General features: G+C 66.4%; 38 protein-coding genes and 1 pseudogene (1 of these 39 only partly in view). 21 read left to right on the top strand and 18 right to left on the bottom strand.

Annotation, left to right across the window (positions count from 1 at the left end):
- Both LGN10_RS14940 and LGN10_RS14935 read right to left on the bottom strand, forming a co-directional pair.
- The coding region (locus tag LGN10_RS14940; RefSeq protein ID WP_226224091.1) for a filamentous hemagglutinin N-terminal domain-containing protein at positions 1-1,078 on the bottom strand (1,078 nt) is incomplete at its 3' end.
- Between the two features lie 413 nt (positions 1,079-1,491).
- Positions 1,492-1,968, bottom strand: coding sequence for an OsmC family protein (locus LGN10_RS14935; RefSeq protein ID WP_226224090.1), 477 nt, complete (start codon positions 1,966-1,968; stop codon positions 1,492-1,494).
- Between the two features lie 130 nt (positions 1,969-2,098).
- On the opposite strand from LGN10_RS14935, the gene LGN10_RS14930 reads away from it, so the two are divergent.
- Positions 2,099-2,740, top strand: a complete 642-nt coding sequence (locus LGN10_RS14930) for a GntR family transcriptional regulator (protein ID WP_059581559.1) — start codon at positions 2,099-2,101, stop codon at positions 2,738-2,740.
- Between the two features lie 26 nt (positions 2,741-2,766).
- Here the strand turns inward: LGN10_RS14930 and LGN10_RS14925 are convergent, their stop codons facing one another.
- Positions 2,767-3,792, bottom strand: a complete 1,026-nt coding sequence (locus LGN10_RS14925) for a LacI family DNA-binding transcriptional regulator (RefSeq protein ID WP_226224089.1) — start codon at positions 3,790-3,792, stop codon at positions 2,767-2,769.
- 189 nt (positions 3,793-3,981) lie between these two features.
- On the opposite strand from LGN10_RS14925, the gene LGN10_RS14920 reads away from it, so the two are divergent.
- From LGN10_RS14920 to LGN10_RS14900, 5 genes are all read left to right on the top strand, one after another.
- Positions 3,982-5,139, top strand: coding sequence for an ABC transporter ATP-binding protein (locus tag LGN10_RS14920; RefSeq protein ID WP_226224088.1), 1,158 nt, complete (start codon positions 3,982-3,984; stop codon positions 5,137-5,139).
- A 9-nt stretch (positions 5,140-5,148) separates the two neighbouring features.
- Complete coding sequence (locus LGN10_RS14915; protein WP_226224087.1) at positions 5,149-7,140, top strand: beta-galactosidase; 1,992 nt, start codon at positions 5,149-5,151, stop codon at positions 7,138-7,140.
- A gap of 66 nt (positions 7,141-7,206) precedes the next feature.
- Positions 7,207-8,466 carry an ABC transporter substrate-binding protein gene (locus LGN10_RS14910; protein WP_060011175.1) on the top strand — a complete coding sequence of 420 codons (1,260 nt, stop codon included), beginning with the start codon at positions 7,207-7,209 and terminating at the stop codon, positions 8,464-8,466.
- A 54-nt stretch (positions 8,467-8,520) separates the two neighbouring features.
- Positions 8,521-9,465: a carbohydrate ABC transporter permease gene (locus LGN10_RS14905; RefSeq protein ID WP_059644526.1), complete on the top strand. Its 945-nt coding sequence runs from the start codon at positions 8,521-8,523 to the stop codon at positions 9,463-9,465.
- A 21-nt stretch (positions 9,466-9,486) separates the two neighbouring features.
- Positions 9,487-10,338, top strand: coding sequence for a carbohydrate ABC transporter permease (locus LGN10_RS14900; protein ID WP_006482683.1), 852 nt, complete (start codon positions 9,487-9,489; stop codon positions 10,336-10,338).
- Positions 10,339-10,584: 246 nt separating this feature from the next.
- Here the strand turns inward: LGN10_RS14900 and LGN10_RS14895 are convergent, their stop codons facing one another.
- Together LGN10_RS14895 and LGN10_RS14890 are read right to left on the bottom strand one after the other, a co-directional pair.
- Complete coding sequence (locus LGN10_RS14895) at positions 10,585-10,968, bottom strand: hypothetical protein (protein WP_060011169.1); 384 nt, start codon at positions 10,966-10,968, stop codon at positions 10,585-10,587.
- 172 nt (positions 10,969-11,140) lie between these two features.
- The gene (locus LGN10_RS14890) at positions 11,141-12,604 is read right to left on the bottom strand and encodes a DEAD/DEAH box helicase (RefSeq protein WP_226224086.1); all 1,464 of its coding nucleotides are present in this window, start codon (positions 12,602-12,604) and stop codon (positions 11,141-11,143) included.
- A 36-nt stretch (positions 12,605-12,640) separates the two neighbouring features.
- Here LGN10_RS14890 and LGN10_RS14885 point away from each other — a divergent pair.
- The 7 genes and pseudogenes from LGN10_RS14885 to LGN10_RS14855 form a co-directional block, all read left to right on the top strand.
- Positions 12,641-12,944 (top strand): annotated as a pseudogene (locus LGN10_RS14885) (hypothetical protein); the annotation flags it as partial.
- A gap of 28 nt (positions 12,945-12,972) precedes the next feature.
- Complete coding sequence (locus tag LGN10_RS14880) at positions 12,973-13,377, top strand: GlcG/HbpS family heme-binding protein (RefSeq protein ID WP_059581533.1); 405 nt, start codon at positions 12,973-12,975, stop codon at positions 13,375-13,377.
- 39 nt (positions 13,378-13,416) lie between these two features.
- A complete protein-coding gene (locus LGN10_RS14875) occupies positions 13,417-15,591 on the top strand; it encodes a malate synthase G (protein ID WP_226224084.1) in 2,175 nt (724 codons plus the stop codon).
- Positions 15,592-16,164: 573 nt separating this feature from the next.
- On the top strand, positions 16,165-17,733 hold the full coding sequence (locus LGN10_RS14870) for a sensor domain-containing diguanylate cyclase (protein WP_059581528.1): 1,569 nt from the start codon (positions 16,165-16,167) through the stop codon (positions 17,731-17,733).
- Positions 17,734-17,912: 179 nt separating this feature from the next.
- Complete coding sequence (locus LGN10_RS14865; RefSeq protein ID WP_226224083.1) at positions 17,913-19,298, top strand: cache domain-containing protein; 1,386 nt, start codon at positions 17,913-17,915, stop codon at positions 19,296-19,298.
- 31 nt (positions 19,299-19,329) lie between these two features.
- A complete protein-coding gene (locus tag LGN10_RS14860; protein WP_059581523.1) occupies positions 19,330-19,974 on the top strand; it encodes a response regulator in 645 nt (214 codons plus the stop codon).
- Between the two features lie 347 nt (positions 19,975-20,321).
- On the top strand, positions 20,322-20,540 hold the full coding sequence (locus tag LGN10_RS14855; RefSeq protein ID WP_081059309.1) for a hypothetical protein: 219 nt from the start codon (positions 20,322-20,324) through the stop codon (positions 20,538-20,540).
- A gap of 249 nt (positions 20,541-20,789) precedes the next feature.
- Here the strand turns inward: LGN10_RS14855 and LGN10_RS14850 are convergent, their stop codons facing one another.
- Positions 20,790-21,386, bottom strand: a complete 597-nt coding sequence (locus tag LGN10_RS14850; RefSeq protein WP_059581520.1) for a phospholipid-binding protein MlaC — start codon at positions 21,384-21,386, stop codon at positions 20,790-20,792.
- A gap of 327 nt (positions 21,387-21,713) precedes the next feature.
- Here LGN10_RS14850 and LGN10_RS14845 point away from each other — a divergent pair, with 327 nt between their 5' ends.
- A complete protein-coding gene (locus tag LGN10_RS14845; RefSeq protein WP_089465878.1) occupies positions 21,714-24,347 on the top strand; it encodes an MMPL family transporter in 2,634 nt (877 codons plus the stop codon).
- Positions 24,340-25,344 carry a VacJ family lipoprotein gene (locus tag LGN10_RS14840; RefSeq protein ID WP_099318092.1) on the top strand — a complete coding sequence of 335 codons (1,005 nt, stop codon included), beginning with the start codon at positions 24,340-24,342 and terminating at the stop codon, positions 25,342-25,344. Before LGN10_RS14845 ends, LGN10_RS14840 begins: the two co-directional genes overlap by 8 nt.
- A gap of 482 nt (positions 25,345-25,826) precedes the next feature.
- Here LGN10_RS14840 and LGN10_RS14835 read toward each other — a convergent pair whose 3' ends face one another.
- From LGN10_RS14835 to LGN10_RS14805, 7 genes are all read right to left on the bottom strand, one after another.
- Positions 25,827-26,420 (bottom strand): N-acetylmuramoyl-L-alanine amidase, encoded by a 594-nt coding sequence (locus LGN10_RS14835; protein WP_124659136.1) that lies wholly within the window; start codon positions 26,418-26,420, stop codon positions 25,827-25,829.
- 14 nt (positions 26,421-26,434) lie between these two features.
- On the bottom strand, positions 26,435-26,917 hold the full coding sequence (locus LGN10_RS14830; protein WP_060011158.1) for an Hcp family type VI secretion system effector: 483 nt from the start codon (positions 26,915-26,917) through the stop codon (positions 26,435-26,437).
- A 496-nt stretch (positions 26,918-27,413) separates the two neighbouring features.
- Entirely contained in the window at positions 27,414-28,070 is a 657-nt protein-coding gene (locus LGN10_RS14825) for a phosphorylase (protein ID WP_059581508.1), read from the bottom strand.
- 54 nt (positions 28,071-28,124) lie between these two features.
- A complete protein-coding gene (gene shc, locus LGN10_RS14820; RefSeq protein WP_226224082.1) occupies positions 28,125-30,098 on the bottom strand; it encodes a squalene--hopene cyclase in 1,974 nt (657 codons plus the stop codon).
- 12 nt (positions 30,099-30,110) lie between these two features.
- A complete protein-coding gene (gene hpnE, locus LGN10_RS14815) occupies positions 30,111-31,364 on the bottom strand; it encodes a hydroxysqualene dehydroxylase HpnE (protein WP_226224081.1) in 1,254 nt (417 codons plus the stop codon).
- 13 nt (positions 31,365-31,377) lie between these two features.
- On the bottom strand, positions 31,378-32,226 hold the full coding sequence (gene hpnD, locus LGN10_RS14810) for a presqualene diphosphate synthase HpnD (RefSeq protein WP_226224080.1): 849 nt from the start codon (positions 32,224-32,226) through the stop codon (positions 31,378-31,380).
- Between the two features lie 258 nt (positions 32,227-32,484).
- On the bottom strand, positions 32,485-32,817 hold the full coding sequence (locus tag LGN10_RS14805; RefSeq protein WP_059581495.1) for a hypothetical protein: 333 nt from the start codon (positions 32,815-32,817) through the stop codon (positions 32,485-32,487).
- Positions 32,818-33,022: 205 nt separating this feature from the next.
- On the opposite strand from LGN10_RS14805, the gene LGN10_RS14800 reads away from it, so the two are divergent.
- A complete protein-coding gene (locus tag LGN10_RS14800; protein WP_059581492.1) occupies positions 33,023-33,907 on the top strand; it encodes an alpha/beta fold hydrolase in 885 nt (294 codons plus the stop codon).
- A gap of 15 nt (positions 33,908-33,922) precedes the next feature.
- On the opposite strand, the gene LGN10_RS14795 is transcribed toward LGN10_RS14800, so the two are convergent.
- Genes LGN10_RS14795 through LGN10_RS14785 form a run of 3 tightly spaced genes read right to left on the bottom strand, consistent with a single transcriptional unit; the run spans position 33,923 to position 35,821 of the window.
- Positions 33,923-34,837 (bottom strand): GGDEF domain-containing protein, encoded by a 915-nt coding sequence (locus LGN10_RS14795; RefSeq protein WP_226224079.1) that lies wholly within the window; start codon positions 34,835-34,837, stop codon positions 33,923-33,925.
- Positions 34,834-35,460 (bottom strand): chemotaxis protein CheC, encoded by a 627-nt coding sequence (locus LGN10_RS14790; protein ID WP_059581485.1) that lies wholly within the window; start codon positions 35,458-35,460, stop codon positions 34,834-34,836. The genes LGN10_RS14795 and LGN10_RS14790 overlap by 4 nt, the downstream gene beginning before the upstream one ends.
- On the bottom strand, positions 35,453-35,821 hold the full coding sequence (locus tag LGN10_RS14785) for a response regulator (protein WP_011548759.1): 369 nt from the start codon (positions 35,819-35,821) through the stop codon (positions 35,453-35,455). The genes LGN10_RS14790 and LGN10_RS14785 overlap by 8 nt, the downstream gene beginning before the upstream one ends.
- A 473-nt stretch (positions 35,822-36,294) precedes the next feature.
- Here LGN10_RS14785 and LGN10_RS14780 point away from each other — a divergent pair, with 473 nt between their 5' ends.
- On the top strand, positions 36,295-38,544 hold the full coding sequence (locus LGN10_RS14780; protein ID WP_059644560.1) for a hybrid sensor histidine kinase/response regulator: 2,250 nt from the start codon (positions 36,295-36,297) through the stop codon (positions 38,542-38,544).
- A gap of 68 nt (positions 38,545-38,612) precedes the next feature.
- Here LGN10_RS14780 and LGN10_RS14775 read toward each other — a convergent pair whose 3' ends face one another.
- The gene (locus tag LGN10_RS14775) at positions 38,613-39,167 is read right to left on the bottom strand and encodes an NADPH-dependent FMN reductase (RefSeq protein WP_059581481.1); all 555 of its coding nucleotides are present in this window, start codon (positions 39,165-39,167) and stop codon (positions 38,613-38,615) included.
- 370 nt (positions 39,168-39,537) lie between these two features.
- Here LGN10_RS14775 and LGN10_RS14770 point away from each other — a divergent pair, with 370 nt between their 5' ends.
- Positions 39,538-40,137 carry an RNA polymerase factor sigma-70 gene (locus LGN10_RS14770; protein WP_059581479.1) on the top strand — a complete coding sequence of 200 codons (600 nt, stop codon included), beginning with the start codon at positions 39,538-39,540 and terminating at the stop codon, positions 40,135-40,137.
- Positions 40,115-40,330: a zf-HC2 domain-containing protein gene (locus tag LGN10_RS14765; protein ID WP_081059312.1), complete on the top strand. Its 216-nt coding sequence runs from the start codon at positions 40,115-40,117 to the stop codon at positions 40,328-40,330. The genes LGN10_RS14770 and LGN10_RS14765 overlap by 23 nt, the downstream gene beginning before the upstream one ends.
- Before the next feature lie 153 nt (positions 40,331-40,483).
- Here the strand turns inward: LGN10_RS14765 and arsC are convergent, their stop codons facing one another.
- Positions 40,484-40,840 (bottom strand): arsenate reductase (glutaredoxin), encoded by a 357-nt coding sequence (gene arsC / locus LGN10_RS14760; RefSeq protein ID WP_226224100.1) that lies wholly within the window; start codon positions 40,838-40,840, stop codon positions 40,484-40,486.
- 1,118 nt (positions 40,841-41,958) lie between these two features.
- On the opposite strand from arsC, the gene parA reads away from it, so the two are divergent.
- Entirely contained in the window at positions 41,959-42,621 is a 663-nt protein-coding gene (gene parA / locus LGN10_RS14755; RefSeq protein WP_059581476.1) for a ParA family partition ATPase, read from the top strand.
- A gap of 23 nt (positions 42,622-42,644) precedes the next feature.
- On the top strand, positions 42,645-43,490 hold the 5' portion of the coding sequence (locus tag LGN10_RS14750; RefSeq protein WP_226224078.1) for a ParB/RepB/Spo0J family partition protein. 216 nt of this gene lie beyond the right edge of the window; 846 of the gene's 1,062 nt are visible here — the first part of the coding sequence; its start codon is at positions 42,645-42,647; the stop codon falls past the right edge of the window.

Raw genomic sequence — 43,490 nt, 5'->3', positions numbered from 1 at the left:
GCGCGTACGTGGTGCCGCTATTCTGAATTCCGCCGGTAGCCGACAGTGCGAGATTGCCGCTCGCCGTGGTCTTGCCCGTGAGCACGAGCCGACCGTTCGATTGCAGCGTCAGGTCACCGGCCTGCGCCGCGATCGTGCCAGCGTTGGCCACCCCGACACCGAACTCGTTGGACGCCAGGAAGATCCGATTACTATACATACCGCCTAACTGGCTCACGTCGATCGCGACTGACGGAGCGGGGCCGTCGCCGGCGATCGGCGTCGCGGCAAGCGTGTCGTGGTTGACTTGGGCCGCGCCGGCGATCACGTTCAGGTTCTTCGCGTAGACCGCCGCGTTCACCTGTACCGCGCGAGCAATAAGATCCACCTGATCGGTACCGGTTGCATTCAAACCGGCACCCGAGACGGTCACGAGCCCGCGGTTGACGTTGTAACCGGCGAGCGAACCATCGGCGCCGTAGTACGGCGCGCCCGTTGTGAGGGTTGCGCGACTGGTGTTGATGAAGGACGCGCCATCAAGATAAATGCCCGACGGATTCGCGAGGACGAGCTCCGCCCGGGAGCCGGCGATCTCCAAAGCGCCACGAATTTGGGAAGGATTCGGACTGTTGACCTGGTTGACGATGATCCTCGCAGCCTGCCCGGCTCCGTAATTCGGGTTGCCGTTGATCCAGCCCGCCTGCTGCGTCTGAACCATCGTGGCCGAGTTGTTCAGGATCGCGCCAGCCTTTTGTACGTCGAACTGGTTGTAGGTGTTGACCGAGACGCCCGCATTCGACGGTCGCGCCACGTTGACTTGAGGCAAGCCGTTCGGCGTCTGGATCACGTGCGTGCTGGTGCCCGGCGTCGGAACGATCTGCGCATCGGACAAGGTGGGGAACATGCCAAGCGCAGCAACGCCCGCTGCTACGACGTGCACACCGGATATCGGCGAGCGTCGACGTGCGCGCACCTCGGCTGTTGCGTATTTGCCCTCGGCGGTCGCCGTCTCCGCGACGGCCACCACGATACCCCGAAGCCTGGAATACACCAGGCGATGCGAATTTTGTTCACTCTCGTTGACGCGGCCCGCGTCCATTCGTTGGATTATCGAGCGTGAGCGTACCAAAGCACTGGTAAATCACTGTCAACAATTGCTAAGCCGTTGAAGAAACACCACAAATTGTGAATTTCGGATGCGTCTGATTGACATGCGCCGTGGACATTTCCTGTCAGATACGTAAGGCATACTGACGGACAATCGGACTGACTTTTCGCATAAATTTTGTTTCCCGATTTCTCTCGCACGACTCCCGTCCGAAAATAATCGTTATCGTATGCAGTCAATTAAACAAGAGGCATTCGACATCGATGGCCCGCCCGTAGCCCACTCTGTCACAACAAACGGGCGTATATCGGAAGCACGACTCGCATCGCTATCCCGAGCGTCCATGCAGGCGCATTGATCTGCTCGAAAATGTCCGGCTACGAACGAGGACTGATTGCTCCGAGCTAGGCTGCCTCGACCTCGATCACCGGCTCGCAACGAATCGGAAAATTGACCGAATTCGCGATATAGCACTTCGCATGCGCATCGTGATGCAGCCGCTTGGCGAGCGCGCGATCGTCGCCCGCCCGGATCGTCACCCGCGGGCGCAGCACGATTTCAGTGAAGCGCCCCGCTTCGGCGCTGTCGACCATCGTGCCTTCCGCGTGGTCGACGTAGGCCAGCACGCGGATGCCGGCCTCGGCGCACAGATGCAGATACCAGAGCTCGTGGCATGCCGATGCCGACGCGAGCAGCAGATCTTCGGGGTTCCAGCGCGCGGCGTCGCCGCGGAACGCCGGGTCCGACGAACCGGGGATATCCGGCTTCGAACCGGCCCGGATCACATGATCGCGACCGTACTCGCGATAGCCGGACGTGCCGGTGCCGCGATTGCCCGTCCACTCCACCGCGACGCGATACCGGTGTTCGCCAGATGCCATTTCGCTCTCCATTGAGGTTGGTTGCCCCACCGGGCCGAACACCGTTGCGTGCAGCCCGTCGATGGTCGCCATTGTGGCACTGGATGGCCGTTTGGTATACCATTATTCCAAAATCAACGAACAGGCACGCATGGAAGCCAAACTCGACTCCACGGCGGACGCGATCGCCGCGTCGCTGCGCGACATGATCATCAACGGCGAACTGGCGGCCGGCGAGCGGCTCGTCGAGCGCGACCTGGCCGAGCGGTTCGGCATCAGCCGGATCCCGATGCGCGAGGCGATCCAGCGGCTGGAGCGCGAAGGTTTGCTCGATATCTTCCGGAATCGCGGCGCCGTCGTGCGGATGCTGAGCGCATCGGACGTGCAGGAAATCTATGATCTGCGCGTGCTGCTCGAAGGCGATGCAATCTACCGCAGCGTGAAGCGGCTCGACGACGAAACGCTCGCGCGCGCCGAACTCGTGCATCGGCTGCTCGGCGATGCAACCGCGCCGCGCCGGCAGGGCGAGCTGAACCGTGAATTCCACGCATTGCTGTATTCGTGCTGCGGCAACGCGCGGCAGTTGAAGTCGATCGCCGAACTGCGCGGCCAGGTCGAACGTTACGAGCGCCTGCAGGCCACGCTGCTCGCGGACACACCGTCGTTCCAGGTCGAGCACGAAGCGATTCTGCAGGCATGTCGCGAACGCAATGCACGCGCGGCACGCGCGATGACGGTCGCGCATCTCGAGTCGGCAAGAAACATCGTGCTGCGGCTCGTCGAAGGCGGCTGAGGCGGCGCACGACCGCCCGCGCCTCGCTATGCCGCGTGCGGTACCGGCCCCGTCGTCCCGCGCACCGCCAGCGTCGGCGGTGACGCGACCCGCACGCGCGATGCGTCTCCACCCTGCCCGCCCGCCTCGCGCAGCGTATTGAGCAATTCGACCGCGAGGCCGGCCGCCTCGGCGGTCGGGATCGCGACGGTCGTCAGCGTGGGCCGCGTGTCGCGGGCGAGATGGATGTCGGTGATGCCGACGATCGACAGATCGTCGGGCACGCGCCGGCCGCGATCGGCGGCCGCATGCATCGCGCCGATCGCCGGCAGGTCGTTGGTCGCGACGAGCGCGGTCAACCGCGGGTGCGCATCGAGCAGCCGGCCCGCCGCACGCAGCCCGCCTTCGATCGAATCATGCTCGGCCGCGACGATCGATGCGTCGAGCCCCGCGTCGCGCATCACGTCGACGAAGCCGTCGTAGCGCGCCGCCTGCACGCCGCTCGCCGCGCCGCCGACGATCACGCCGATCTTCTCGTGACCGAGCTCGAGCAGATGCCGCGTCGCGATCCGTCCGGCCTCGCGGAAATCGATCGCCACGCACGGCAGGCCGTCGGGCGGCGCGTCGGGCCGCTCCCACAGGCACAGCACGATCGGCACGCCGCGCCGCGCGACGTCGAGCAGATCCGGCAGGTGCAGGTTCGCATTGGTCACGAGAATCCCCTCGGAGATCGTGCCGGCGATCTGGTCGAGATACGCGCGCCCCTGCAACGGGTCTTCATTCGTATTGCAGACGATCAGGAACTGCCCGTTGCGGCGCACCGCGCGCTCGACCGCCAGCGCGAACTCCGGATAGAACGGGTTCGCGATACTCGATACCATCAACGCGACCGTCGGCGCACGCCCTTCGGCCAGCGCCCGCGCGGCGAGATGCGGCCGGTAGCCGAGCGCGTCGATCGCTTCGAGCACGCGCGCCCGCGTCGCGTCGCCGACCCGCCCGCGGCCGCGCAGCACATTCGACACCGTCGCGGCCGTCACGCCGGCGCGGCGCGCCACTTCTTCCAGTGTTGCCATCGTTTGCCCACTATATGAGACGTCGATCCAGTATTTGCTTCGCTCACCGAAGCGGCGCACTATCGCCGCACACCTTGCCGCCCGACCGACGGGCGCGACTCGGCCGCGATCGCATCGCCTCTTTTTTTGATCGCGATGATTAAGCGCTTAATCAAGCAGGATGGCGCATTAAAACATGGAGCGGAGACAATGGCGAGCATCTCGATGCGGCGCGTGCAGAAAGCCTACGGCGAGCACGCGCCGGTCATTCGCGACGTCGATCTGGAGATCGGCGCGCACGAGTTCTGCGTGTTTCTCGGGCCGTCCGGGTGCGGGAAATCGACGCTGCTGCGCATGATCGCGGGGCTCGAGGATCTGAGCGCGGGCGAGCTGTCGATCGACGGCCGCCGCGTCGACGACGTGCCGGCCGCCGAGCGCGGCGTCGCGATGGTGTTCCAGAGCTACGCGCTGTTTCCGCACATGACGGTGTACGAGAACATGGCGTTCGGGCTGAAGCTCGCGCGCGTGCCGAAGGCCGAGATCGACCGGAAGGTGCGCGACGCCGCGCGCATCCTGCAGCTCGACGCGCTGCTCGAGCGCAAGCCGAAGGCGCTGTCGGGCGGCCAGCGGCAACGCGTCGCGATCGGCCGCGCGATCGTGCGCGAGCCCGGCGTGTTCCTGTTCGACGAGCCGCTGTCGAACCTCGACGCGGCGCTGCGCGGCCAGACCCGCATCGAGATCGCGCGGCTGCACCGGCAGTTCGAGCGCGCGAGCGTCGTCTACGTGACGCACGACCAGACCGAGGCGATGACGCTCGCCGACAAGATCGTACTGCTGCATGCCGGCGCCGACACCGCGCAACACGGCAGCATCGCGCAAGTGGGCGCGCCGCTCGACCTCTATCACCACCCTGCCAGCCGCTTCGTCGCCGGCTTCATCGGCTCGCCGCGCATGAATTTCCTGCCGGCCGTCGTGACCGCGTGCGACGCGCGGCGCACGAGCGTCACGCTCGTGCCGTCCGGCGAAACCTTCGTGCTGCCGCGCGACGGCTCGGCGCTCGGCGCCGGCACGGCCGTGACGCTCGGCATCCGCCCCGAACACCTGACGCTCGGCGCCGCGCCCGACGCGACGACGCTCGCGCGCGACGTCGTGCTCGTCGAACGCCTGGGCGAACAGACCTACGTGCACCTCGACCAGCCCGGCCAGCCCGACGCCACGCCGCTGATCGCGAAGGTGCCCGGCGACGCGCAGGTCCGCACCGGCGAACGCGTGCACGTGCACGCGCCGGCCGCGGCCTGTCACCTGTTCACCGAAGACGGCCGCGCGGTGCCCGCGTGCGCCGACCTTCCCGTCCACCACTACGCATAAGGATCGGGCGTGCGCCTCGGAGTCTGTTACTACCCGGAACACTGGCCGGAATCGATGTGGGCCGACGATGCCCGCCGGATGAAAGCGCTCGGTATCGAGCAGGTGCGGATCGCCGAATTCGCGTGGAGCCGCATCGAGCCGTCTCCCGGCGAATACGACTGGGGCTGGCTCGACCGTGCGGTCGACGTGCTCGGCGCGGCCGGCCTCGAGATCGTGATGTGCACGCCGACCGCCACGCCGCCGAAATGGCTGGTCGACCGCCATCCCGACATTCTCGCGATCGGCGCCGACGGCCGGCCGCGCGCGTTCGGCTCACGCCGCCACTACGATTTCTCGTCGCCGACCTATCTCGAAGCGTCGCGCCAGATCTGCACGGCGGTTGCCGAACGCTACGGCCGCCACCCGGCCGTGCGCTACTGGCAGACCGACAACGAGCTGGGCTGCCACCAGACGGTCGTCAGCTATTCGCCGGCCGCGCTCGTGCGCTTCCGTGCATGGCTGAAGGCGCGCTACGGCACGATCGATGCGCTGAACCGCGCGTGGGGCACCGTGTTCTGGAGCATGGAGTATCGCCATTTCGACGAAGTGGACGCGCCCGTGGGCACCGTGACCGAAGCCCATCCGTCGCATCGCCTCGACTACCGGCGCTTCGCGTCCGACGAGCTCGCGCGCTATCACCGGATGCAGGTCGACGTGATCCGCGCGCACTCGCCGGGCCGGCCGGTCGCGCACAACTTCATGCAGCTGTTCACCGAGTTCGATCACTACGAGGTCGCGCGCGACCTCGACGTCGCGACGTGGGACAGCTACCCGCTCGGCGCGCTCGAGGAGCTGTGGTTCGCGCCCGACGTGAAGGCGCGCTGGCTGCGCACCGGCCATCCGGATTTCGCATCGTTCAATCACGACCTGTACCGCGGCATGTCGAAGCGGCCGTTCTGGGTGATGGAACAGCAACCGGGCCCCGTGAACTGGGCGCACTGGAACCCCGCGCCGCTGCCGGGCATGGTGCGGCTGTGGAGCTGGGAAGCGTTCGCGCACGGCGCCGGTTGCGTGTCGTACTTCCGCTGGCGGCAGGCGCCGTTCGCGCAGGAGCAGATGCATGCGGGCCTGCACACGCCCGACGACAGGCTCGACGAAGGCGGGCGCGAAGCGCAGCGCGTCGCGCGGGAAATCGCCGCCGTGCTCGACGCCGGCCCGGATGCCGACGCGAACGGTGCGGTGCGTGCGCCCGTCGCGCTCGTGTTCGACTATGAAGCGAAGTGGCTGTTCGAAGTGCAGCCGCAAGGCGCCGATTTCCACTACCCGCGCTTCGCGTTCGAGTACTACTCGGCGCTGCGCTCGCTCGGCCTCGACGTCGACATCGTGTCCGCGCATGCACCGCTCGACGGCTATCGGCTCGTCGTCGTGCCGCCGCTGCCGATCGTCCCGGACGATTTCGCGTCGCGGCTCGCCGCATCGGGTGCGCACGCGGTGTTCGGCCCGCGCACCGGCTCGAAAACCGCCGACCTGCAGATTCCGCCGGCGCTGCCGCCCGGCCCGCTCGCGTCGATCCTGCCGGTGCGTGTGTGGCGCGTCGAATCGCTGCGGCCGAACCTGACCGAACGGATCGACGGCACGCTACGCGACGGGTCGCCGCTCACGGGCGCGGCGCGCCACTGGCGCGACTTCGTCGAGCTGCACGACGACACGCGCAGCGTCGTGCACGCGCGCTTCGCCGACGGCCATCCGGCCTGCCTATCGCACGGTACGCTGCATTACTGGGCCGCGCTGTTCGACGATGCGACCACCGTGCGCCTGTTCGCCGATATCGCGGCCGAAGCCGGCCTGGCCCCGACGCCGCTCGGCGACGCCGTGCGCGTGAGCCGCCGCGGCGGCCTGACCTACGTCTTCAACTACGGCGACACACCGCACGCGATCGACGCGGTACCGCCGTCGGCGTTCGTGCTCGGCGCCGCGCAGGTCGAGCCGCAAGGCGTCGCCGTGTATCGAAGCCGTTCGTAGCAACCGCCCCGGTGCGAAGACGCGCCGGTCACGCACAAACAACGACACACAGGACTGGAGACACTCATGACCCATCGCCCCCTTCGCGTCGCTGCCCGCCTGGCGACCGTCGCCGCCATCGCATCCGCATCGTTCGGCGCCGCGGCGCCCGCCGATGCCGGCACGCTGACGATCAACATCGCGTTCAAGGGCGCGAGCCAGCGCGCCGTGTGGCAGTCGACGATCGAAGCGTTCCACAAGGCGCATCCCGACATCGACGTGAAGCCGACCTTCGTCGACGAGGAAGCGTACAAGGTGCAGCTCCCCGCGTGGCTCACGACCGTCGCGCCGGACGTCGTGAACTGGCACGCGGGCGAGCGGATGGCGTACTACGCGAAGCGCGGGCTGTTCGAGGACCTGAGCGGCGACTGGACGAAAAACGGCTGGGACGCGATGTACGCGTCGACGCGCAGCGCCTCGTCGTACAACGGCAAGCAGTACGCGGCTCCGACCGTCTACTACTCGTGGGGGCTGTTCTACCGCAAGGACCTGTTCCGCAAGGTCGGCATCGCCGACGAGCCGAAGACGTGGGACCAGTTTCTCGATGCGTGCAGGAAGCTGAAGGCGGCCGGCATCACGCCAATCGCGATCGGCGGCCGCGACGCGTGGACGCTCGCCGGCTGGTTCGACTATCTCGACCTGCGCCTGAACGGCAACGCGTTCCACCAGCAGCTGATGGCCGGCGACGTGCCGTACACCGACCCGCGCGTGAAGAAGGTCTACACGACGTGGAAATCGCTGATCGATGCCGGCTACTTCATCGACAACGCGCTGTCCTACGATCTCGACGGCGCGCAGCCGTTCCTGTTCCAGGGCAAGGCCGCGATGATGCTGATGGGCACCTTCATCGCGGCGGGTTTCCCGCCCAACGTGAAACCGGAAATGGGCTACTACCGCTTCCCGATCATCGACCCGAAGGTGCCGACCGCCGAGGACGGCCCGGTCGAATCGCTGCACATCCCGACCAAGGCGAAGAACAAGGCCGACGCGCATACGTTCCTCGCATTCGTCGAAACGCCCGAGATCGGCGCGAAGCTCGCCGAAGGGCTCGGCTCGCTGTCGGCCAACAGCAAGTCGCCCGAGCCGGCCGATCCGATCTCGCGCATCGGCTTCCGGATCCTCGCCGACACGAAGGGCGGCGTCGCGCAGTTCTACGACCGCGACATGACCAAGGAAATGGCCGACGAGGGGATGAAGGGCATGCAGCAGTTCGTCGCGAATCCCGCGCAGCTCGATACGGTGCTCGCGCAACTCGAACAGACCCGCAAGCGGATCTACAAGAAGTGATCGCGTGACCCAACCGGCGGCCGCGCGCCGCCGTGTCCGTTCAGGAGGCTTGCCGTGTCCAGTCCGACCACGTCCACCCCGCGCGACGGCACCGCGCCGCCGCCGCGCGGCTCGTCCGCCAGCGCATTGCGCGCCCGCCGCCCGTCGCCCGCCGTGCGGCGGCAACGGCGCGCCGCGTGGCTCTTTCTCGCGCCGGCCTGCGCGATGGTTGCCGTCTATGTGATCTGGCCGATCCTGTCGACGTTGTCGCTGAGCCTGTACAACTGGGACGGGATGACCGAGCGCACCTTCGTCGGCCTCGCGAACTACGCGGAGCTGCTGCATGCGCCGACGTTCTACACGGCGCTGCGCAACAACGTGATCTGGCTCCTGCTGTTCATGCTCGCGCCGCCGCTCGGCCTCGCGCTCGCGCTGTACCTGAACCAGGCGGTCGGCGGTATCCGGCTCGTGAAGTCGCTGTTCTTCGCGCCGTTCGTGCTCTCGGGCGTGGTGGTCGGCCTGATCTTCTCGTGGTTCTACGATCCGACCTTCGGCCTGCTCGCGCTGCTCGCCGGGCATGGGATCCCGGTGCTCGGCGACGCGCGCTACGCGACGTTCGGCATCGTGTTCGCCGCGCTGTGGCCGCAAACGGCGTACTGCATGATCCTGTACCTGACCGGCCTCACGTCGGTCAACCCGGAACAGATCGAAGCCGCGCGGATGGAAGGCGCGCGCGGCTTCGCGCTGCTGTGGCACGTCGTGCTGCCGCAACTGCGGCCGACCACCTTCATGGCGATCGTCGTCACCGTGATCGGCGCGCTGCGCAGCTTCGACCTGATCTCGGTGATGACGGGCGGCGGTCCGTTCGAAAGCTCGACCGTGCTCGCGTATTACATGTACGACCAGGCGATCAAGTACTACCGGCTCGGCTATTCCGCGTCGATCGCGGTCGTGCTGTTCGCGATCATGCTCGTCTACATCGTGTTCCAGTTGCGCCGCATGCTGCGCAACGAACAGTGACCTTTCGGGAGTTCACTCATCATGTTTCCGACACCCGTTGCCCACTGGAAGCCGGTATCGCGCCGGCTGTACAAGCTGTCGCTGCCCGTCGCGCTCGTGATCTGGCTGCTGCCGATGATCGCGGTGTTCGTCACGTCGGTGCGCTCGACCGAGGAACTCGTCGAAGGTCACTACTGGGGCTGGCCGCGCCGCTTCGCGATGATCGAGAACTATCGCGACGCGCTGACGACGTCGCCGATGCTCCATTATTTCTGGAACAGCGTGCAGATCACCGTGCCGTCGGTCATCGGCTCGATCGCGCTCGCGGCGATGGCCGGCTTCGCGCTCGCGACCTACCGGTTTCGCGGCAATACCGCGCTGTTCGGCACGTTCGTCGCCGGCAACTTCGTGCCGGTGCAGGTGCTGATGATTCCGGTGCGCGACCTGTCGCTGCGGCTCGGCGTGTTCAATACCGTCGAAGCGCTGATCCTGTTTCATGTCGCGTTTCAGACGGGGTTCTGCACGCTGTTCCTGCGCAACTTCATCAAGCAGTTGCCGTTCGAGCTGATCGAGGCGGCGCGCATCGAGGGCGCGGGCGAATGGACGGTGTTCTGGCGCATCGTGCTGCCGCTGATCCGGCCGGCGCTGGCCGCGCTCGCGATTCTGGTGTTCACGTTCGTGTGGAACGATTACTTCTGGGCGCTGTGTCTCACCCAGGGCGACGAGGCGGCGCCGATCACGGCGGGCGTCGCGGCGCTGAAGGGGCAATGGACGACGTCGTGGAATCTCGTATCGGCCGGATCGATTCTCGCCGCGCTGCCGTCGGTCGCGATGTTCTTCGCGATGCAGAAGCATTTCGTCGCGGGGCTCACGTTCGGCGCGACGAAAGGCTGAGCGCGCGCCGATCGCGTTTTCGGATCTCCCCCTCCGCATCGTGAGGTTGCCCGCTTCGGCGGGCTTTTTTCATGCGTCGCGGGTTCGGTGGATCTCGTTTGGCAACCCTGGCCCGCCGTTCAGCTTCAACACCGTCCACGAATCGGATGAGCGAGAAGACTGATATGAACGGCGAGCGTCCGATACGTGGTGCGGAGCCGACCTTCAAAACGGCGCGCCCAACGTACCGGCGAATGACAAACCCGGTCAGAGATCTCCGCGCACTTCACCCGTTCCCAGCGCGTTCCGCTGCCGGTTGACTTCCGCCCACAGTTCATCGCTATCGTCGTCGCGCAGCACGACCATCCAGTCCAGTTGATCGTCGGTCACGCCGAAGTACTCCAGAATTTCCCGCCGAACCCCATCGATGAACTGCGCGTATTCCGGCGTGGCCTGCGCTCGCGCGTGCAGGGCGTCGTATTCCGCATCGTCCACGCCGCCGCCGTGCTCGTCGATATAGCGCGAGATCCACTGGTCTCGTTCGTGGTCGTAATCGGCTTCGGCGCGCATCGCTTGCACGGCCGTGTAGAAATCCAGCTGGGCAAACGCGGCGATCGCCGCCGTTGTCGCCTCGTCGAATGTCGTCGTCATTCCATCTCTCACTTCAGTCATCGCACATCATCGGCCACGCCGCGAAGCTTCTATCGCGGGCGGTTTCAGGTCGCTCACGAGAAACCCGGCAGCGCTGTTCCGAACCACCCGTATGCATTCACGGCATCGGACGGCTCAATCGTATCGGGCACGTCGAAAGCGAAGGATCGGGCTATCTGGATGGTTTGCCAGGTTTGCCACGACCGCCCGCGGATTTGCCCGCCATGTTGCTCGCAGCCTTCCCCGTCGCCGGTTTGCCCGCCGGTTTGCCGCGCGGCTTGTGCACGCTGAACGGGCTGCCGATGGTGTAGTCCGTTCCCGTGCCGACGGCTGGTTTCGCCTGCTGCGCCGCGGGCTTGCGCTTGCCTTCGCTCCGTTGCGCTGGCGGCTTCTTGCCCGGCGCCTGCCTGGCGACCGGCACGGCTTGCGGCACTTTGGGCTTCTTCGGCTTTTTGGGTTTCTTGATGATCTGACCCGTCGCGCTGGTTTCCGGCACGCGGTGTTCGGCTTCGAAACCCGGCTCTTCTTCCCGCCGCAGCGTCTGCCGGATCAGCGCTTCGATCGCGGCCAATTGCGGCGCTTCATCGGCGCACACGAGGGACACCGCCACCCCGCTGGCACCTGCGCGGCCGGTACGGCCGATACGGTGCACGTAGTCTTGCGCGACGATCGGCAGATCGACGTTGATCACCAGCGGCAGATCGTCGATATCCAGCCCGCGCGCCGCCACATCGGTGGCGACCAGCATCTGCACCTCACCCGTCTTGAAGCGCTCCAGCGCACGCAAACGCGCGGGTTGCGGCTTGTCGCCGTGGATCGTATCGACCGCATAGCCGGCTTTCTCCAGCATGAGCGCCAGATAATCGACGCCATTGCGGGTCTTGACGAACACCAGCGCGTGTTCCCACTTGTTTTGGGCCACCAGGTGCATGAAGAGCTCTGGCTTGTTCCGCTTGTCGACCGTCACCACCCACTGCTTGATCTTGCTGGCCGTGGCGTTGGGCGGGCTGACGCTGATATCGACCGGGCTGCGCAGAATGCTCGCGGCCATCTTGCGGATTTCGTCCGAAAACGTGGCCGAGAACAGCAGCGTCTGGCGCCTGGCGGGCAACGCGGCAAAGACCGCGTCGAGTTCGCGCGCGAAGCCGAGATCGAGCATGCGGTCGGCTTCATCGAGCACGAGCGTCTGCACCTGATCGAACTGCACGGCGTTCTGGCGATTGAGGTCGAGCAAACGGCCGGGCGTCGCCACGAGCACGTCGACGCCCTTGCGCAGCTTCATCATCTGCGGATTGATGCTCACGCCGCCGTAGGCGGCCAGAAATCGCAGATCGAGGCCTTTGCCGTACTCGACGAAGCTTTGCAGCACCTGCTCGGCCAGTTCACGTGTCGGCACCAGCACCAGCACGCGCGCACGGTTGCTGGATACCGCCGGGCCGTGTTGCGCCAGCCGTTGCAACAGCGGCAGCGCGAAACCGGCCGTCTTGCCGGTACCGGTCTGTGCGGCGGCCATGACGTCCTTGCCGCCGAGCACGGCGGGAATCGCCTTGGCCTGCACCGGCGTGGGTGTCTGGTAATTGAGGCCCTGCAGATTACGCAGCAACGGCTCGATCAGGCCAAGCGAGGCAAAAGACATGGACATGTTCCGGGCTAAAACCGCAATTCTAGCGGTTACCGCGCCGGCCAAGCGCCCGCTCACGTCCGGCCGTCGAGCCGCAACGTCGACGCGGTGGCCCGCGATCGAAGCCGGCGCGGCAGCGATCGCCGCCGACCGCAAGCGGCGGCGGCAAGTTCATGAAGGAATACGGCGGCCTGTCGCGCTCCGACCCCGTCCATGCGGAGAAGGCGCGCGCGCGTCGGCGCGCTCGCGGCCGGACCTGATTGTCACCGCCAACGTCGGCTGCCAGACTCATCGGAATGGCGCGAGCCGCACACCCGTGCGCCACTGGATCGAGCGCGTCGACAACCGGCTGGTGGACCGGCCGCCTATTCCGGAGGGAAGCCATGCAAACGAAACCCGAACTCGAACTGGCCGATGCCGAGCGCATGCTCGCCGCGGCCCGCGCGGAAGCGGAACGCCACGGCTGGGCCGTGTCGATCGCCGTCGTCGACGACGGCGGCCACCTGCTCGCGTTCGCGCGGCTGAACGGCGCATCGCCGGCCAGCAGCTGCATCGCGCAGGACAAGGCGCGCGCGGCGGCGCTCGGCCGTCGCGAGACGAAGGCGTATGAGGATATGATCAACGGTGGCCGCACCGCGTTTCTGAGCGCGCCGCTGACGGGGTTGCTCGAAGGCGGCGTGCCGGTCACGGTCGGCGGCCGGATCGCGGGCGCGATCGGCGTGTCTGGCGTAAAGTCCGAACAGGACGCGCAGATCGCCCGCGCCGGCACACAGAGCGTCGCGGAATAACCAGCCAAACCGCACGCATTTTCCCCGGGAGGATTCACGATGATCGACCAAGCAGGACTGCAAGTCGCGCCAGCGCTGAGCCAGTTCATTGAAAACGAAGCGCTGCCGGGCACCGGCATCGACAAGGCCGCGTTCTGGAGCGGTTTCTCGGCCCTGGTGCACGACCTCGCGCCGCGCAACCGCGAGCTGCTCGCCGAACGCGACCGCCTGCAGCAGGAACTCGACGCGTGGCATCGCGCGCACCCCGGCCCGGTACGCGACCATGCCGCGTATCGTGCATTCCTCGAACAAATCGGCTACCTCGTGCCGGTCCCGTCGAACGTCGCCGCAACCACCGCGAACGTCGACAGCGAGATCGCCACGCAGGCCGGCCCGCAGCTCGTCGTGCCGCTGTCGAACGCGCGCTATGCACTGAACGCCGCGAACGCGCGCTGGGGCAGCCTGTACGACGCGCTGTACGGCACCGACGCGCTGCCGGAAGACGGCGGCGCCGAACGCACCGCGGCCTACAACCCGACGCGCTGCCAGCGCGTGATCGACTACGCGCGCGACGTGCTCGACAACGCCGCGCCGCTCGCGAGCGGCTCGCACCGCGACGCGCTGCGCTACCGCGTGCAGGACGGCCAGCTCACGGTGGAAACCGCGAAGGGCGACGTCGGGCTCGCGCAGCCTGCGCAGTTCGTCGGCTACCAGGGCGCGGCCGGTGCGCCGTCCGCGATCCTGCTCAAGCACAACGGCCTGCACCTCGAGATCCAGATCGATGCATCCACGCCGATCGGCCGCGCCGATCTCGCGAACGTGAAGGACGTCGTGCTCGAAGCCGCGGTCAGCACGATCATCGACTGCGAGGATTCGGTCGCGGCGGTCGACGCGGACGACAAGGTCCAGCTCTACCGCAACTGGCTCGGCCTGATGCAGGGCACGCTGGTCGAGGAAGTCGCGAAGGGCGGCAAGACCTTCACGCGCCGGCTGAACGCCGATCGCGAGTACACGACGCCCGCCGGCGGCACGCTGTCGCTGCACGGCCGCTCGCTGCTGTTCGTGCGCAACGTCGGCCACCTGATGACCAACGGCGCGGTGCTCGACCGCGACGGCAACGAGATTCCGGAAGGCATCCTCGACGGCGTCGTCACGACGCTGTGCGCGCTGCACGACCTGAAGGCGAAGCGCAACTCGCGCACGGGCTCGATCTACATCGTGAAGCCGAAGATGCACGGCCCGGCCGAAGTCGCGTTCGCCGACACGCTGTTCGCGCGCATCGAGGATCTGTACGGCCTGCCGCGCAACACGCTGAAGATGGGCATCATGGACGAGGAACGCCGCACCAGCGTGAACCTCGCCGCATGTATCGCCGCCGCCGCCGCGCGCGTCGCGTTCATCAACACCGGCTTCCTCGATCGCACCGGCGACGAGATGCACACCGCGATGGAAGCGGGCCCGATGATCCGCAAGGGCGACATGAAATCGTCGGCGTGGATTCAGTCGTACGAGCGCAACAACGTGCTCGCGGGCCTGTCGGCCGGCCTGCGCGGCCGCGCGCAGATCGGCAAGGGCATGTGGGCGATGCCGGACCTGATGCACGCGATGCTCGAGCAGAAGATCGCGCATCCGCGCGCCGGCGCGAACACCGCCTGGGTGCCGTCGCCGACCGCGGCGACGCTGCACGCGCTGCACTACCACCTCGTTGACGTGCAGGCCGTCCAGCAGGCACTCGAGAAAACGCCGTACGCGAGCGAGCGCGACGCGCTGCTCGAAGGGCTGCTGACCGTGCCGGTCGTCGAGCGCGCCGCGTGGAGCGAGGCCGAGATCCTGAGCGAGGTCGAGAACAACGCGCAGGGCATCCTCGGCTACGTCGTGCGCTGGGTCGAACAGGGCGTGGGCTGCTCGAAGGTGCCGGACATCCACGACGTCGGCCTGATGGAAGATCGCGCGACGCTGCGCATCTCGAGCCAGCACATCGCGAACTGGCTGCGCCACGGCGTGATCACCGAGGCGTTCGTGCTCGACGTGTTCAAGCGGATGGCTCGCGTCGTCGACCAGCAGAACGCCGGCGATCCGAACTATCGTCCGATGGCGCCCGATTACGACCGGTCGACCGCGTTCAAGGCCGCGTGCGCGCTCGCGCTGCAAGGCACGTCGCAGCCGAGCGGCTATACCGAGCCGCTGCTGCACCGGTTCCGGCTCGCGTTCAAGGCGCAGCAGCACGGCGCATGAACCTGCGCATGCGGGCTCGTCCCGCATGCCGGGCGCCGCATGCCGGTGGTACACCGGCCTTGCGAAACGGGCGGCCCTCGCGGCTGCCCGTTTTCACATGGGTATTCACCCGATCGTTGAAACCGATAATCGGCGCATATCGCGCGCTTTCGCGTGCGACGCCCGCCCGCCGTTAATCCGCCGATCCGCCGGTATCCGCGGCCGGAAGCCGCGCGAACTTTCCCGCCGCACCGCAATGCCTTGCTCAGCAACGATCCGCCCGATATTTGCAAGCGCGGGATTACCCCATAATTTGACCCCGATCAAGCGGCCGCAACATTTTCCGCGCACGCAAACACGCGCGTTATACTCCGTGGCATTCGCATCGCGCGATTTGTCAGATCGTCGAATTGCAGCCGATGTTACCTATGAATATCGGGTTTATCTGGCCGCGGTTGTCGATAATCGGTGCCCGTTTTCTCCGCTGGACGGAAGGTATGCACGGGCAGGGCTGCGCACCGGGTCGCCACCGGTAGCCATACGAACAATCGCATCGGCACGCCGCCCGGCGACGATGCCCCCGATCCACGGACCATGGCCGAAACCAACTACGCAATGCCCAGCGAATCCGGCGTGACGAGCCGTATCGCCGCTCATCTGCGCCGGTTGTTGCTGCCGCACCTGATCTTCTACACGGGGCTGCTGATCGCGCTGATCCTGCTGCTCTTGTGCGCGATCGTGCTGTACGAAGGCCGTATCGACGCGCGCGACCGCTCGCGCAGCATGCAGCAGAACCTCGCGCTGATGGCGGCGTGGGACATCGAACGCAACATCGAGATCTATTCGCTGTCGCTGCAGGCGGTCGTCGACGGCGCGAACGACCCCGAGGTCGCCAGGCTGCCGATGCCGCTGCGCCGCCAGGTGCTGTTCGACCGCTCGACGACGGCCAAGTACCTCGGCGGCATCTACGTGCTCGACGCGAAAGGCGACATCGCGGTCGACGGCATGAGCGACGTGCCGCGCAAGGCCAACTTCGGCAACGAGCCGTACTTCGCCGTGCACCGCGACCGCCCCGACGTCGGCCTGTACGTCAGCCCCCCGTATCATTCGCGGCTGCGCGGCGGCTCGCCGAGCATCGCGCTCAGCCGGCGGATCACGCGGCCCGACGGGTCGTTCGGCGGCGTCGCGGTAATGTCGATCCGGCTCGAATATTTCCAGAACCTGTTCTCGCGCCTGTCGCTCGGCGATCGCGGCTCGGTCGCGCTGATCAACACGGACGGCAGGATGGTCGCGCGCGAGCCGTACGACCCCAGGATCGTCGGCCGCGACATCAGCCGCGCGAGTACGTTCCGGCAATTCATGACCGCCAGCGAAGGCAGCTTCGCCGACACCGCGTCGATCGACGGCGTGCGGCGCCTGTACGTGTTCCGGCACCTCGATCACCTGCCGCTCATCGTCATGGTCGCGCGCTCGGAAGCGGACACCTACGCCGCGTGGTACGACCGTGCGATCCCGATCGGCTCCGCGATGGTGGCGCTTGCGATCGGCTTCGTCGGCCTGTCGCTGCTGCTCGACGTGCAACTGCGCAAACGCCATCGCGCCGAAACCGAGCTGCAGGCGCTCGCGCGCACCGATGGCCTGACGGGCCTCGACAACCGCCGGATGCTCGACGTCACGCTCGCGCGTGAATGGCGGCGCGCCGCGCGCTCGCAACATCCGCTGTCGCTGCTGTTCATCGACGTCGATTACTTCAAGCACTATAACGACACGCAGGGCCACCAGGCCGGCGACGACGCGCTCGCCGCGGTCGGCCACTGCATCGCCGGCTGCCTGCGCCGCCCGGCCGACTATGCGGCGCGCTACGGCGGCGAGGAATTCGTCGTGGTGCTGCCGGACATCGATAGCGACGGCGCGGCGACGATCGCCGAAACGATCCGCACCGGCATCCTCGATCTCGGCATCCGGCACGACGCCGGCACGGTCGGCCGGCTGACCGTGAGCATCGGCGTGACGACCAGTTATCCCGAACGCGACGACAACATCCAGGCCGCGCTGAAGCTCGCCGACGATGCGCTGTATCGGGCGAAGGAAGGCGGGCGCAACCGCGTCGTCGTGCAGACGGCGGCCACGCCGCCCGTCGATCTCGAATCGCGGCGGGCCTGAGCGTACGAGCAGCGGCGGGGCAGCCGCCGTCCGCCTGCAAAATCGCCGACAATATCGGCTCGATACGCCGCCGCGCGGCCGATGCGCCCGGCCGGCCCGCGCCTGTCGGCAGCACCCCGGCCGCGCCTAGCCGGCCGCGCCTGGCCGGCCGCGCCGCTTCACGGCCGCTTCGCACCACCATGAGACTCAAGGCAAAGATCTTCCTTCTGGCCATCGTGCCGTTCCTGCTCACGATCGCCGGCATCGGCTTCGGCGTGCGCCACCAGGCGACGTCGCTCGCGCGCACGCAGCACGCGACGATCCAGGCCGCGTACCTGTCGAGCAAGGAAGTCGAGCTGAAACACTACGTCGAGCTCGCGACGAGCGCGATCATGCCGCTCTACGACGCGAGCGGCCGCAATGCGCGCGACGACGCGCTGCTGCGCACGCAGGCGCTCGCGATGCTGCAGAAGATGGATTTCGGCCCCGACGGCTATTTCTTCGTCTACGACCTGCACGGCAATTCGCTGATGCATCCGCGCGAGCCGGAGCGCGTCGGCCACAACTTCTGGTCGATGCGCGACCCGCAGGGCGCGCTCACCATCCAGAAGCTGATCGGCGCGGCGTCGCAGGGCGGCGGCTACGTGCGCTACGCATGGCAGCGGCCGTCGACGGGCCGCGTCGCGCCGAAGCTCGGCTACGTCGTCGCGCTCGAGCGCTGGGGCTGGATGGTCGGCACCGGCATCTATCTCGACGACGTCGACACCGCGCTGCAGCGCATCGACGCGCGCGCGTCCGCGAACATCGAGCGCACGATGAGCTGGCTGACCGCGATCGCGCTCACCGGCGCGGCGGCGATCGCCGTGTGCGCGCTGGTGCTGAACGTCAGCGAGTCGCGCAGCGCCGACGCGAAGCTGAAGCTGCTCGCGCAGCGCGTCGTCGAATCGCAGGAGCAGGAACGCGCGCGGCTGTCGCGCGAGCTGCACGACGGGATCAGCCAGATGATGGTGTCCGCGAAGCTGATGCTCGAATCCGCGCTCGCGCGCTTCGAGCGCGGCACGTCGCGCGTGCCCGAAGCCGAGCAGGCGCTCGCGTCGGGCGTCGGGCGGCTCGGCGACACGCTGCGCGAAGTCCGGCGCATCTCGCATGCGCTGCGGCCGTCGATGCTGGACGATCTCGGCCTCGCGGCCGCGCTCGAACAACTCGTGCGCGAGCTCGGCGCCGAAAGCGGCATCGACATCGGCTATACGCAGGTCGCGCACAGCGGCACGCGGCCGCTGCCCGAAGCCGTCAATACCGCGCTGTTCCGGATCGCGCAGGAAGCGCTGAGCAACATCGTGCATCATGCGCGGGCGTCGCGCGCGGCCGTCACGCTCGACGTCGGCGCGCAATCCGTCACGCTGACCATTGCCGACAACGGCTGCGGCTTCGACGCCGAACGTTCACAGGCCGACGCGCGCCGCGGCATCGGCCTGCGCAACATGCGCGAACGCCTCGACGCGCTCGGCGGCACACTGACGATCACGTCGCAGGTCGGCCACACCGTCGTGGCCGCGCGCGTGCCGCTGCGGCGTGCCGCCGCCTGAGCACGCGCACCCTAACCGGAGACTTTTGCCCATGAGCGCCCCCGATACCGCCCGGCCCGCCGCGCGACTGCTGCTCGTCGACGATCACCCGCTCGTGCGCGACGGCTTGCGGATGCGGCTCGAAGCCGCCGACCTGTCGGTGGTCGGCGAGGCCGGCAACGCGGACGAGGCGCTCGCGCTCGCCGCGTCGCTCGAACCCGATCTCGCGCTGATGGACGTCGGCATGAACGGAATGAACGGCATCACGCTCGCGGGCGTGTTCCACGAGCGTTTTCCGGGCATTCGCGTGCTGATGCTGTCGATGCACGACAACATCGAATACGTGACGCAGGCGGTGCGCGCCGGCGCGAGCGGCTATCTGCTGAAGGATTCGCCCGCGAGCGAGATCGTCCGCGCGATCGGGGCGGTTCTGGCCGGCCAGACGTTCTTCAGCGAAGGGCTCGCCGCACGGATGATCCAGGCCAGCGCGACGGCGTCGCCGCTGGACCGGTTGACGCCGCGCGAACGCGACATCCTCGACATGCTGGCCGAAGGGCTGTCGAGCAAGCAGATCGCGCAGCAGACGGGGCTGTCGGTGCGCACGGTCGAGACGCATCGGCTCAACCTGAAGCGCAAGCTGGAGATCGAAGGGCAGGCCGAGCTGATCAAGTTCGCGGTCGAGCATCGGCGGCGGTAGGGTGACACCGGGGCGGCTTGCACCCCCGCGCCAAGACCGTCGCGCGAACGGCGACAAACCCGCAGCGGGCAGTACGCCAGCGCGTCTGCCTTGCGCCACGCGCAATTCGCCCGTCCGATTTCATACTTGTCCAATCGCCCCCTCGCTGGATAGATGACACTATTCCGGTGGCCACGACGTTCGAATCGAATGCTGGTGGCACGCAAACGGCCATCTACGTGCCCTACAGCCTTCAATTGCATTTGAAAATGCATCCCGAAATATTCGACGCGGAAAATCCGGCGCGTGCAACGTATGCGCGCAAAGGGCTCGCGTGTACTCGCCGCCGATATAGCTGAGGTCGCAACGTGAAACTGGGTTCGTACGCGTGGTGGAAGGACCGGTTACTGCTTTTGCTGGTTGCGTTTTTGTGCGCCGGGCTGGCGAGCGCGTTTGCCCGAATGTCGGGAAAGAATGCACCGACGATCATCCTGGCAATTACCGTCTTCGCGCTGCTTATCGATAACCGCAGGCTTCGCAAGGCGCTGCGGCAAGTCACCGACGAAAATCGACGACGCGAGCCGTGAGCGGGGCATGCCGCACGGCGGTCATTCGTGCCATGGCGAGGCAGCCGCCGGATGACGGAACCTGCCGTCCGGCGCTTTGCCGAACGGATTGTCACCGCAGACTCGCAGCGTCCGGCCCGGCATCGATTGGCTTGCGAGGCGGGCGGATATTGCCCGGCCACGGCGCAATGTGAAACGCCCCGGCAGCATCCGCGGCCGGGGCGTCATGTTTTGCGAGCCGCATTTCAGTCGCGCATCGCGCGGCAGCCGTCAATTCGTCCGCGAGTTGTGCTTCTGCAGATACGCGATCAGGCCGTCGATCCCGCCCGCCGCGAGCTGGCTCTTGAACTGGCCCTGGTAGACCTGGATCAGCCACGCACCCGACATGTCGATGTCGTAGATCTTCCAGTCGTTGCCGACCTTGCCGAGACGATAGCCGACCGACTGGCTGTCGCCCGGCGTCGTCACCGTCGACTGCACGAGCGCGTCGGCGCCCGAAGCGCCGCCCGGCTTGAACGAGAACTTCGCGTCCTGGTTGCCGAGCTGCGCGAGCGACGCGGCGTAGGTGCGCGTCATCAGCAGCCTGAACTGCTTGTACAGCTCCTGCTGCTGTTGCGGCGTGGCCTGCTTCCACGCGTCGCCGACCGCGATGCGGGTCGTGCGCTCGAAGTTCGTCACGGGCAGGAAGCGCTGCTCGACGACTTGCGTGATTTTCGCCATGTCACCGCCGCGCGCGGCCGGATCGGCCTTCATCGCATTGACGGTGCCCTCGACCGCCGTGCGGACGACATCGACCGGCGCGCTCTGCGCGAAAGCGGAAACCGACACGGCGGCCGCCGCGACGAAAGCAAACAGATGACGTTTCATACGAATTTCGCACTCGATGGAAAAAAACGGCCGGCTCTTTGCATCGGCCGGTGGAGCAAAGTATACCGGGCCCGACGCCCCGGTGCCGCCCGGTGACCGACTGTTACCTTTCAGCGCCGTTTGTCACAGGCGCTCGGCCGCATGTCGGCGCGTCGCCGCGCCCCATTATGTAAATATCCCCATACAAATGAACCGACCGCGCACTCCGATTGCGACGCCGGAAGCAAATATCCTTCCCGCCCCGAATCTCCCCACCGTCACGACCGTCGCCGCGCCGCGCCGGTATACTTGGCTACTTTGCCCTAGCCAGCCGCTCCCCACCGCCACATGGTGACCTCTCTCATCGTCCGACTCGTTGCGTGGTCGGTGCGCCGCCCCGTCTGGGTCGTCGTCCTGTCGCTCGTCATCGCCGCCTTCAGCGGCGTCTACGTCGCGCAGCATTTCAAGATCAACACCGACATCAGCAAGCTCGTCGATGCGGAACCGCAATGGGCCGCGCTCAGCCAGGCCGTCGACAAGGCGTTCCCGCAACGCAACGGCACGATCCTCGCGGTCGTCGAGGCGCCCGCGCCGGAATTCGCGACTGCCGCCGCCCATGCGCTGGCCGAAGCGCTGCGGAAGGATGCCGCCGCCGGCCGCATCGGCCCGGTCGCGGAACCGGGCGGCGGGCCGTTCTTCGAGCACAACGGGCTGCTGTTCCTGTCGCCGCAGGAAGTCTCCGATACGACCGCCCAGCTCGCGAGCGCGCGCCCGCTCGTCAACGAACTCGCGAAGAACCCGAGCCTCACCGGGCTCGCCACCACGCTGTCCACCACGCTCGGCCAGCCGCTCCTGACTGGCCAGGTGAAGCTGCCTGCGATGGCGAAGCTGCTCGCGCGCAGCGCCGCGACGGTCGACGACGTGCTGGCCGGCAAGCCGGCCGCGTTCTCGTGGCGCGCGCTGGTCGACAACGATGCCGCGCGGCAGCCCGCGCGCGCGTTCGTCACCGTGCAGCCGGTGGTCAACTACGGCGCGCTGAAGGCCGGCGCGGCAACGAGCCAGGTGATCCGCGACGCGGCCCGGTCGCTCGATCTCGACAAGCGCTACGGCGCGGCCGTGCGCCTGACCGGCGAACAGCCGCTCGCCGACGACGAATTCGCGTCGGTCGAAGACGGCGCCGCGCTCAACGGCGTGCTCACGCTGCTCGCCGTACTCGTGATCCTGTGGCTCGCGCTGCGCTCGAAGCGGATGATCGGCTCGGTGCTCGTCACGCTGTTCGTCGGCCTCGTCGTGACGGCCGCGCTCGGCCTCGCGATGGTCGGCTCGCTGAACATGATCTCGGTCGCGTTCATGGTGCTGTTCGTCGGCCTCGGCGTCGATTTCTCGATCCAGTACGGCGTGAAGTACCGCGAGGAACGCTTCCGCGATCAACGCATCGATCACGCGCTGATCGGCGCCGCGCACTCGATGGGCATGCCGCTCGCGCTGGCCACCACAGCGGTCGCGGCGAGCTTCTTCTCGTTCATTCCCACGGCCTATCGCGGCGTGTCCGAGCTCGGCCTGATCGCGGGCGTCGGGATGTTCGTCGCGCTGCTGACCACGCTCACGCTGCTGCCCGCGCTGCTGCGCCTGTTCGCGCCGCCGGGCGAATCGAAGACACCGGGCTTCCCGTGGCTCGCGCCGGTCGACGATTATCTCGATCGCCATCGCAAGCCGATCCTGATCGGCACGCTGGCGGTCGTGATCGGCGCGCTGCCGCTGCTCGCGTTCCTGCATTTCGACTTCAACCCGCTGCACCTGAAGGATCCGAACAGCGAATCGATGGCGACGCTGCTCGCGCTCAAGGATTCGCCGGAAGCCGCCGTCAACGACGTCACGCTGCTCGCGCCGTCGCTTGCCGAAGCCGACGCGGCCGCGAAGCGCCTCGACGCGCTGCCCGAAGTGGGCCGCACGACCACGCTGTCGACCTTCATCCCCGCCGACCAGCCGGCCAAGCGCGCGGCAATCGCCGCGGCCGCGAGCGAGCTGCTGCCCGCACTGACGCAGCCGGCCGCGCCGCCCGCGACCGACGCGCAGCGCGTGGCCGCGCTCAAGCGCGTGTCGGACCTGTTGAGCTATGCGGCCGAAGATCATCCGGGCCCGGGCGCGGCCGCCGCGCAGCACCTGTCCGCGTCGCTCGCGAAGCTCGCCGCCGCCGACAGCGCGACGCGCGACCGTGCCGAACGCGCGTTCTCCGATACGCTGCGCATCGCGCTGAACCAGCTCGCCGCGCTGCTGCAGCCGCAGGACATCACGCGCGAATCGCTGCCGCCGCAGGTCGTGCGCGACTGGGTCGCGCCGGACGGCCATGCGCTCGTGCAGATCTCGCCGAAGGTGCCGAAGGGCGTCGACCCGAACGACGACACGATGCTGCGCCGTTTCGCGAAGGCCGTGAAGGCCGCGGAGCCTGGCGCGACCGGCGGGCCGATCTCGATCCTGCATTCGGCCGACACGATTATCAACGCGTTCCTGCATGCGGCGCTGTGGTCGATCATCTCGATCACGATCCTGCTGTGGGTCACGCTGCGCCGCTTCGGCGACGTGCTGCGCACGCTGGTGCCGCTGCTCGTGTCGGGCATCGTGACGCTCGAGATGTGCGTCGTGCTCGGCATGTCGCTGAACTTCGCGAACATCATCGCGCTGCCGCTGATGCTCGGCGTCGGCGTCGCGTTCAAGGTGTATTTCGTGATGGCGTGGCGCGCGGGGCAGACGGGGCTGCTGCATTCGAGCCTCACGCACGCCGTGCTGTTCAGCGCCGCGACGACGGCGACCGCCTTCGGCAGCCTGTGGCTGTCGCACCATCCGGGCACGTCGAGCATGGGCAAGCTGCTCGCGCTGGCCCTGACCTGCACGCTGATCGGTGCCGTGGTGTTCCAGCCCGTCCTGATGGGCAAACCGCGCGTCAAGCGCGCCAAGAACCAATCGCAAGGAATCAATGAATAAGGTGCGAATCATTGCGGCGACCGTCGCCGCCAGCGCGATGCTGACCGGCTGCGCGACGGGACCGAACCGCAATCCCAACGACCCGCTCGAGCCGATGAACCGGGCGATGTACAAGTTCAACGACACGGTCGACACGAACATCGCCCAGCCGATCGCGAAGGGTTACCAGAAAGTCACGCCGACGCCGGTGCGCACCGCGATCAGCAACTTCTTCTCGAACCTCGGCGATCTCGGCAACATGGCGAACAACCTGCTGCAGTTGCGCATCACCGATGCGACGCAGGATCTGATGCGCGTGGCGATGAACTCGCTGTTCGGCGTCGCCGGCCTGATCGACATCGCGACGCCGGCCGGGCTGCCGAAGCATCACCAGGATTTCGGGCTGACGATGGCGCGCTGGGGCATGCCGTCCGGCCCGTACCTCGTGCTGCCGGTGTTCGGGCCGAGCACGATCCGCGACGGCGTCGGCCGTGCGGTGGACGTGCGCTTCAACCTGCTGAACTACATCGAGCCGGCCGCGCGCAATCCGATGTACATCGCGCAGTTCATCAGCGCGCGCTCGGACCTGCTCGGCGCGACCGACCTGCTGAAGCAGGCCGCGCTCGATCCGTATTCGTTCGTGCGCGACGCGTACCTGCAGCAGCGCAAGTCGCTCACGTATCGCGGCCAGTCGACATCGGCCGCGGCGCCGAACTACAACGAGCCGGGCGAAGCGGGCGCCGTGCCGGCCGCGACGCCGGCCGTGCCGGGGCTGCCGAACTACGAGGATCCGGGCGATGCGGGCGGCACATCGGGCGCCACGCCGAACAACGCGCCGGCGGCACCTGGATTGCCGCAGTACGACGATCCCGGCGCGGACAGTGCGATGCCGGCGAGTACGCCTGCTGCGGCACCGGCGGCAGCATCGTCGGGCGCCACCACGGCGCCGGCCGCCAACGGCGCGCCGATCGCGCCGGCGATGCCGACGCTGCCCGCGAGCGGTCCGGCCGCGCAGTAACGCCGCAACGGCGGACGCGCACAAACGAAGAGCGCTGCATGATGCAGCGCTCTTTTTTTTCACACCAGGCCTGGCAACCTAGCATTCCCCAACGTCGCCCAGCCCATAAGTACAAGCAAACGGGTCGTACCATTTATTGTTTTTATAAAACAGCGTTACTGCATCGCCTCTGGTGAAGATAAATGTAGCAACGCCACTTGAAGATAGATCCCACTTCCCCGAACTGCCGTCATCGAATTTCAAAGTTCCCGCCGCATAACACGAAGAATACCGTTCGTGAGAAAACATATATCCCTCGACCGGATATGCCCTCGTGAAGAAATTCCTGATCTGCCTGACCGTGGGTCGAAATCTCTTACAGACCTCCAACGCATCAGCCTCTCTGCTCTTCCCGGATTCGAGAATCTCGATATCCCTCACCCCTCTCGCCTGCGACGAGGAACAGAACAAGAAAATACATACAAGAAAAAAATACCTACACATCAATCCCATTTTGCAGTTCCCGCTTCAGTTTCCCTCTTGTACGACACCTCAGGATGCCTGTATATCTCGGAAAAAGATATTCCCAATGTTTCGCAAAGCTCCTTTACGAGCCACCTCAATGAATCATTTTGCCTGTCATTTACCACTTCGTATATTTTCGTTTCTCTATCCATTCGACCGACGATTTCTATCCCAATAGAGTCCGCATTTCCCGGATACCTATCCGGAAAACCCTTCCCATACTCCACCCCCGATAATTTTGCATATTTCCCTGCCATGCCAGACACCCTTTTAAATTCGGATGGACTACACTTTCTTTCCATAAGACACCGAGATTTGAGCAACCCGACATGGTTGGTTCTCTTGTACACTGAAGCGGTTTGATATATGGCTCCACTCTTGTCTATCAGGAAGTGCGCTCCATTTGCCCCACTTGCTGCATAGCTATTAAACGTACTATCAGCCGTGGTCCCGTCAGTTTGGTGAACAACGATTCCATTCACCTTTGCCATCGCGCTTCGCTCAATTGTCGAAAAAATCCTGACCTCGATGCGCTCCGCATCGACATGGCCTTGTTTTGAAATAAACAGCATTGCGCCCCCTGTCGTTAAATAGTCATGTTGGCCTTGATGTCGTAGCCCATGCTCACCGTTCCGCCATTTCCTCCCCGCGAGTTCTGAACCAGATATTCCTGTCTCACTTGGGAGAAGGATAGTCGAACCGCCTCGCGCGGAATTCTCATATTGGTGGTACTAACCTGACTAACCTTGGTAACAAGTACGTCCTCCATCGTGACCCTGAGGTATCCGAGCGGCGTACCGCCGGCTTTGCGCATAACCAGCACCGCACGCTCAATATGCCTTCCTGTCAGGCAGCACTGGATAAGATTCGGTGTGGCACGGTCGATGTAGTGCTCGAAAGTCAGGTCGTCGACGATACTTCTGCCTGCTCCGCCACCACTTCCCATATGCATATTGGATTGCTGACTCACCGACCAATCCCACGTCAGCACTTCAATTTCATTCGAGTGATCTGCATCGAGCGATTCGCCCGCTATGCCCGCCAGCTTCAAGAAAATGTCTTGCGCCATTCGCCTCTCTCGCTCGGTAAATAAGAAAACCAAATCAATTCGAACGATGAAAGATGGGGCCCGACGCGTCAATCAGACAAAATCGAAAAGCAGGATCCAATTGCGTCGACGCACAGCCCACCGGAATGAGTCCGTGGGCACGCGCTTATACCGGGATGAACCTGGAGCAAAGGAAGCTCACTGGGGTATTGACTGCCGATGAGCGACGGGATATCGGATGGTTGAGCGCCGACGGGTTACACAATGGCAAATAGTGCCCACCATACCGACGCACAAGCGCGAACACACTCTGCGTACGATGCCCGCGCGATTCCCGTTCGAGATTCGGGAATCTCATACGGACGGCTGTTCCGGAGATACCCACTCCGCTGCGGCTGCCATGCCGGTGCAGGCGCGCGCCGACTTCATGCGCTCGCGGCTGCGGCGCGGCAACGACAGCGCGTCGGTTCCGCGCGATCGAATGGGGAAGAAAGAAGTAAAGCGCGGCGAACGCCGCTCAGACGATCCGCATCGCGCCTGCCCGCTCGAACGCGTGGCGCGCCTGGATCAGCGTCGTGCGCGCCGCACGCGCGTCGCTGGCGACCTGCAGCAACGGGCCGAGCTGCGACGGCTGCTTCAGCAGTTCGCGCAGGATCGGCAGGATCGCCGTGCTGCCGTCGTCGCGCAGGCCGGCCGTCGCCGCACGCGGCAGCGTGCGCCACGCCGGATCGACGATCGCGCGGCACACCGCGAACGGCACGCCGCGCGCGGCCGCGAACGCGGCGGCGATGTGCGACTCCATGTCGACGGCCAGTGCACCCTTCGCATGATGCAGCGACGCCTTGTCCTGTTCGCTGACGACCGGCGCACCGACGGCCGCGATCGTGCCGCGCGTGACGCGCGCCCACACCGGCGTGTCGTGCAGCGCGGCGACGAGCCGCGTGCTCCAGCCCGCATCGGTCTCCACGCGGCCGAACGGCCCGTCGATCGCGTTCGCGATCACGAGCGCGCCGGGCGTCAGATCGGGCGCGAGCCCGCCCGCCGTGCCGAAGCTCACGATGCCCGCGCAACCGCGCGCGGTCGCTTCGGTCAGCGCGCGCTCGAGCCGGTCGGCCCGCGCGGCGAACACCGCCTCGACGCCTTCACCGCGCGCGATGCGCGCCTCGAACGCCATCCCGGTAACTGCGATGACGGGCAACGTGCCATTGTGCTGCGTCGTCGGCACGCGTTACATCCCGACCGTCACGCGCGTCGCATTGGCGCGCTTCAGGTTGCGGTAGCGCGCGAGCGCCCACAGCGGGAAGAACTTGCGATAGCCGTGGTAGCGCAGGTAGAACACGCGCGGGAAGCCCGTCGCCGTGAAGCGCGTCTCGTCCCACAGGCCCTCTTCGTTCTGCTGAGCGACCAGGTAGTCGACGCCGCGCGCAACGGCCGGGTTGTTCACTTCGCCGGCCGCCATCAGGCCGAGCAGCGCCCAGGCCGTCTGCGACGCCGTGCTCGGCGCCTGCTCGTAGCCGCGGTAGTTCAGCTTGTAGCTGTCGCCGTCCTCGCCCCAGCCACCGTCCTTGTTCTGGATCGACAGCAGCCACTGCGCCCCGCGCTTCATGCGCGGATCGTCCGGCGTCAGGCCGGCCGCGTTCAGCGAGCACAGTGCGGTCCACGTGCCGTACACGTAGTTCATCCCCCAGCGGCCGTACCAGCTGCCGTCCGGCTCCTGCTCCTTGAGCATGTAGTCGAGCGCGCGGCGCGCCGGCTCGCTGTTCAGCGGCGTCTCGCCGAGCTGCGACAGCATCGACAGGCAGCGGCCCGACACGTCGGCCGTCGGCGGATCGAGCAGCGCGCCGTGATCGGAGAACGGGATGTTGTTCAGGTAGTACTGCGTGTTTTCCGGTTCGAACGCGCCCCAGCCGCCGTCGCTGCTTTGCATGCCGACGACCCATTCGCGCGCACGCGCCATCGATTCGCGATACGCGTCCGACTGCGTGAGCTTCTGCGCGCGATCCATCGCCATCACGACCACGGCCGTATCGTCGACGTCCGGGTAGTGCGCGTTCGCGTACTGGAACGCCCAGCCGCCGGGCCGCACGTTCGGGCGGCGCGAGATCCAGTCGCCGCGCACGTCGAGGATCTGCAGCGGGCGCAGCCATTCGAGGCCGCGAAGCACGGCTGCCTGCGCACGCGCGTCGCCGGTCTCGAGCAACGCATGCGCGACGAGCGACGTATCCCATACCGGCGACAGGCACGGCTGGCAATACGCTTCGTCGTCGTGCACGACGAGCAGCTTCTCGACCGACTTGCGCGCGAGCGCGCGGTTCGGATGATCTTCCGCGTAACCGAGCACGTCGTACATCATCACCGCGTTGGCCATCGCCGGATAGATCGCGCCGAGGCCGTCCTCGCCGTTCAGGCGCTCGTCGACGAACGACACGGCCTGACGGATCGCGCGTTCGCGCGTATAGCTCGGGAACAGGCCGTCGACCGCGCGCAACGCATGGTCGACCACGCGGAAGAACGCGAACCAGCCCGGGCTCTGGTGGCCCTGGCGCGGCAGCAGCCCGGCGTTGACGGGCGGGTCGATGAACAGCTCGTCGATGCGCACGCCGCGCGGGTTCTTCGCGAGCGGACGCTTCGCGTTCAGCACGAGCAGCGGCACGATCACGGTGCGCGCCCAGTACGACACCTTCGACAGGTGGAACGGGAACCACTGCGGCAGCAGCATGATCTCGACCGGCATCATCGGCACCGCGCGCCACGGGATCGCACCGTACAGCGCGAGCTGGATGCGCGTGAACACGTTCGACATCTCGGCGCCGCCCATCGCATGGATCGCGCGGCGCGCGCGCTGCATGTGCTCGGCATTCTCGTCGTCGCCGATCACCTTCAGCGCGAAATACGCCTTCACGCTCGCGCTGATGTTCGGCGCGCCGTCGGTGAACAGCGGCCAGCCGCCGTCGGCCTGCTGGATGCGGCGCAGATACTTGCCGATCTTCTGTTCGAGCTCGAGGTTCGGCGTCTCGCCCAGATAGTGGACGAGCAGCACGTATTCGGCGGGAATCGTCGAATCCGCTTCGAGTTCGTAGACCCAGTGTCCGTCCGGTTGCTGCGCCGCGAGCAGCGCGTCGGTCGCACGCGCGACAGCCGCGTCGACGCCGGCCGGCACGGCGCCGGCGGACAGGGTAGCCATTTCGGTGAGATCGTTCATCGGTCCCTCTGTTTATTGCGTCTGGAGCACGTCCGCGGCCAGCTGGCCGGAACGGATCGCGCCCTCGATCGTGGCGGGCAAGCCGGTGGCAATCCAGTCGCCCGCGAGTACAAGATTGGTCCAGCGCGTACGCACGGCCGGACGTTTCATTTCCTGCGACGGCACCGCCGCAAAGCCCGCGCGCGGCTCGACGACGAGCTGCCACGCGGGAATGGCTTGCGGGTTCGCGCCGGTCACGCGCGCGACGTCTTCCCAGATGCGCCGCGCGAGCGTGTCGCGCGGCATGTCGAGCCAGCGCCCCGCATCGCGGATCGTCGCCACGAGCTGGCCGTCGCCGGTACGCACCGCGTCGACGACGCCGTTGACGACGGTCGTCTGCAACGGATTGCCGGCCGACGATTCGACCGCGAAATACGCGGTCACGACCGCGCTGAACGTGTCGGGCGCGGTGAGTTCGGGCACGAGCGGCTGCGCGACCTCGGGCGGCACGGCCAGCACGACCGCGTCGCCCGGCGCGAGATCGATGCGCTCGCCGCCGACCGACACCGCGTCGACCGCATTGCCGTGCGCGCCGAATTCGAACGCATCGAGCCGCGAATTCAGGCGGATCTGCGCGCCGCCGTACTGCAGCATCCGCAGCGCCGGTTCGACGAACGCGCTGCCGAGCCCGCGGCGCGCGACGAGCGGACGGCAGCCGGGGCCGCCCGCGGCGAACGTGCCGCACAGCGCGGCGCGCGCGAGCTCGGCGCTCGCGTGGCGCGGCTCGATATTCAGCACCCCGAGGAAAAACGGTCGCAGCCAGCGATCCCACAGCACGCCGTCGCATCGCATCGTCTGCGCAAGCGAGCGGCCCGTGCGGGCGAACGCGAGCGGAGCCAGCGCGAGGTAGTCGAGCGGCGTCGTGCCCGGCGCGCGCGACGCGGCATCGAACAGCCATGACGGCCAACGGCCGTTGCCGAAGCGTAGCGTCCAGCGCTGCTGCGACGCGATGTCCATGACCGGGAATTCCGCCAGCGCGGGCCCCGCGAGCTGATCGGCCGCGCCGATCGCGCGCAGGTAGCGCTGCGTCGCGGGCTGCCCCGCGAAAACCGTGTGCAGCCCGCTGTCGAGCGTCGTGTTCAGCGTCCCGTCGAACCACGAGCGGCAGCGGCCGCCCGCGTGCGCATGCGCGTCGTGCAGCACGATGCGCCGCCCGCGACGTTGCAGCTCGACCGCGGCCGACAGGCCCGCGAGTCCTGCGCCGATCACGTGGACGGTTCTGGGCATCGCGTCGATCGACTCAGAACAGCGCGTAGCGCGCGGCGATCATCAGCATGCGCGCCTTCGGCTTGCGCAGCGGTGCGCGCGGCGCGGCAAAGCCGCGTGAAATCGCGGCGTCGAGAATGCAGCGATACGCGCCCGACATGATGCGCGGCGCCTTCACCTGCGCACGCGGACAGGTGTCCATCACCGCGTCGGCCTGGCGGAAGTGCTCGAGCGCGCGCTCGACGAGCGTTGCACACACGCGCGGCAACGCCGGATCGCGCACGATCGTCGCCGGATCGGTGATCGCGATGCCTTCGCGCGCGAGCAGTTCGCGCGGCAGGTAGCAGCGGTTGATCGCCGCGTCGTCGTCGATGTCGCGCAGGATGTTCGTCAGTTGCAGCGCACGGCCGAGGTGGTGCGACAGCGTGATCCCTTCGGCTTCCGGCATCCCGAAAATCCTCACCGACAGCCGGCCGGCCGCGCTCGCCACGCGATCGCAGAAGAGGTCGAGCGTCGGCTCGTCGGGCGCGCAGATGTCTTCCACCGCGTCCATCGCCATCCCGTCGATCATCGCGTGGAAATCGGCGCGCTGCAGGTTGAACGCGCGGATCTCGCGATCGAGCGCGGCCAGGTGGCGCGGCGGGCGGCCGGCGAAGCATGCGTCGATGTCCGCGCGCCAGCGATCGAGGCCCGCGTTGCGCTCGGCGCGCGGCAGGTCGCTGTCGGCGATATCGTCGACCGCGCGGCAAAACGCGTAGACCTGGAACATCGCATCGCGCTGCGCGGCCGGCAGGATGCGCATCGCCAGATAGAAAGAACTGCCCGATGTGACGGCAGCGGCGTCGGTTTCTTGTTCGTCCACGACGGAATGGGAAACGGCCAAGACGAGCTCCACGGAGACACCCACGCGGGGCGATTGAAGAAGCCATGCCCGGCTGGGATGGTCAGGGCGTCGAATGCGAGCGAGATATGCGAACGATCGACGCAGACAGGCACAAATTACCGGCCGGAAGCCGGAATTGGCCGAAAGTATAGCAATCTTTGAAGGTCGATGGCGGACACGCGCCAGGTCTGGCGGGGTGTCGAGCGCCGCCGCGAGGGCGGTGCAGCCGGCCTTCGCGAAGGGATGCCGCGCGGCGCGTCAGCCGTACACGATGTCGCGCTGCAGGTCGAGCGCGATGAGCCCCATTTCACGCGTGAGCTGCAGCATCGACCGGCGCTCGAGGCGCGAGCCCATGAAGCTCGTCACGCGCCCGTCGGGCTCGGCGGTGAACTGGAACACCGCGCCGCCCGTGCCGAACCACGCGCCGGGCACGTCGGGCGATTCTTGCCAGTCGATCTGCTCGAACACGCGCGCGATGCCCGCGCGCACCAGTTCACCTGGGCCGATCGGCGGCGCGATGTCGCCCAGGTCGTCGAGCGAATAGGGGCCGGGTTTGTCCGGCTTCCGATAGAAGAGGTAGTCGACGTTCATGGGGTGCAATCGCAGGCAAACCGACAAATTAGCGCGCTTCGGCGCAAATTCAAATCAGATCAGGACGAAATGTGGCCTGTACGAGACAAATGGCCTGTATCGCGACGGCCGGTGCGAACCGGCGCCGGCTCGGGCCCGGCGTTCATGCCGGGCGGCGCGCGGCTTCGTCTAAGATGAACACCTTTCTCGAAAAAACACGGACACCATGGAGACGAACGACACCGCCACCCCGCAGTCCGATCATCCCGTTTTCGTGCTCGTGCACGGCGCATGGCATGGCGCGTGGTGCTATGCCCACGTGGCGGCCGCGCTCGCCGCGCGCGGCTATCTGTCGATCGCGCGCGACCTGCCCGCGCACGGCATCCATGCACGCTTTCCCGCGTCGTATCTCGCGCGTCCGCTCGACAAGGACGCGTTCGGCGCCGAGCCGTCGCCGGTCGCGAACACGACGCTCGACGACTACGCGACGCAGGTGATGCAGGCCGTCGACGACGCGTACGCGCTCGGCCGCGGCAAGGTCGTGCTGGTCGGGCACAGCATGGGCGGCCTCGCGATCACGGCGGCCGCCGAACGCGCGCCGGAGAAGATCGCGAAGATCGTCTATCTCGCGGCCTTCATGCCCGCGTCGGGCGTGCCGGGCCTCGACTACGTGCGCGCCCCGGAAAACAACGGGGAGCTGCTCGGCCCGCTGATGCTCGCGAGCCCGCGCGTGGCCGGCGCGCTGCGCATCGATCCGCACAGCGGCGATGCCGCGTATCGCGAATTGATGAAGCGCGCGCTGTACGAAGACGTGCCGCAGGCCGACTTCGATGCGGTCGCGAACCTGATGAGTTGCGACGTGCCGGCCGCGCCGTTCGCGACCGCGATCCCGACGACTGCCGCACGCTGGGGCGCAATCGACCGTCACTACGTCAAGTGCCTCGCCGATCGCGTGATCCTGCCCGCGCTGCAGCAGCGCTTCATCGACGAAGCCGACGCGTTCGCGCCCGGCAACCCGACCCACGTGCACCAGCTCGACAGCAGCCACTCGCCGTTCGTGTCGCAGCCGGCCGTGCTGGCCGGCGTGCTCGCCGACATCGCGAAAAGCTGAGCGGGGCGGGCGCGGTCAGTCGGCGTACGCGACCGACCGATCGCGCCCGAGCCGCTTCGCGCGATAGAGCGCGGCGTCGGCCTCGTTGACGAGCACGTCGCAAGTCGACGCGCCGGCTTTCGCGCACGCGCCGCCGACGCTCGCCGTGACCGGCACGCTGCCGATCGCCTCGCGCACCTTGTCGGCCACCCGCATCGCCTCGTCGAGATTCGTGCACGGCAGCAGCAGCGCGAATTCCTCGCCGCCGAAGCGGCCGAACGTATCCTGCGCGCGCACGATCGACGCGACGCGGCGCGCCGTCTCGCGCAGCACGGCGTCGCCCACCGCATGCCCGAAGCGGTCGTTGATCGTCTTGAAGTGATCGAGGTCGAACAGCAGCACCGACAGGTCGCCGCCGTAGCGCTGCCAGCGCGCGAATTCGTCACCGAGCCGCACCTCGAAAAAGCGCCGGTTCGCGATGCCGGTCAGCCCGTCGAGATTCGCGTGTTCCCGCAGCTTCGCGACCGCTTCCTCGCGCTCCCGTTGCATCACGCTCACATGCGTGACGTCCGAGATCGTCACGCATACGGCCTCGACGTCACGGCCGCGCGTGAGCGGCATGAACGTGCAGTCCTGCTGCATGTAGTCGACGCCGCCCGTGATCGGCCGGTCGTGCTCGAAGCGGAACAGGTAGGGCCGCTGCTCCCACGAGCTGAACGCGAAGCTGCCGAGCTGGAACACGCTCTCGAGCTTGCGCGACAGCCATGCGCGCGGCAGATCCGGAAAGCGGTCGAACAGGTTGCGGCCGATCACGTCGGCGGCGGGAATGCCGCTGTGGTCCTGCATGAAGCGATTCCACATCAGGACGGTCATCGAACGGTCGAGCACGAACAGGCCGAAGCCGACCCGCTCGATCACGAGGTCGCTCAGCGACGGGGCGGCGGCCGTCATAGCGCGGACAGCAACGCGTCGAGCGCGTCGCCCATCAGCCGAATCGAATCCTCGGCCATCAGCATCACGAAATGCGCGCGGAACGTGTGGTCCTCGAGCCCGAAGTTCACCTCGAGCAGCAGCGCGACGCTCCACCCCAGTTCGTTCGGCTGGAAGACGTCGTCGAACGACACGTTCGCGCCGAGCAGCCCCGGCGGAAAGAACACGGGCTTGCGGCCGAGTTCGTCGAGGATCGACGCGACGCAGGCGCCCATCAGCACGTTCGCGACGTCGAACACGAGCTCGTCCGGCGTCGCCATCCCGCCGTACACGCCGTCGCCGAACGTGCGGTCGACGACCGACATGAGCCGCGCGACACCCGCCGTGCGGCACAGCACGATCGCCTCGCCCTTGATGTCGGAACGGAAGCCCTGGCGCACGGCGGTCACGTTGTCGTGAATGCCTGTCATCTCGCGCAGCGCGTCGCTCGCGTCGGCCGCTTTCACGACGCGCACGCGCGGCACCGACAGCTCGATGAAATGTCCGAGCAGCAACGCCAGCCGCGCGGCGGCGCGGCCCATTGCAAGGTTGGCGATCTCCTGCAACGCGTCGCGTTGCTCCGCCGTGAACACCGATTCAGGCATACAACCCATACTCCTTGAGAATGGGCAGCAATGCCTCCGACGTCACGGGCTTGGCAACGAATGCGATCGCGCCCAATTCACGCACGCGTGCTTGCGCCTGCGGCTGGATATCGGCGGATACCACGATCACGAACGTGTTCAGATCTTCGTGGCGCAGTGTTTCCAGGACCTGATATCCGCTCATGTCGGGCATCGTCAGGTCCAGAAACATCACGGAAGCTTTGCCGTCACGATAGAGCGCCAAGGCCTCGCGACCATTCGCTGCATACGCGACGTCAACGTCCCAATCCCCCGGCAGCGCCTTTGTCAGCAGTTTGCGAGCGAGCAGCGAATCGTCGGCAATTACAATCGGCAAAGGCATGGGGCGATGCGGTATACGGAATGGTCTCTCTCGCGTTAACGACCGCGCGGCGCACTTCTTTAGGTGCCATGCGTTTCGGGCGCGGGCAACCGCCTTGCGGCCGCGCACGGGGCGCCGCGACGCAGGTGCGCGCGACGCACCGCGCGGCAATCGCCGGCGGGCGCATGTATCTGTCATAGGGAAAGTAAGGCGCGATTCTCGGAGTAAACCGGAGGCGATGCAACTCGCCATATTCACCATTTCGAACAGAATCGATCCGATCGCGCGCCATTCCGAAAACAGGCGCGACCATTTTCGAGATAAGCACGCAAAATTTTTCCTTGTGTACGTTTGCGCTGCCGGATTCGTCGCGTTTTCAATCTGACGGTTTACCTCTGTCACATACGACAGGATTGCGCCCGTACGGCGCCGCGCGGCGGGCCGCCGCAACTCGTTTATGATGGCAGACACCTCCGCTTCACCCGCTTTCCTCGATGACGTCCGAACGGCCTGCCGACTCCCGCGCTCCCGCCCCCGCTCCCGCCGATGACTGGCAGGACGACGGCAGCTACGCGTCCGGCGCGCCCGAGCACGATTTCGCGGTACGCCGCGTGACGCTGATCGTGCTGCTCGTCGCGGCGATCGTGCTGCCGTGCATCTACGTGGCGGTGATGGCGTACAACGACCTGAAGGCGCGCGAGGCCGCAGCGAGCGACGTGACGATGCGCACCGTGCGCGTCGCCGAGGAGCATGCGCTCAAGGTGTTCGACCTGAGCGAAACGCTCGATGCGCGCATCGTCGACCTCGTGCAGGACATGGACGACGCAGCCGTGCGCAGCAGGGAATCCGACATCCACGAAGCGCTGAACACGATCGGCGGCGGCTATCCGCAGGTGGCCGCCGTGTCGATCTTCGGCGCGAGCGGAATGCTGCTCGCCAACAGCCTCTACTATCCGGCGCCGTACGCGTCGATCGCGAACCGCGACGACTTCGCCGGCATCCGCGACGGCAAGGTCATCGAACACATCTCGCGGCTGATGATGGGGCCGCTCAAGCTCGAGAACATTCCCGTATTCAACACGGGCGTCGCGCGACGCCATAGCGACGGTTCGTTCGCCGGCATGGTGTCGATCGCACTGAAGTCGTCGTATTTCAACGCGTTCTACCGCGACCTGCTCGGCGGCGCGAGCACGCCGATGACGATGGCGCTCGCGCGCTCGGACGGCGCGGTGATCGCGTCGTATCCGCCGCCGCCGTCGCTCGCGCACACCGATCGCTCGGTCACGTTCGGCAATGCGCACAACGATCCGCGCGCGGGCGTCGTGCGCGTGCGCCACGACGGTGCGAGCAGCGAGATCGTCGCGTATCGCCAGGTCGGCAGCTACCCGGTCTTCGTGACCTGCGCATACCGCACGTCGGCGATCTGGCATGAATGGTACGAACACCTGAGCGTGCTGTTCATCTCGATGTTCGCGCCGTCGGTCGCGCTGTGGTCCGTGATCTGGCTGTCGCTCAAGCGTCTGAAGGCGGAAGAGGAGGCGTGGGACCGCTGGCAGGCCGAAGCGTCGATGCGGCGCTCGATCGAATCGGCGTACCGTCAGTCGCGCAAGATGCAGGCGCTCGGCAATCTCGTCGGCAGCGTCGCGCACGACTTCAACAACCTGCTGATGATCATCTCCAGCAACGTGCAGATCGCGCGGCGGCGCGGCGTCCAGCATCTCGACAAGGAGCTCGGCGCGATCGAACGCGCGCTGAAGAACGGGCAGTCGCTCACGCGCCAACTGCTCGGCGTCGCGCGCAAGCAGCCGCTGCACAACGAGACGATCGACATCGGGCAATGGCTCGGCACGTGCCGCGAACTGCTGAAGACATCGCTCGGGTCGAAGTCGTCGCTGGTCGTCGCGATCGAGCCGGGCGTCTGGCCGATTCGCGTCGATGTCGCGGAGCTCGAGCTCGCGGTGATCAACCTCGCGGTCAACGCGCGCGATGCGATGACGACCGGCGGACGCTTCACGGTCGGTGCGCGCAACGTCACGCTGCGCCGCGAGGACGGCTTCCCGCTGACGGGCGAGTTCGTGCAGATCTCGCTGGACGACACGGGTTCGGGCATGGCGCCCGACGTGCTCGCCCGCGCATTCGAACCGCTGTTCACGACGAAGGCGCAGGGAATGGGGACGGGGCTCGGCCTGCCGCAGGTATTCGCGTTCTGCGAACGCTCGGGCGGCCTCGCGACGATCGACAGCGCGGTCGGCGCCGGTACGTCGGTACGTCTGTACCTGCCGCGCGCGCGCGCCGAGGACGTCGTCGCACGGCCGGCGGCCGGCGCGCACGATGCGGGGAACGGCACGCTCGCCGGCCTGCACGTGCTGCTCGTCGAGGACAACGGCGAAGTCGCGGCCGGCACCGAAGCGCTGCTGTCGCTGCTCGGCCATCGCGTGACCTATGCGCCCACCGCCGACGACGCGTTGCGCCTGATCGAGGGCGCCGCGGCGAACGACGCGTTCGACCTCGTGATTTCGGACATCCACATGCCGGGCCGCATGAACGGCATCGACCTGGCCGAAGCGGTCGAGAAGCGGCCGGGGAAGCTGCCCGTGATTCTCGTCACGGGCTATGCGGAGGAGCTCGACCGCACACGCACCGTCAACGTCCGCGTGCTGTCGAAGCCGTTCGATATCGCGCTGCTCGACGAGATCCTGCTGGGCATCCGCGAAGCGCGCGACGCACGACACGCCGGCGCGTGACCGGCCGCGTGCGGGCCGGCGCCGGCGCGACTGCGTGAACGGGCGCGGCGGCGATCAGGCCAACGACATCACGCCGATTTCAGCAGGCGCACCCAGCCCGCGTAGCGGTCGACGAAGCCCTGCAGGAACTTGCGCGTGTCCTCGCTGACGATCTGCCCCTGGTCGTCGATGCGCGCCGGATCGTGCTTGATGAACATCTCGGGCTGACCGAGCGTCTTCACGTCGAGGTACGCGAGCACGTTGCGCAGGTGCTGCTGCGCGAGTGCGGTGCCCGTCGCGCCCGGCGACGTGCCGAGCACCGCGCCCGGCTTGCCCGACCACGAATTGGAACCCCACGGGCGCGAGCCCCAGTCGAGCGCATTCTTCAGCACGCCCGGAATCGACCGGTTGTACTCGGGCGTGACGAACAGCAACGCGTCGGCGGCTTCGATCGACTGCTTGAAGCGCTTCGCGACTTCCGGGAAATTCGCGTCGTAGTCCTGGCTGTACAGCGGCAGCTCGCCGATCTCGACGAACTCGAACGAAAAATCGGCGGGGGCGAGCGAGATCACGGCGTGCGCGAGCGCACGGTTCGTCGAAGCGCTGCGCAGGCTGCCGACGACGACCGCAATTCGATAGGACATGGCATTCTCCTTCCGGTAAGTGAGGAATCGGAGCGATTGCTTCCGAATGGGCGACAAAGGTCTGTTTATAGGCAAGCCAGCCCGCGAGCCGTCCGACGGGGCCGTCCGGCCGACTTTCCACAAGGTTTTCCACAGAAATTGTGGATAACTCGACCGTTATGTTCCGACGTTACAGTTTTCCCGCCGCGCGGCGTCTTCGACATGCGAGCCGAGAGGTTCGGCAAGCATAGCGCAGCGCGGCGGCCGGCTTCATGAAATCGCGACCGAACATGGCGTTGCAGGCCGGCACCGCAACCAGTAAGCTACTCGCACCGCGATGCACCCGTTCCGTGACGCATGCGCGATCGCTTCGAAACACGACAACCCACACATGCCGTCCGCATACGACGACCCCGCCTATCTCGCACAACTGCGGCACGATCTGCTGCGCTTCGCACGACTCCAGCTTCGCGATGCCGACGCGGCCGAAGACGCCGTGCAGGAGGCGCTGGCCGCCGCGTGGTCGCATGCCGGCGAGTTCGCGGGGCTATCGGCCCACAAGACGTGGGTGTTCGCCATCCTGCGCAACAAGCTGATCGACGTGCTGCGCGCGCGGCAGCGGATGGTGAGCCTGACCGCGCTCGATGCGGAGCTCGACGGCGAATCCGTGCTCGATCGCGAACTGTTCAAGGACAACGGGCACTGGGCCGCGCATGCGAAACCGCGACCGTGGCCGAAACCCGAGACGCTGTTGCAGCAACAGCAGTTCTGGATGCTGTTCCAGGTGTGCCTCGACCATCTGCCGGAGCAGATCGGACGCGTGTTCATGATGCGCGAATTTCTCGACGTCGAGATTCCGGACATCTGCAGCGAATTGACGCTGACGACGAATCATTGCAGCGTGCTGCTGTACCGGGCACGCACGCGCCTGCGAACCTGCCTGAGCGAAAAAGGACTGACGACCGAAGATGCTGCCGGGGAAATGTACTGACGTGACACGACTGCTGTCGGATGCGCTCGACCGGCCTCTGACACTGCACGAGCGCCTGCAGGTGCGTGTGCATCTGCCGACCTGCAGCGGATGCCGCGCCTATCGCGGGCAGATCGCGCTGTTGCGGACGGCCGCGAAAGCGGCCGCGGGGCGGGAGCCGGATGATGATGACGGGCCGTCCGGTGGCGGCTAGGGCGTGTTCACGCCCGAGGCGCCGCGATGTCGGCGTATCGTTCCGGTGACGGCTGGCGGGCGGCCTGGAGGTTGCATCGGCCTGGATGCCGTTGCGCGTGCCGGGCCGGGCTGGGCCGCATCGATGCAATAAGAAAAATACGCCGGACAAGAACTATTCGAACAACGCCTTCACGGACTCGGGCGGTCGACCGATAGCCGCCTTGCCGCGATACACGACGATGGGGCGCTGCAGCAGGATCGGATGAGCGACGATCGCCGCGTAGGCTTCGGCGTCGGTCAGATCCGCGCGGGCAAGATTCAGCGTCCTGTACGGCTCCTCGCCGTCGCGCAGCATGTCGCGGACCGGCCGGCCGAGCTGTTGATGCAGCGTTTCCAGTTCCTCGACGGTCGGCGGCGTCTTCAGGTACTCGACGACGGTCAACGGCGTGCCGGCGGTATTCAGCGACTCGACCAACGCAAGCGTCTCGCGGGACTTCGAGCATCGGGGGTTGTGGTAGATCGTGATCATCATTCAAGCCTGGGTGGGGGAGCCCTGTATTGTAGCCACTCTGCATTGAGCGGCTTGCTGGCGTGGTTCAGCCGAGACCGGGGTGGCGTTCCTTTCGACAAGTGGCTGAGACGGTTTGGTTTAGCGACGCGCTGTGATGGAAGAGCGTGTGTCCGGTGTTCGAAAACGCTTCAAAGAGCCGTTGTTTATGCGCATAAAGCTAGAACACCTGGTTCGCGGGATCCCGGACTGCGATTAGCCTAGCAATGGTCGCAGAGGCTGTCCGATGGTGGAAGGGATGCGGGATTGCCCGGCGCGTCGAGTGGTTTATGCGCATAAAGCCCGCGATTTTCGGCCGAGGCGACGCGCGACTCCGGGCGTGGACGTATGCGACACAAGGCGGCAAAGGGCGATCGCTGTATCGATAAGCCACCCCAGCGCGACATCATCGGCCGCCTGCCTCGGGCAGGTTTATGCGCATAAGGCCGGCGATTGTCGCGCGACGCACGGCTTGACTCGGGCCGTGGGCGATGCCGACACGAGACGGCACCGGGCGATCGCTGCAAGCGACAGACCGTCCCGACGCGACATCATGGGTCGCCTGATTCGGGCGAGGTGCCGGCTGCGGCCCTTCATCGCGGGTCATCGTTGCGTCGGGTTTATGCGCATAAATGCTGCGGGGCCGACAGAATGTCACCCTGAGGCATGCCCGTTCACGGAGGCGACTCAGGGTCGCGCATTCGCCTCGGAACTCGCAGATCGCTCAGGTCGCTCGCAGATGCCTGGCACGCTCCTCGCCGAGTCATCGCTTCGCCCACTGCGGAGTTTATGCGCACAAACTCCCCGGCTCGCCGACAGCCCTATCCGCCCCGGAAAGGGCAGAGCACCCGCGATATCCCAGTGACGAACAGGTGCCCGACGATGTAGCGCGTGAAGCCCCCACCCACGCAGCCCATCCCCCCTCTATCTCAGCTTCGCCACCTCCAACACACCGCCCCAACGAGCTCGCCATCTTCGCCACTTCGTTTATGCGCATAAACCGATCGTCCGAATGGCCAATGCGTCGTTGTCGACCGACAATTTCATTGAAATTCAAATATCGTCCTGTAGAATTCCAACGACCAAAACAGGAGTGAAAATTGGCCGCGGAAATTATTGCAGTCACTCAACAAAAAGGTGGCGTCGGCAAAAGCACGATTGCCATGCATCTCGGCGCCGCGTTCCATGAAAAAGGGAAGCGCGTCCTCGTCATCGATGCTGACCGTCAAAACACGCTGGTTCACTGGTCGAGCGCATCCGGCGACAGCGAAAACGGCATCCCGTTTCCGGTCGTCAATCTTGCCGAAGCCGACGGCCAGATCCATCGCGAGATCAAGAAGTTCATCAACGATTACGACATCATCGTCGTGGACTGCCCGCCGTCGATCACCGAGAAAGTCTCGGGTGTCGTCCTGCTGGCCGCATCGATTGCCGTGATCCCGACATCGTCGTCGCCGGCCGATTACTGGTCGAGCGTCGGGCTGGTCAAACTGATTCAGCAAGCGCAGGTGATGAACGAAGACCTCCGCGCGGTCTTCCTGCTGAACAAGACCGAAGAGAAACGCATGCTGACCCGCGAGCTCAAGCGTGCACTCGAGGAACTCGGCTTTCCGTTGCTGAAGACGCAGATCCCGACTCGGGAAGCGTACAAGCAGGCGATGGCGCTCGGTCAGACCGTGCTGCAAATGAACGATCGTGGCGGCAAGCTGGCCGCCTCCGAAATTCGCGCATGTGCCGACGAAATCGTCGCCATGCTGCCCTGACTTTATGCGCACAAAGGAGTCACATGAAACCCTCCCAATTTGCCAAAGGATTCCAAGCGCGCCCGGATATCACGACGAGCGAGAAGCGCACGGCGCTCGATCGGCTCAATGCGATCGACGGCATCGTCAAGTCCGAGACGCCGCCCCCGGCGTCGACCAAATCCGCGAAGAAGGACATCGCACCGCCGCCTGCTCCGGAATTCACGATCGACCCGTCGATCGACGAATCGCAGCAATATCGCGCGTGGCGTCTCGAGAATCGCTATGCCCCCGGGCAGGTGATCGAGTTGCCGCTGAAGGCGATCAAACATAGCCCGTTCAACCCGCGGCACTTCTATCTGAAATCGTCGATTGCCGAACTCGCGGTGAACCTTGCGAAGCAAGGGCAGCAGCAAGCGATCCACGTGATTCCGGATTACGACAACCCGGGCACGTATTTCGTCAGCGATGGTGGCCGCCGCGTGCGGGCGCTGAAGGAAGCGAACAAGGAGTCGGTCAAGGCGATCGTGATCGACGTGCCGATCGGCATCCAGAGCTACAAGCTCGGCTATGATCTCAACGTTCAGCGCGATTCGCAGACGGTGTTCGACAATGCCGTCGTGTGGCGCCGCTTCCTCGACGACAAGCATTTCCAGAGCCAGAAAGAACTCGCCGAGCATCTCGGCCTCGACGAGTCGACGGTGGCTGTCGCGCTGTCGATCGGCAAATTGCCGGAAGCGATCATGCAGGAAATGGTCGCGCGCCCCGATCGCTTCGGATCGAACATGGCGTATCAGGTCGGCCGCTATCACAACGCGCGCGGCACCGAGGCGACGCTGCGGCTGATCAACAAGATCGTGTCGGACGACCTCAGCACGCGCCAGGTGTCG

It is taken from the genome of Burkholderia sp. AU32262 (assembly GCF_020419985.1).
GTDB classification, from domain to species: Bacteria; Pseudomonadota; Gammaproteobacteria; order Burkholderiales; family Burkholderiaceae; genus Burkholderia; species Burkholderia semiarida.
Note: the sequence above shows the minus strand (reverse complement) of the source record. Positions and strands in the feature narration are given on the sequence as shown.

Excerpts from the sequence above, each read along its gene's own strand:
- LGN10_RS14870 (WP_059581528.1), top strand. The coding sequence starts at position 16,165 with ATGGCCGAAACCAACTACGCAATGCCCAGCGAATCCGGCGTGACGAGC.
- LGN10_RS14840 (WP_099318092.1), top strand. The coding sequence starts at position 24,340 with ATGAATAAGGTGCGAATCATTGCGGCGACCGTCGCCGCCAGCGCGATG.
- LGN10_RS14825 (WP_059581508.1), bottom strand. The coding sequence starts at position 28,070 with ATGGCGTTCGAGGCGCGCATCGCGCGCGGTGAAGGCGTCGAGGCGGTG.
- arsC (WP_226224100.1), bottom strand. The coding sequence starts at position 40,840 with ATGATCACGATCTACCACAACCCCCGATGCTCGAAGTCCCGCGAGACG.
- LGN10_RS14795 (WP_226224079.1), bottom strand. The coding sequence starts at position 34,837 with ATGACGGCCGCCGCCCCGTCGCTGAGCGACCTCGTGATCGAGCGGGTC.
- LGN10_RS14835 (WP_124659136.1), bottom strand. The coding sequence starts at position 26,420 with ATGCTGTTTATTTCAAAACAAGGCCATGTCGATGCGGAGCGCATCGAG.
- LGN10_RS14830 (WP_060011158.1), bottom strand. The coding sequence starts at position 26,917 with ATGGCGCAAGACATTTTCTTGAAGCTGGCGGGCATAGCGGGCGAATCG.
- hpnE (WP_226224081.1), bottom strand. The coding sequence starts at position 31,364 with ATGCCCAGAACCGTCCACGTGATCGGCGCAGGACTCGCGGGCCTGTCG.
- LGN10_RS14850 (WP_059581520.1), bottom strand. The coding sequence starts at position 21,386 with ATGAAACGTCATCTGTTTGCTTTCGTCGCGGCGGCCGCCGTGTCGGTT.
- LGN10_RS14845 (WP_089465878.1), top strand. The coding sequence starts at position 21,714 with ATGGTGACCTCTCTCATCGTCCGACTCGTTGCGTGGTCGGTGCGCCGC.
- LGN10_RS14775 (WP_059581481.1), bottom strand. The coding sequence starts at position 39,167 with ATGTCCTATCGAATTGCGGTCGTCGTCGGCAGCCTGCGCAGCGCTTCG.
- LGN10_RS14860 (WP_059581523.1), top strand. The coding sequence starts at position 19,330 with ATGAGCGCCCCCGATACCGCCCGGCCCGCCGCGCGACTGCTGCTCGTC.
- LGN10_RS14925 (WP_226224089.1), bottom strand. The coding sequence starts at position 3,792 with ATGGCAACACTGGAAGAAGTGGCGCGCCGCGCCGGCGTGACGGCCGCG.
- LGN10_RS14895 (WP_060011169.1), bottom strand. The coding sequence starts at position 10,968 with ATGACGACGACATTCGACGAGGCGACAACGGCGGCGATCGCCGCGTTT.
- LGN10_RS14875 (WP_226224084.1), top strand. The coding sequence starts at position 13,417 with ATGATCGACCAAGCAGGACTGCAAGTCGCGCCAGCGCTGAGCCAGTTC.
- LGN10_RS14805 (WP_059581495.1), bottom strand. The coding sequence starts at position 32,817 with ATGAACGTCGACTACCTCTTCTATCGGAAGCCGGACAAACCCGGCCCC.
- LGN10_RS14900 (WP_006482683.1), top strand. The coding sequence starts at position 9,487 with ATGTTTCCGACACCCGTTGCCCACTGGAAGCCGGTATCGCGCCGGCTG.
- shc (WP_226224082.1), bottom strand. The coding sequence starts at position 30,098 with ATGAACGATCTCACCGAAATGGCTACCCTGTCCGCCGGCGCCGTGCCG.
- LGN10_RS14935 (WP_226224090.1), bottom strand. The coding sequence starts at position 1,968 with ATGGCATCTGGCGAACACCGGTATCGCGTCGCGGTGGAGTGGACGGGC.
- LGN10_RS14790 (WP_059581485.1), bottom strand. The coding sequence starts at position 35,460 with ATGCCTGAATCGGTGTTCACGGCGGAGCAACGCGACGCGTTGCAGGAG.
- LGN10_RS14865 (WP_226224083.1), top strand. The coding sequence starts at position 17,913 with ATGAGACTCAAGGCAAAGATCTTCCTTCTGGCCATCGTGCCGTTCCTG.
- LGN10_RS14785 (WP_011548759.1), bottom strand. The coding sequence starts at position 35,821 with ATGCCTTTGCCGATTGTAATTGCCGACGATTCGCTGCTCGCTCGCAAA.
- LGN10_RS14890 (WP_226224086.1), bottom strand. The coding sequence starts at position 12,604 with ATGTCTTTTGCCTCGCTTGGCCTGATCGAGCCGTTGCTGCGTAATCTG.
- LGN10_RS14765 (WP_081059312.1), top strand. The coding sequence starts at position 40,115 with ATGCTGCCGGGGAAATGTACTGACGTGACACGACTGCTGTCGGATGCG.
- LGN10_RS14930 (WP_059581559.1), top strand. The coding sequence starts at position 2,099 with ATGGAAGCCAAACTCGACTCCACGGCGGACGCGATCGCCGCGTCGCTG.
- LGN10_RS14780 (WP_059644560.1), top strand. The coding sequence starts at position 36,295 with ATGACGTCCGAACGGCCTGCCGACTCCCGCGCTCCCGCCCCCGCTCCC.
- LGN10_RS14770 (WP_059581479.1), top strand. The coding sequence starts at position 39,538 with ATGCCGTCCGCATACGACGACCCCGCCTATCTCGCACAACTGCGGCAC.
- LGN10_RS14800 (WP_059581492.1), top strand. The coding sequence starts at position 33,023 with ATGGAGACGAACGACACCGCCACCCCGCAGTCCGATCATCCCGTTTTC.
- LGN10_RS14880 (WP_059581533.1), top strand. The coding sequence starts at position 12,973 with ATGCAAACGAAACCCGAACTCGAACTGGCCGATGCCGAGCGCATGCTC.
- LGN10_RS14920 (WP_226224088.1), top strand. The coding sequence starts at position 3,982 with ATGGCGAGCATCTCGATGCGGCGCGTGCAGAAAGCCTACGGCGAGCAC.
- LGN10_RS14910 (WP_060011175.1), top strand. The coding sequence starts at position 7,207 with ATGACCCATCGCCCCCTTCGCGTCGCTGCCCGCCTGGCGACCGTCGCC.